General features: G+C 63.3%; 55 protein-coding genes and 1 pseudogene (1 of these 56 only partly in view). 26 read left to right on the top strand and 30 right to left on the bottom strand.

From position 1 onward, the window contains the following. Positions 1–111 carry the 3' end of a class I SAM-dependent methyltransferase gene (locus AAC645_RS16565; protein WP_340317610.1) on the top strand. It extends 510 nt beyond the left edge of the window, so only the last 111 of its 621 coding nucleotides appear in the window; its start codon lies off the left edge, out of view; its stop codon occupies positions 109–111. Between the two features lie 112 nt (positions 112–223). On the opposite strand, the gene AAC645_RS16560 is transcribed toward AAC645_RS16565, so the two are convergent. From AAC645_RS16560 to tyrS, 3 genes are all read right to left on the bottom strand, one after another. Beyond that, positions 224–586, bottom strand: a complete 363-nt coding sequence (locus AAC645_RS16560) for a PilZ domain-containing protein (protein ID WP_340317609.1) — start codon at positions 584–586, stop codon at positions 224–226. A 60-nt stretch (positions 587–646) separates the two neighbouring features. Next, positions 647–991: a hypothetical protein gene (locus AAC645_RS16555; RefSeq protein ID WP_340317607.1), complete on the bottom strand. Its 345-nt coding sequence runs from the start codon at positions 989–991 to the stop codon at positions 647–649. Positions 992–1,318: 327 nt separating this feature from the next. Next, the gene (tyrS, locus tag AAC645_RS16550) at positions 1,319–2,545 is read right to left on the bottom strand and encodes a tyrosine--tRNA ligase (protein WP_340317605.1); all 1,227 of its coding nucleotides are present in this window, start codon (positions 2,543–2,545) and stop codon (positions 1,319–1,321) included. Positions 2,546–2,725: 180 nt separating this feature from the next. On the opposite strand from tyrS, the gene AAC645_RS16545 reads away from it, so the two are divergent. Continuing rightward, positions 2,726–3,814 carry an anhydro-N-acetylmuramic acid kinase gene (locus AAC645_RS16545; protein WP_340317627.1) on the top strand — a complete coding sequence of 363 codons (1,089 nt, stop codon included), beginning with the start codon at positions 2,726–2,728 and terminating at the stop codon, positions 3,812–3,814. Positions 3,815–3,843: 29 nt separating this feature from the next. On the opposite strand, the gene AAC645_RS16540 is transcribed toward AAC645_RS16545, so the two are convergent. The 3 genes from AAC645_RS16540 to AAC645_RS16530 form a co-directional block, all read right to left on the bottom strand. Further along, a complete protein-coding gene (locus tag AAC645_RS16540) occupies positions 3,844–5,019 on the bottom strand; it encodes a vWA domain-containing protein (RefSeq protein ID WP_340317604.1) in 1,176 nt (391 codons plus the stop codon). Continuing rightward, positions 5,019–6,314 (bottom strand): MFS transporter, encoded by a 1,296-nt coding sequence (locus tag AAC645_RS16535; RefSeq protein WP_340317603.1) that lies wholly within the window; start codon positions 6,312–6,314, stop codon positions 5,019–5,021. Before AAC645_RS16535 ends, AAC645_RS16540 begins: the two co-directional genes overlap by 1 nt. Positions 6,315–6,433: 119 nt before the next feature. Then, on the bottom strand, positions 6,434–6,901 hold the full coding sequence (locus tag AAC645_RS16530; RefSeq protein ID WP_340317602.1) for a glycine zipper 2TM domain-containing protein: 468 nt from the start codon (positions 6,899–6,901) through the stop codon (positions 6,434–6,436). Positions 6,902–7,205: 304 nt separating this feature from the next. Between AAC645_RS16530 and AAC645_RS16525 the strand changes: the two genes are divergently transcribed. Continuing rightward, on the top strand, positions 7,206–7,820 hold the full coding sequence (locus tag AAC645_RS16525; protein WP_340317601.1) for a transglutaminase-like cysteine peptidase: 615 nt from the start codon (positions 7,206–7,208) through the stop codon (positions 7,818–7,820). Positions 7,821–8,054: 234 nt separating this feature from the next. Further along, positions 8,055–9,068, top strand: coding sequence for a glycine zipper 2TM domain-containing protein (locus AAC645_RS16520; RefSeq protein ID WP_340317600.1), 1,014 nt, complete (start codon positions 8,055–8,057; stop codon positions 9,066–9,068). A 438-nt stretch (positions 9,069–9,506) separates the two neighbouring features. Here the strand turns inward: AAC645_RS16520 and AAC645_RS20500 are convergent. After that, a pseudogene (locus tag AAC645_RS20500) lies at positions 9,507–9,590 on the bottom strand (hypothetical protein); the annotation flags it as partial. Between the two features lie 550 nt (positions 9,591–10,140). On the opposite strand from AAC645_RS20500, the gene AAC645_RS16510 reads away from it, so the two are divergent. After that, a complete protein-coding gene (locus AAC645_RS16510; protein WP_340317598.1) occupies positions 10,141–10,404 on the top strand; it encodes a helix-turn-helix transcriptional regulator in 264 nt (87 codons plus the stop codon). Positions 10,405–10,520: 116 nt separating this feature from the next. Here the strand turns inward: AAC645_RS16510 and AAC645_RS16505 are convergent, their stop codons facing one another. Beyond that, positions 10,521–11,189 carry a TetR/AcrR family transcriptional regulator gene (locus AAC645_RS16505; RefSeq protein WP_340317597.1) on the bottom strand — a complete coding sequence of 223 codons (669 nt, stop codon included), beginning with the start codon at positions 11,187–11,189 and terminating at the stop codon, positions 10,521–10,523. A 196-nt stretch (positions 11,190–11,385) separates the two neighbouring features. Here AAC645_RS16505 and AAC645_RS16500 point away from each other — a divergent pair, with 196 nt between their 5' ends. The 3 genes from AAC645_RS16500 to AAC645_RS16490 all read left to right on the top strand — a co-directional run bounded on the left by AAC645_RS16500 (position 11,386) and on the right by AAC645_RS16490 (position 13,504). Next, the gene (locus AAC645_RS16500) at positions 11,386–12,720 is read left to right on the top strand and encodes an NtaA/DmoA family FMN-dependent monooxygenase (RefSeq protein WP_340317596.1); all 1,335 of its coding nucleotides are present in this window, start codon (positions 11,386–11,388) and stop codon (positions 12,718–12,720) included. Positions 12,721–12,722: 2 nt separating this feature from the next. Then, complete coding sequence (locus AAC645_RS16495; RefSeq protein WP_422785848.1) at positions 12,723–13,010, top strand: HigA family addiction module antitoxin; 288 nt, start codon at positions 12,723–12,725, stop codon at positions 13,008–13,010. A gap of 191 nt (positions 13,011–13,201) precedes the next feature. Beyond that, positions 13,202–13,504 (top strand): HigA family addiction module antitoxin, encoded by a 303-nt coding sequence (locus AAC645_RS16490; protein WP_340317595.1) that lies wholly within the window; start codon positions 13,202–13,204, stop codon positions 13,502–13,504. Positions 13,505–13,563: 59 nt separating this feature from the next. On the opposite strand, the gene AAC645_RS16485 is transcribed toward AAC645_RS16490, so the two are convergent. The 4 genes from AAC645_RS16485 to AAC645_RS16470 all read right to left on the bottom strand — a co-directional run bounded on the left by AAC645_RS16485 (position 13,564) and on the right by AAC645_RS16470 (position 19,027). Next, positions 13,564–15,291 (bottom strand): ATP-dependent nuclease, encoded by a 1,728-nt coding sequence (locus tag AAC645_RS16485; RefSeq protein ID WP_340317594.1) that lies wholly within the window; start codon positions 15,289–15,291, stop codon positions 13,564–13,566. A 1-nt stretch (position 15,292) separates the two neighbouring features. Next, positions 15,293–16,345 carry a ribonucleotide-diphosphate reductase subunit beta gene (locus AAC645_RS16480; protein ID WP_340317593.1) on the bottom strand — a complete coding sequence of 351 codons (1,053 nt, stop codon included), beginning with the start codon at positions 16,343–16,345 and terminating at the stop codon, positions 15,293–15,295. Positions 16,346–16,357: 12 nt separating this feature from the next. Continuing rightward, positions 16,358–16,582: a hypothetical protein gene (locus tag AAC645_RS16475; protein ID WP_340317592.1), complete on the bottom strand. Its 225-nt coding sequence runs from the start codon at positions 16,580–16,582 to the stop codon at positions 16,358–16,360. 471 nt (positions 16,583–17,053) lie between these two features. Beyond that, positions 17,054–19,027, bottom strand: coding sequence for a ribonucleoside-diphosphate reductase subunit alpha (locus AAC645_RS16470; RefSeq protein ID WP_340317624.1), 1,974 nt, complete (start codon positions 19,025–19,027; stop codon positions 17,054–17,056). Positions 19,028–19,515: 488 nt separating this feature from the next. On the opposite strand from AAC645_RS16470, the gene AAC645_RS16465 reads away from it, so the two are divergent. Beyond that, complete coding sequence (locus AAC645_RS16465) at positions 19,516–20,826, top strand: Nramp family divalent metal transporter (RefSeq protein ID WP_340317591.1); 1,311 nt, start codon at positions 19,516–19,518, stop codon at positions 20,824–20,826. A gap of 20 nt (positions 20,827–20,846) precedes the next feature. On the opposite strand, the gene AAC645_RS16460 is transcribed toward AAC645_RS16465, so the two are convergent. Beyond that, entirely contained in the window at positions 20,847–22,466 is a 1,620-nt protein-coding gene (locus tag AAC645_RS16460) for a PP2C family protein-serine/threonine phosphatase (RefSeq protein ID WP_340317590.1), read from the bottom strand. A gap of 119 nt (positions 22,467–22,585) precedes the next feature. Between AAC645_RS16460 and AAC645_RS16455 the strand changes: the two genes are divergently transcribed. The 4 genes from AAC645_RS16455 to AAC645_RS16440 are packed head-to-tail and all read left to right on the top strand — an operon-like array spanning position 22,586 to position 27,684. Further along, entirely contained in the window at positions 22,586–24,991 is a 2,406-nt protein-coding gene (locus tag AAC645_RS16455; RefSeq protein WP_340317589.1) for an MFS transporter, read from the top strand. Then, complete coding sequence (locus AAC645_RS16450; RefSeq protein WP_340317588.1) at positions 24,981–26,105, top strand: methyl-accepting chemotaxis protein; 1,125 nt, start codon at positions 24,981–24,983, stop codon at positions 26,103–26,105. Before AAC645_RS16455 ends, AAC645_RS16450 begins: the two co-directional genes overlap by 11 nt. Beyond that, positions 26,102–26,467: a Crp/Fnr family transcriptional regulator gene (locus tag AAC645_RS16445; protein WP_340317587.1), complete on the top strand. Its 366-nt coding sequence runs from the start codon at positions 26,102–26,104 to the stop codon at positions 26,465–26,467. The genes AAC645_RS16450 and AAC645_RS16445 overlap by 4 nt, the downstream gene beginning before the upstream one ends. Next, on the top strand, positions 26,464–27,684 hold the full coding sequence (locus AAC645_RS16440; protein WP_340317586.1) for a hypothetical protein: 1,221 nt from the start codon (positions 26,464–26,466) through the stop codon (positions 27,682–27,684). Before AAC645_RS16445 ends, AAC645_RS16440 begins: the two co-directional genes overlap by 4 nt. Here AAC645_RS16440 and AAC645_RS16435 read toward each other — a convergent pair. Next, positions 27,676–28,011 (bottom strand): STAS domain-containing protein, encoded by a 336-nt coding sequence (locus AAC645_RS16435; RefSeq protein ID WP_340317584.1) that lies wholly within the window; start codon positions 28,009–28,011, stop codon positions 27,676–27,678. The genes AAC645_RS16440 and AAC645_RS16435 overlap by 9 nt on opposite strands. A 132-nt stretch (positions 28,012–28,143) precedes the next feature. Between AAC645_RS16435 and AAC645_RS16430 the strand changes: the two genes are divergently transcribed. From AAC645_RS16430 to AAC645_RS16420, 3 genes are read left to right on the top strand one after another with little or no spacing between them, the layout of a single operon-like run. Next, on the top strand, positions 28,144–28,542 hold the full coding sequence (locus tag AAC645_RS16430) for an ATP-binding protein (protein ID WP_340317582.1): 399 nt from the start codon (positions 28,144–28,146) through the stop codon (positions 28,540–28,542). 41 nt (positions 28,543–28,583) lie between these two features. Then, positions 28,584–29,048, top strand: a complete 465-nt coding sequence (locus tag AAC645_RS16425; protein WP_340317581.1) for an SET domain-containing protein-lysine N-methyltransferase — start codon at positions 28,584–28,586, stop codon at positions 29,046–29,048. Then, positions 29,038–30,243: a diaminopimelate decarboxylase gene (locus tag AAC645_RS16420; RefSeq protein WP_340317580.1), complete on the top strand. Its 1,206-nt coding sequence runs from the start codon at positions 29,038–29,040 to the stop codon at positions 30,241–30,243. Before AAC645_RS16425 ends, AAC645_RS16420 begins: the two co-directional genes overlap by 11 nt. Positions 30,244–30,354: 111 nt before the next feature. Here the strand turns inward: AAC645_RS16420 and AAC645_RS16415 are convergent, their stop codons facing one another. From AAC645_RS16415 to AAC645_RS16350, 14 genes are all read right to left on the bottom strand, one after another. After that, positions 30,355–32,610 (bottom strand): putative bifunctional diguanylate cyclase/phosphodiesterase, encoded by a 2,256-nt coding sequence (locus AAC645_RS16415; protein WP_340317578.1) that lies wholly within the window; start codon positions 32,608–32,610, stop codon positions 30,355–30,357. A gap of 229 nt (positions 32,611–32,839) precedes the next feature. Then, positions 32,840–33,025 (bottom strand): hypothetical protein, encoded by a 186-nt coding sequence (locus AAC645_RS16410; protein ID WP_340317576.1) that lies wholly within the window; start codon positions 33,023–33,025, stop codon positions 32,840–32,842. A 391-nt stretch (positions 33,026–33,416) separates the two neighbouring features. Continuing rightward, positions 33,417–35,129 (bottom strand): PAS domain S-box protein, encoded by a 1,713-nt coding sequence (locus AAC645_RS16405; RefSeq protein ID WP_340317575.1) that lies wholly within the window; start codon positions 35,127–35,129, stop codon positions 33,417–33,419. Between the two features lie 220 nt (positions 35,130–35,349). Then, entirely contained in the window at positions 35,350–36,678 is a 1,329-nt protein-coding gene (locus AAC645_RS16400) for a transporter family protein (RefSeq protein WP_340317573.1), read from the bottom strand. 26 nt (positions 36,679–36,704) lie between these two features. Further along, positions 36,705–37,412 carry a hypothetical protein gene (locus tag AAC645_RS16395; RefSeq protein ID WP_340317572.1) on the bottom strand — a complete coding sequence of 236 codons (708 nt, stop codon included), beginning with the start codon at positions 37,410–37,412 and terminating at the stop codon, positions 36,705–36,707. Continuing rightward, a complete protein-coding gene (locus tag AAC645_RS16390; RefSeq protein WP_340317571.1) occupies positions 37,413–38,126 on the bottom strand; it encodes a C39 family peptidase in 714 nt (237 codons plus the stop codon). Beyond that, positions 38,107–38,565 (bottom strand): hypothetical protein, encoded by a 459-nt coding sequence (locus AAC645_RS16385; RefSeq protein ID WP_340317570.1) that lies wholly within the window; start codon positions 38,563–38,565, stop codon positions 38,107–38,109. Before AAC645_RS16385 ends, AAC645_RS16390 begins: the two co-directional genes overlap by 20 nt. A gap of 24 nt (positions 38,566–38,589) precedes the next feature. Continuing rightward, positions 38,590–39,375, bottom strand: coding sequence for a hypothetical protein (locus AAC645_RS16380; protein WP_340317569.1), 786 nt, complete (start codon positions 39,373–39,375; stop codon positions 38,590–38,592). A 138-nt stretch (positions 39,376–39,513) separates the two neighbouring features. Next, positions 39,514–40,506 carry a helix-turn-helix transcriptional regulator gene (locus tag AAC645_RS16375; protein ID WP_340317568.1) on the bottom strand — a complete coding sequence of 331 codons (993 nt, stop codon included), beginning with the start codon at positions 40,504–40,506 and terminating at the stop codon, positions 39,514–39,516. A 617-nt stretch (positions 40,507–41,123) separates the two neighbouring features. Continuing rightward, positions 41,124–41,510 (bottom strand): DUF1801 domain-containing protein, encoded by a 387-nt coding sequence (locus AAC645_RS16370; RefSeq protein ID WP_340317567.1) that lies wholly within the window; start codon positions 41,508–41,510, stop codon positions 41,124–41,126. Positions 41,511–41,685: 175 nt separating this feature from the next. Continuing rightward, positions 41,686–42,342 carry a response regulator gene (locus AAC645_RS16365; RefSeq protein WP_340317566.1) on the bottom strand — a complete coding sequence of 219 codons (657 nt, stop codon included), beginning with the start codon at positions 42,340–42,342 and terminating at the stop codon, positions 41,686–41,688. Positions 42,343–42,583: 241 nt separating this feature from the next. Next, positions 42,584–43,375: a hypothetical protein gene (locus AAC645_RS16360; protein ID WP_340317565.1), complete on the bottom strand. Its 792-nt coding sequence runs from the start codon at positions 43,373–43,375 to the stop codon at positions 42,584–42,586. 15 nt (positions 43,376–43,390) lie between these two features. Beyond that, on the bottom strand, positions 43,391–44,125 hold the full coding sequence (locus AAC645_RS16355; RefSeq protein WP_340317564.1) for a TorF family putative porin: 735 nt from the start codon (positions 44,123–44,125) through the stop codon (positions 43,391–43,393). 47 nt (positions 44,126–44,172) lie between these two features. Beyond that, positions 44,173–44,853 (bottom strand): GntR family transcriptional regulator, encoded by a 681-nt coding sequence (locus tag AAC645_RS16350; RefSeq protein WP_340317563.1) that lies wholly within the window; start codon positions 44,851–44,853, stop codon positions 44,173–44,175. 64 nt (positions 44,854–44,917) lie between these two features. Between AAC645_RS16350 and AAC645_RS16345 the strand changes: the two genes are divergently transcribed. The 3 genes from AAC645_RS16345 to AAC645_RS16335 are packed head-to-tail and all read left to right on the top strand — an operon-like array spanning position 44,918 to position 47,919. Continuing rightward, positions 44,918–45,673: an SDR family NAD(P)-dependent oxidoreductase gene (locus AAC645_RS16345; RefSeq protein WP_340317562.1), complete on the top strand. Its 756-nt coding sequence runs from the start codon at positions 44,918–44,920 to the stop codon at positions 45,671–45,673. 12 nt (positions 45,674–45,685) lie between these two features. Further along, positions 45,686–46,864: an acyl-CoA dehydrogenase family protein gene (locus tag AAC645_RS16340; protein ID WP_340317560.1), complete on the top strand. Its 1,179-nt coding sequence runs from the start codon at positions 45,686–45,688 to the stop codon at positions 46,862–46,864. Beyond that, positions 46,861–47,919, top strand: a complete 1,059-nt coding sequence (locus tag AAC645_RS16335; RefSeq protein WP_340317559.1) for a phosphotransferase — start codon at positions 46,861–46,863, stop codon at positions 47,917–47,919. Before AAC645_RS16340 ends, AAC645_RS16335 begins: the two co-directional genes overlap by 4 nt. Positions 47,920–48,028: 109 nt before the next feature. Here AAC645_RS16335 and AAC645_RS16330 read toward each other — a convergent pair whose 3' ends face one another. Beyond that, entirely contained in the window at positions 48,029–49,294 is a 1,266-nt protein-coding gene (locus AAC645_RS16330; protein ID WP_340317558.1) for a DUF763 domain-containing protein, read from the bottom strand. A gap of 100 nt (positions 49,295–49,394) precedes the next feature. Between AAC645_RS16330 and AAC645_RS16325 the strand changes: the two genes are divergently transcribed. Beyond that, entirely contained in the window at positions 49,395–49,631 is a 237-nt protein-coding gene (locus AAC645_RS16325; RefSeq protein WP_340317557.1) for a hypothetical protein, read from the top strand. A 51-nt stretch (positions 49,632–49,682) separates the two neighbouring features. Here AAC645_RS16325 and AAC645_RS16320 read toward each other — a convergent pair whose 3' ends face one another. Beyond that, positions 49,683–52,391: an adenylate/guanylate cyclase domain-containing protein gene (locus AAC645_RS16320; protein WP_340317555.1), complete on the bottom strand. Its 2,709-nt coding sequence runs from the start codon at positions 52,389–52,391 to the stop codon at positions 49,683–49,685. Positions 52,392–52,800: 409 nt separating this feature from the next. Between AAC645_RS16320 and AAC645_RS16315 the strand changes: the two genes are divergently transcribed. From AAC645_RS16315 to AAC645_RS16290, 6 genes are all read left to right on the top strand, one after another. Continuing rightward, on the top strand, positions 52,801–53,619 hold the full coding sequence (locus tag AAC645_RS16315; protein ID WP_340317554.1) for a trypsin-like serine peptidase: 819 nt from the start codon (positions 52,801–52,803) through the stop codon (positions 53,617–53,619). A gap of 136 nt (positions 53,620–53,755) precedes the next feature. Further along, a complete protein-coding gene (gene fdhD, locus AAC645_RS16310) occupies positions 53,756–54,538 on the top strand; it encodes a formate dehydrogenase accessory sulfurtransferase FdhD (RefSeq protein ID WP_340317622.1) in 783 nt (260 codons plus the stop codon). Then, complete coding sequence (mobA, locus tag AAC645_RS16305; RefSeq protein WP_340317553.1) at positions 54,535–55,074, top strand: molybdenum cofactor guanylyltransferase; 540 nt, start codon at positions 54,535–54,537, stop codon at positions 55,072–55,074. Before fdhD ends, mobA begins: the two co-directional genes overlap by 4 nt. A gap of 78 nt (positions 55,075–55,152) precedes the next feature. Then, the gene (locus AAC645_RS16300; RefSeq protein ID WP_340317552.1) at positions 55,153–55,521 is read left to right on the top strand and encodes a MerC domain-containing protein; all 369 of its coding nucleotides are present in this window, start codon (positions 55,153–55,155) and stop codon (positions 55,519–55,521) included. 62 nt (positions 55,522–55,583) lie between these two features. Then, on the top strand, positions 55,584–56,060 hold the full coding sequence (locus AAC645_RS16295) for a Fur family transcriptional regulator (protein WP_340317551.1): 477 nt from the start codon (positions 55,584–55,586) through the stop codon (positions 56,058–56,060). A gap of 47 nt (positions 56,061–56,107) precedes the next feature. After that, positions 56,108–56,490, top strand: a 383-nt coding sequence (locus AAC645_RS16290; protein WP_340317550.1) for a 1-deoxy-D-xylulose-5-phosphate synthase N-terminal domain-containing protein, incomplete at its 3' end; no start/stop codon positions are given.

Raw genomic sequence — 56,490 nt, 5'->3', positions numbered from 1 at the left:
GGCGCCGCGATATCCCGGCACTTCACGATCGATCGGATCGACGCATTCTACCAGCCGAAGATGCCGCGTTTCGCGGGTTGGATGGAAACGGGCCGGGCGCTGGCGAGCTGATCCGCATGGTCGTTATCCCAGCCCCACCGCCCTCGTCGCGGGTGGGGCTGGGATAGCGTTCTTTGGAGGACTGTGGGAGCAGCGCGCTGGAGGCCGCGCTGCTCCCACCCTCTCACCCCATTGGCCAGCGCTGACGCTTGGCGCGGGCGGCGTTCAGCATCGCGGTATAGGCATAGCTGTCGATCGGCTTGATGAACTCGGCGCCGACGCGGCCGCCCAGCGACCACATCACCTTGGCGGCAATCTGGCCGAGCCGCGGCAGCGCCAGCCGGACGATCGTGCCCTTGGGCGTCTCGCCATATTCGCGGACCATGAAGCCGAGCGGCGAGATGTTGACGAGCAGCACGTCGCTGGCATGATCCTGCGTGAACATTCGCGTCGGCAGCGCGACCTCGTCGCGCGGCGCTCGTCGCTGCTCGGCGTATTTTGCATCCTCGTCGACGCCTGGCGTCAGTGTCTGGGCAATCTGGGTCATGAGTTCATGTCCTTGTTTCAACACGAGAATTGCCCACAGACCTTATCAACTCGTTACCCGTTACGGTGAAGCAAGGGTTAAGCCGTATTTCTCCTGAGCGGTGATCGTCGAGAAGTTGGCCACCTTCGTCCCTGCCGTCAGCGCCGCAGATCGGCGGGGACGATCGGCGAGGAGATGATCGCTTCCATCCGGCGCCATCGTGCCGCCGGGGAAGCCCCGGAAGCCGCCAGATCTACCGCTGCCATGTCCTGACCCAGCCCATAGTTGATGACGTAGCTGCGATAATGGTCGGTGAACGACAGCGACTGCTCCGCGCTTGCGGCTGACCAGCTGATAGGTCTGGATCAGGTCCAGTGCGGTGTCGCGATTAACCTTCCCATCGAGGTACATCGCGGCGATCGTCATCCGCGCGCCCGCCAGCCGGTGCAGCAGATCGAGCAATTGCGCATAGGGTGCTGCGCTGGCGGGATCGAGGCCAGCGAGCGGGTAGAGCGTCGCGGCCTCGAACGCGGCCCGCTCCGGACCGGGAAAGGCGAGGTCGATCCCGCTATTGGCCGAGCCTTCGGTGATGAAGCTCTGCGGGCTGAACAGCGGATAGACGGTGAACTCTGCCCAGCCTTACTCGCGCGAGATTTCTGGATCGTCTATAGGTGAGCCGCTGCAACAGGAGTCCTTTGACCCGTCCCAAGGCTGGGAGTGGATGCTGAAACAAGTTCAGCATGGCGGCTCGAGTTACCGCGTCAGCACCCCATGCGTTTTCTTGCCGGCGGACAGCTTCACGCTTTCCGCGCCGATCGTCACCACCGCCGCCTCGTCGGATATCTTCTCGCCGTCGATCCGTGCGCCGCCGCCCTTGATCAGCCGGCGCGCTTCGCCCTTCGACGCGACCAAACCAAGACCGACCAATGCGTCGACCATTGCGATTGAGCCTTCGGGTACCGCTAGCGTCGGCAGATCCCCGCCCGCCGCGCCTTCCTCGAAGGTCCGCCGCGCGGTCTCGGCGGCCGCCGCCGCCGCTTCGAGGCCACGGCACATCGCCGTCGCCTCGTTGGCGAGGACAATCTTGGCGAGGTTGATCTCCTGGCCCTCGAGCGTCTCGAGCCGTTCAATCTCGCCGAGCGGGAGGTCGGTGAACAGCCTCAGGAAGCGGCCGACATCCTTGTCGTGCGTGTTCCGCCAGAACTGCCAGTAATCATAGGACGGCAGCTGCTCCTCGTTGAGCCACACCGCGCCCGACATCGTCTTGCCCATCTTGCCGCCATCGGCGGTTGTGATCAGCGGGGTGGTGACGCCGTACACCTCGGAGCCGAGCATCCGCCGACTCAGCTCGATGCCGTTGACGATGTTGCCCCACTGGTCCGATCCCCCCATCTGCAGCCGGCAATTGCGGCGGCGGGCAAGCTCCATGAAATCATAGGCCTGTAGGATCATATAGTTGAACTCGAGGAAGCTCAGCGATTGCTCGCGGTCCAGCCGCAGCTTCACCGAATCGAAGCTCAGCATCCGGTTGATCGAGAAATGCTGGCCGACTTCGCGCAGGAAGGGGATATATTCCAGCTGGTCGAGCCAATCGGCATTGTCGACCATCACCGCATCGGTGGGGCCGTCGCCGAACGTCAGGAAACGCTCGAACACCCGCTTGATCGACGCGACGTTGACCGCGATCGTCTCGGTCGTCAGCAGCTTGCGCGCCTCGTCCTTGAAGCTCGGATCGCCGATCTTGCCGGTGCCGCCGCCCATCAGCACGATCGGCTTATGCCCGCTCTGCTGCATGCGCCGTAGCAGCATGATCTGGACGAGGCTGCCGACGTGGAGCGACGGGGCGGTCGGATCGAAGCCGATATAGCCGGGCACCACCGTCGACGCCGCGAGCGCATCGAGCGCGCTGGCGTCGGTTACCTGATGGATATAGCCTCGGCTATCGAGGAGGCGCAGCAGATCGGAGCGATATTCGGTCATGACGCGCGGGCGATTAGCATGGGGCAGGAGCGAAGGGTAGGTTTCATACCTCGGCGTTCTCCCTTATCCATCACCCCGGCGGAGGCCTGGGTCTCGGGCGGCAAGGGCGCGCGCTGTTCTCCCGAGATTCTGGCGTCCGCCGGAATGACGTATTGAGGTTCGGACATGGGAAAAGACAAGATGCTCGCGGTCGGATTGATGTCGGGCACCTCGCTCGACGCGATCGACGCCGCGCTGATCGAGACCGATGGTGCCGGCCATATTCGGCCGATCGCGTTCCGCTCCGATCCCTACAGCATCCAAGCGCGCGAGCAGTTGCGCGAGGCGGCAGCGCTCGCGCTCAGCTTCGAGAAGCCGCGCCCGAGTCCGCCGATCGTCGCGGCGGAGGAGATGCTGACCCGGCGCCACATCCTCGCCGTGCGCCAGCTGCTGGCCGCGGCCGGCGTCGATCCGGCGCAGGTCGACGTGATCGGCTTCCACGGCCAGACCATCGCCCACCGACCCGATCGCGGCTGGACGTGGCAGATCGGCGATGGCGCCGCGATGGCGAAGGCGCTCGGCATCCGCGTGGTCAACGATCTGCGCTCGGCCGACGTCGCGGCGGGCGGGCAGGGCGCGCCGCTGCTCCCGGTCTATCATCGCGCGTTGACCATGGGCCTCGATGCGCCGGTCGCCGTGCTCAATCTCGGCGGTGTCGGCAACATCACCTGGCTTGGCGCGGGCGAGGTGGATGTGATGGCGTTCGACACCGGGCCCGCCAACGGGCTGATCGACGACTGGATGCGGGCCGAGACCGGATCGCCCTATGACGCCGGCGGGGCCTTTGCGGCGCGCGGTACGGTCGACCAGGCGGTGCTCGGCGCCATGCTCGACAATGACTGGTTCGATGCTCCGCCGCCCAAGTCACTCGACCGTGCGGATTTCACCATCCAGCCGGCGCGGGGGCTGTCCGCCGCCGACGGTGCGGCGACGCTGACCGCTTTCACCGCAGAGACGGTGGCACTGGCGCTGCGCCACCTGCCGGAGCGGCCGCAGCGGCTGATCGTCGCGGGTGGCGGGCGACATAACCCGACGCTGATGGCGATGATAACGGTTGCCACCAACATCGCCGCCGAACCGATCGAAGCGCTCGGTTGGAACGGCGACGCGACCGAGGCGGAGGGCTTTGCCTATATGGCGGTGCGGGCGCTGAAGGGGGAGCCGATCAGCTTCCCGGGCACTACCGGGGTGCCGAAGCCGATGACTGGCGGCGTGGTGCACGACATTTAATCCTCTCCCCTGCAGGGAGAGGATTTTCGCTACTTCTTCCGGGCCAGGCTCCGCATTGCGTCGTCGAGCCCGGACAGCGTTAGCGGGAACATGCGGTTGCCCATCAGTTCGCGGATCAGCCGGGTCGACTGGCTGTGCATCCAATGTTGCTCGGCCGACGGGTTTAGCCACACCGCCGACGAATAGACGTTGGTCAGCCGCTGCAGCCAGACTTGGCCCGCCTCCTCGTTCATATGCTCGACCGATCCGCCGGGATAGGTAAGCTCATAGGGGCTCATCGCGGCGTCGCCGACCAGCACCAGCTTATAGTCATGGCCGAATTTGTGGAGCACGTCCCAGGTCGGCGTGCGCTCCTGGAAGCGGCGGCGATTGTCCTTCCACACGCCTTCATAGACGCAGTTGTGGAAGTAGAAGAATTCGAGATGCTTGAACTCGGCGGTCGCAGCCGAGAACAGTTCCTCGCACAGCTTGATGTGCGGATCCATCGAACCGCCGACATCCAGGAAGAGCAACAGCTTGACCGCGTTGCGCCGTTCCGGGCGCATGTGGATGTCGAGGAAGCCGCGCCGGGCGGTGCCGTCGATCGTGCCGTCCAGATCGAGCTCCTCGGCGGCGCCCTCGCGGGCGAAGCGGCGCAGGCGGCGCAGCGCCACTTTGATGTTGCGGGTGCCCAGCTCGACGTCGTTGTCGAGGTTGCGGAATTCGCGCTTCTCCCAAACCTTGATCGCGCGCTTGTGAAGGCTCTCGCCGCCGATCCGGACGCCTTCGGGATTATAGCCGGCGTTGCCGAACGGCGATGTGCCGCCGGTGCCGATCCACTTGCTGCCGCCGTGGTGCTGGCCCTGCTGCTCCTCCAGCCGCTTCTTCAGCGTCTCCATGATCTCGTCCCAGGAGCCGAGCGATTCGATCTTCGCCATTTCCTCGGGCGTCAGATATTTCTGGGCGATCGCCTTCAGCCACTCCTCGGGGATCTCGTGGCCCTCGGCCGGCGTGTCGAGCACGCCCTTGAACACCTTGGCGAACACCCGGTCGAACCGGTCGAGCAGCCCTTCGTCCTTCACATAGGTCGCGCGGGCGAGATAGTAGAACTCCTCCGCCGACAGGTCGATCACGTCGCGCTGCAGCGCCTCGAGCATCGTCAGATGCTCCTTGAGGCTGGCGGGAATGCCCGCGGCGCGCAGTTCGTCGAGAAAGCCGAAAAACATCAGACCACTATAACGCGTTTGTCGTGATGGCGCGACCACCAGAGCGCGAGCAGACTTACCAGCGCCGAGGCGCTCAGATAATAGCCGACAAAGCCCAGCCCCCCGCGTTCCGCCAGATATTGCGCCACCGCGGGGACCGGCGCCGCCCCGAGGATGCCGGCGATGTTGAAGGTCATCGACGCGCCGGTATAGCGCACCCGTGGCGGGAACAGCGACGGCAGGAACGCCCCGAGCGGTCCATAGACGAACCCCATCATGAACAGCGCGAGCGCCAGCCAGGCGAAGATCGGCGCGAGATCGCCGCTCGCGAACATCGGCCCGAGCAGCAGTCCGGTGAGCGCGGTGCCGATGCAGCCGGCGATCAGCACATAGCGCGGCGATCTGATGTCCGACCACCAGCCCGCCAGCAATATGCCGGCGGCCATGAACAGGATGGTGACGAGCTGGACGCCCAGGAAGGTTTCCTTGGGAATGCCGAGCGTCTTGGTGGCGTAGCCGAGCGCGAAGGCGGTCGCGAGATAATAGGTCGCGAAGCAGGCCACCGCCGCGAAGGTGCCGGCGATGGTCGGCACCAGATGCTCGCGGAACAGCTCCGCGATCGGGATCTTCGCGGGCTCCGACGTGGCCAGCGCCGCCTGGAAGGCTGCGGTCTCGGTCAGCTTCAGGCGCACCCACAGGCCCACCCCAACCAGCAGCGCCGAGCCGAGGAAGGGCAGGCGCCAGCCCCAGTCCATGAACTGCTGCTGGGTCATCGCCACCCCCAGGACCAGGAACAGGCCGTTGGCGGCGATGAAGCCGACCGGCGCGCCGAGCTGCGGGAACATGCCGTAGCGCCCGCGCATGCCCGGCGGCGCATTCTCCACCGCGAGCAGCGCCGCGCCACCCCATTCCCCGCCAAGGCCGAAGCCCTGGCCGAAGCGCAGCACCGCGAGCAGCAAGGCTCCGATCCAGCCGGCGGTCTCATAGGAGGGCAGGAAGGCGATCAGCAGCGTCGACATGCCCATCACCATCAGCGAAGCGACCAGCGTGGACTTGCGGCCGATCCGGTCGCCGAAATGGCCGAACGCCCAGGCGCCGAGCGGGCGCGACAGGAAGGCGAGGCCGAGCAGCGTGTAGGACCAGATCAGCTGGGTGGAGGGATCGAACCCGCCGAAGAACAGCGGACCGAACACCAAAGATGCGGCGGTCGCGAAGATGTAGAAGTCGTAGAACTCGACCGACGTGCCGGTGAGGCTGGCCAGCAGGATGCGGCGCGTGGATGGCCTGTCCCTCCGGATCTGCTGATTGTCGGTCATGCTACTGCCCCCTCATCGCGCCGGGGGATGGCGCGGCGAGGGGGCCGGGTCAAGCAGTACGCAACCTTCAATTACTCAACGCAACATACTTATTGGAACGTCGTCCGGCGCAGGCGCTCCTATCGGCACTTCACCTCGCCGCGGTCGATCGAGCGCCCGATCAGCGCGCCGCCCCCGGCGCCGAGGATCGTACCCAGCGTCGACGAACGGCCGTTGTCGAGCGCATTGCCGAGCAGGCCGCCGGCCACCGCGCCGATGATCAGGCCGGTCGTGCCGTCCGAACGGCGGCAATAATAGCGCCCGTCATTGCCGCGATAGATGCGGTCGTTCCGGCTGAGCCTGCGCTCGCCATAATAGCGGCCGTCCCGGTAATAGCGGGCCGGATCATAGCTGCGGCCATAGCGCGTATCGGGGCGGTTATAGTCGTAGCGCTGCCAGTCGTGCCGGTCGTCGCGCTTCCGGTCGTGCCGGTCGTCGCGATCATGCGCGCGGCGGCCATGCGCCGGCGCCCAGGGCGGCGGATCGGCCATCGCGACCGATGGAAGCACGGTAGCCGCCAGCGCGGCCGCGAGAATGAACTTACGCATGAATGTCTCCCTATGGTTCCAGCGCAAGAACGGAACGGCTCCGGAAAGGTTTCGTGAACCGAAAACTACGACCTGTTCATCGCCATGACAGGCGCGCGGCGTCGCCTGAACTGTTGGGCGAAGCTCAAAGGGAGGGACGTTCATCGCAGGTAACGCATTGTTACCCATGATGATTTCGCGCCTCGGTTCGTCGCACCCGCCCTCTCCTGACCGTCGCTACGGCTCCATAACGGACGGAACAGGACAGGCGCTGTTCCGTCGAGAATAGCGGTTCGGGGGGCTGTAATGGCCTTCGGAGCAGTTCATGCGTCGTCTCGCTACGCCTGCATGCGCCGGCTTGGCGCTGACGCTGTCGATCCTGTCCAGTCTCTCGCCTGCCTGCGCGCAGGATCATGTCCCCCGCTCCGATCAGCCGATCCGCGATGGCGGCATGGTGATCCCGCCCTATGGCTGGTTGCGCTATTGCGACGGCCATGCCGAGGATGTCGGCTGCCGCGCCGGGGCGGAGGGGCCGGCCTATGTGACGCTCGATGGCGCGCGCTGGCGCCAGCTGGAAGCGGTCAACGCTGCGCTGCGCCGCATCCGCCGCGTCGAGGACCGGAGCCCGGCGTGGCGCGACGACTGGCGCGTCGCCGAAAACAGCGGCGACTGCGAGGATATCGCACTGGCGGGGCGGATGCGGCTGATGGCGCAGGGCTGGCCCGCCGCGGCGCTGCGCCTCGCCACCGTCTGGACCGAACAGCGGGCCTATCACGCCGTGCTCACCATCGAAGCGCTGCGCGACGGCCGGCGCGGCACCTGGGTGCTCGACAGCCGGATGGGCCGCGTGCTGCCGTGGCAGCGGCTGCGGTCGCTGGGCTATCGCTTCGCAACGCGGCAGGCGGCGCAATCCCCCGGCTGGGTGGCGGTCGCGTCCTGATCGCGGTCGGTGCCGGCAACTTGTTTCATCCACCCCGCAACAAAGACGTGCGTCAATGGAAAGGCGGATATTGGAACAAGTTCGGCTCCACGGCTTCGCAATGGTAAAGGAATCTGAACAAATCGTAAGATTCATCGGGTTCCACACCCGACTCGTCGGAGGCGGAACATTAATGTTGATCAAGCGTATTTGTAGCGTGGAACGGCAATAAGCCGGCTTTCCAGGAGAGACATCATGCGCAACTATTTGATCGCGGCCAGTATAGCCGCGCTTGCGGCAAGCAGCGCGGCCCAGGCCGAAACCGTGTGCAGGCAGGACAATACCGGCCGCACGGTCGCTACGGTCGCCGGCGCCGGCATCGGCGCGGTCCTCGGCCGGGTGATCGACGGCGGCCGCCACAAGGAGGTCGGCACGATCGGCGGCGCGATCGCCGGCGGCATCGCGGGCAACCAGCTCGCCAAGGGCGGCAATGATCGCTGCGAGGTTTCCTACGGCTATTATGACGAGAGCGGCCGCTGGCACGCCAACCGCATCGATGCGAGCAGCGCGCGCGGCTATTATGACCGTGACAATCGCTGGGTCGAAGGCGCGCCCACCGGCTATTATGACAACAACAACCGCTGGGTGGCCTTCAACGGCGACCCCGAGAACTATGGCTATCGCGATCGCGACGGCCGCTGGGTTCCGGTCGGCGTGAGCGGCTATTATGCCGCCGACGGCCAGTGGGTGTCGGCCAACGCGCCCGGCTATTACAGCAACGGCCGCTGGGTCTCGGGCCCCGCCGCCGGCCATTATGACGCCAATGGCCGCTGGATCGCCGACAGCAATCGCTATGGGCAGCCGACCGGCTATTGGCAGGCGCAGACCCAGCCCGGCTATTATGACGAGAGCGGCCGCTGGGTGCGCGGCGAGACGACCGGCTATTATGACGCGCGCGGCCGCTGGGTCTCGACCGGCATGAGCGCGGGCCGTCCAGGCGATGTCGCCTATGGCCGCGACCGCGATGTCCGCACCCGCGAGGCGCGGTTCGAACAGCGGATCGAGCGGATGCGCGAGCGCGGCACGATCAGCCGCCGCGAAGCCCGCCGCGCAATGGATCAGCTCGCCTCGATCCGCCGCGACGAAAACCGCATGCGCCGCTCGGGCGGCCGCTTCACCGCGAACGAGGAGTCGGTGATCCACCAGCGCCTCGACCAGCTCGGCACGCAGCTGCGCGCGGAACGGGATGGCGATAACTGGGTCGGCTAAGCGCCCGGTTTGAACTGGAGGGAGGGGCGGAGCTTCACGGCTCCGCCCCTTTTTCATGCGCGTCGAGGCCGGTGCGGACGTGAGCCCGGGCTTGAGCCTGAGCCCAAGCTTGGGTTGGCCGCAGGCGGGCTCGGACCGTGAAAAATCCGGGTGCATGGGGTTGTTCGCCCGTTTTTTTATTTTTTCCGCCGGGCGGTGCGTCGCGGCGAGCGCGGTGGCGACCTCGACGAGCCGCGAGCCGGCATCGGTTTCCATATGTTTCGCCGCCGCCCGGGCGTGCAGGATCAGCCGGACCGTGCGCAGCAGAACGCTGGTTTTCCGCACCTCGCGCGCCATCGCCCTGAACCGGGCCGAGCGCACACCATGTTTCCAGGCGTTGCGATTGTTGCACGGTGCGCCGCTGCCCTTGCCGCCATGCATCCGGCACCGCTGCTTGCCGCCGACGGCCGGTGAGCGGCACGGCGCACCCGACCGCGTGCGCGCGCCGCAGCGGGGGGCAGAGGCGAGGATGGCGGGCTGCATGGGCTGTTCTTTGGTCCTTTACCGGACCGGTGTGCCTAGCAAAAAGCTGCTGGGGATTCAAGAACAAAACGGGTACAAGGCGATGCTCTGGCGCGGAGGAAGGCAGCATGCGCCGCTCGGCGGCCGCTTCACCGCGAACGAGGCGTCGGTGATCCGCCAGCGCCTCGACCAACTCGGGACGTAGCTGCGCGCGCGGAACGGGATGGTGATAGATGTAGATGCACGTCATATAACCGAGGCGTCGCCCCAGCGCAGGCCGGGGCCCATGTCTCTATCCACAAATAATGGTAGTGAAAATGGAGAGAGACATGGATCCCAGCCTTCGCTGGGATGACGGGAAAGGGGCAGAAGAACTTCGGTTCAGGATGCTAACGCAGAATGACGCTGCTGATCCGTTCGTCCCGAGCGAAGTCGAGGGACGGTCGCAAGGGATGCGGGTGGTGTCTCGACTTCCCTCGACACGAACGGTTAGATGGTTGACGTAAGATAACGTCATCCCACTCTCCCGCCCATTCCTGTCCTTCAGTTCGCCGCGATCCGACATTGCGCCTTGCTTCTGGTTCACGCCGGCCTCTGGCTGAAGTCCGAGATCGTCGCGCTCCATGGCGCCAACGTGAAGGATCTTGCCGCGCATTTCGGCGTTCCACGCCAGGCGCTCAGCACGCTTCTCAATAGCCATGCGAGCCTGCGCTTCGAAAAGGCTTTCGGTGTCAACGCCGACGCGCTGATGCGCATGCAGACCGCCTATGATCTCGCGCAGGCGCACACCAATGAGGCGGAGATCAAGGTTTCGCGATTGGAGATGGCGGCATGAGGCGGCGGGCGAGAGTTAAGTAAACTGTCACCGTAATTCGTGTCACCGTAATTCGAGCGTCGTCTTCAGCACGATATATGGGCCTTCGGTAAAGCCACGACAGCGGGACGCGGTCGTCAGGCTCGCCGCCTGGGTCGGACCTTCCTATTAGCGACGGCACCCGCCTTCAGTAGGGTTTCCGACGAGGGCGCAACGGCGATGGCGGCAGCGATCATGTCGACAAGGTTGGCGACGTGGAGTTCGCAAATCTCTCGATCTTCTTGAAAAGACAATGCCTCGATCTGGGCCAGTCCCCATACGACGTCCCGCCTGAGAGCTTCCCGGCGTACCTCCAGGATTACAGGGTCGATGTCCGGAAGACTCCGCAGCATGTCGTATGCTCTAATAAAAGCATGGCTTACCGGTTCCATTTCCTCGGCAAGGGACCGAAACTTCTCAATGGCGAATAATTGAGACATGAACCGCACCCAGTAACATTTCCGCCAATCGGCGAATATCTCCTCAGCCATCGGGTATATCAAGGCTGAAGCTATCAATCGCGGTTTGCTGACGCCCTTGTACGGGTCTTCATCACTAAACCACCTCTCGCGCCGCGCATTGATCTTGGAGATGCGATAATCGAGTATGGCTCGGATCAGGCCTTCGCGAGAGCCGAAATGATAATGAGCTGCGGACTCGTTGCGCTGATGTGCGTCGAGGGCGATCTGCCTCAGCGAAACACCCTCCAGCCCATGCAGCGCAAACCGACGCTCGGCAGCAACAATCATAGCCTCCTTGGTATTCACCTATGAAATCCTCGTACGACGCGCAGCGGACCGGCCGCCCCATTCGGAGCGCGCAGTCAACAGGGCTGTGAAAGACCGATGCATGCAACTCTGCTTATTGCACCAAGCTGGTAATGGGTATACATTAATGCAATCCATTAAATAAGGCGCTGCCGCAGCCGGTTCCTGCCGCAGCGGACTTGAGGGAGATGTATCAATGTCTGCGACACGCCAAATGGCAATCGGTTGGCTCATGGAACCAGCAGGAACCCATGCTACGGGGTGGCAGACGTTCGCTGATAAGCGGGACGTGACAAACGACATAAAGCATTTCGCGAACATGGCGCGAGATGCCGAGGCGGCCAAGCTCGACTTCATCTTTCAGGCGGATGCCGTTTCTATACGGCCTGGGCCAATTGATGCGGTCGCGCGGCAATGCATTTACGCGAACATGCTGGAGCCATTTACCCAGATGGCAGCACTGTCGCAACTGACGTCGCGCATAGGATTGATCTCCACCGCTTGCACAAGCTTCTGGGAGCCGTTCAACCTCGCTCGTCTCGCCGCTTCGGTCGATCACATCAGCGGCGGGCGCTTCGGCTGGAATATCGTGACCGGCCGACATCCCTTGGCAGCACCGAACTTTGGACAGGAATCTATTTCGCATGCGGATCGGTACGAGCGCGCCCACGAGTTTACGGAAGTCGTGTTAGGGCTGTGGGACAGCTACGAGGACGATGCATTCTGTCGTGATGTGGAATCGGGACATTATTTCGATCCGACGAAAATCCATCCGCTCCACCATGAGGGGGCGTTCTACAAGGTTCGTGGTCCGATGAACCTCGCCCGGCCACCGCAAGGCCGCCCGGTGCTTGTCCAGGCCGGTTCTTCCGGTGATGGCAAAGACTTTGCTGCCAGGTTCGCGGAGGTAAACTTCTCGATCAACGGCACGCTTGAGAAAGCCCGCGGATTTTATCAGGACCTCAAGGGACGGATGGCCAAATATGGCCGCGAACCCGACGAGATGCGCATTCTGAGCGCGATGCAGGTCGTCGTTCGCGAGACCGCCCAGGAGGCGATCGACGAGTATGAGAAAATGCAGGCTACGCTTCATCCCGAACTCATGAAGCACACCGTTTCCTATGACCTCGAGACCAACGTCATGGATCTCGACCTGGATGACTATGTCACCGTTGATCGGCTTCCGGCGGACGCGAACTCCAGCAAATCCGCGGATGCGCTGCTCCGGGAGTGGCTCACCAAACGTCCGATGACCGTGCGTGAACTCTACTTCCAATTCTGCCAAAGCCGTTCATCGAACACGGTCCACGGATCGCCTGATCAGGTCGCCGACGTGATGGAGGAATGGTTCACAGCCGGCGTTGCCGATGGCTTCATGTTGATGTTTCCGCTCGAGTCGGGAATGCGTGACTTTGGCCGACTCGTCGTGCCAGAACTGCAACGCCGAGGGCTGTTCCGCCGAGAATATGAAGGCAGCACGCTCCGCGAGCATCTCGGACTCAAACGTCCTTCCTGGGTGGCGCGCCAATAGCTGTGACTTGGCGGTGTCGGTTTGGAGAGTGGAAATTTGGGCATGTCATACTGAAGGATCTCGCCGCGCATTGCGGCGTCTCGCGCCAGGCGCTCAGCACGCTGCTCAATGGCCATGCGAGCCTGACTGCCGAGATGGCGATCCGCTTCGAAAAGGCTTTTGGCGTCAGCGCCGACACGCTGATGCGGATGCAGACCGCTTATGATCTCGCGCAGGCGCGCCGCACTCATGCGGGGGAGATCAAGGTTTCGCGATTGGAGATGGCGGCGCGAGTAGCGGGGGAGAGTTAAGTAAACTGTCACCGTAATTCGGCGCGAGGTAGCGGGGGAGAGTTAAATAGACTGTCACCGTAATTCAAGAGAGATGCTGCGGGATTGGGGCTGGTCGGCCTCCGAGCAAGAGCCAAGCTGGTGGTAGCCCAATGACGGCGATTGGCCGCTAGCCGACAGGCGGTTTTGAGTCTACGACGTAGAAGATTATCATGGCTCTTCAGATGCACCCTTCGCTTCCGGTTCACGCCGGCGTCTGGCTTAAGTCCGAGATCGTCGCGCCCCATGGCGTCAACGTGAAGGATCTTGCCGCGCATGTCGGTGTCTCGCGCCAGGCGCTCAGCACGCTTCTCAATGGTCACGCGAGCCTGACGGCCAATATGGCGATCCGCTTCGAAAAGGCTTTCGGGGTCAGCGCCGACACGCTGATGCGGATGCAGACCGCTTATGATCTCGCGCAGGCGCGTACTCACGCGGAGGAGATCAAGGTTTCGCGATTGGAGATGGCGGCGTGAGGCAGCGGGCGAGAATTAAGTAAACTGTCACCATAATTTAATCAATTGGTAAGTTAGTATTATAGCGCGTCTAAAAAGCTAGCGACCTCCGAAGGGATAGCCTCAGCCCCCATATGGCGACATAGAGTCATTGGTCCGAAAGCAACACCGTACTTACTGTTGCATGCGTCAGAGAGCTTACTTATAGCAGCCTTACCCGAAATCATATCAAGCAACTCAGCTCCATTAGATCGCCTCTCGGCAAAAAAATCTTTAGCCATTTTCATCACGGTAGGCAGAGCCAATTTTCTATTCTCGGACTGGTAGCTGTCGGCTATAAGTTCTATCAGGTCTGATCCAATTTCATTAACGGTAGTGTTCATGATATCTGTGATATCTTCTCTATCGACCTCGGCAGAACTGCGTGACCGTATCAGGCGATGCAGCAGATCTGTGTCCAATAGATAATTCTCGATCTCTTTACGACTCCAGTACTTAACTTCTAGATAATCTTTCGCAGATCTTTGAAGAATGTCGTCTAGATAATCGGCGGACTTATAATCACGGTCTATTATAAGCGTGCTTTTAACGCGACCGGCCGAAGTTTCGAAGAATACTTTTGATGCCATTGCCGCACGCGGCCAATTGCTCATGCCCCCTACGGAGAAATGAGGAATCTTTGAAAATCGTTCATAGTACACATTGCCACGTTTGAAAGCTATTTGGTCTAAAAAAGCATGATCTTTGCCTTCAACAAACAAAACGCGACCTGTATTCGCTAGCTTAGAGAGTTGTATGTTGTGATTTGTGCCAAGGCGTTCTACTAACGATTGCGCTTGCTCGTTCGAACTCAATGGCCGCGACCGTGGAGCTCTTTTGGTCACCGAAATAATTTCCGTAGGTGAGACTGACGAAATCATCTCCAAGGAATGGGTGGCAACAAGAACTTGTCTATAGTTCTGATTATCTAGAACTTTGATAAGTTTCCTCTGGAGGTCTGCATGTAAGTAAACATCTGGCTCATCGAGAACTATTGTTGAGTCTTTATCGACGCGGGACAAAAACCAAAGAGTCTGGATCCATGCTTGCAATCCAGAGCCGACCAAGCCAACCTCCGAGACAAATGGTCCCTCTCGGATTGTTATACCGAATTGATCTCTTTTCTCACCAAGTCCATACTCTATGTCGCCGACTTGGAGTTGCGGCCATGTTTCTTCAAGCAAATTCCGAAAATAGACGTATTCTTGAGGCATTTCCGACATTTGGTTCCTGATGTGACGATAAGACAGGTAGCCATTTATGTGCTTATATAAATACTCACGATCTCTCAGAGTCTCTCGGTCGAGGAGCGAGCCGACGGGAGGCATTACCTGAATGGGGTGGAACCGCGTAGTCGAAAACTGGCTGCGAGCGTTGAGCTTTCTGCCACCGCCGATCATTAGCTGGCAATAGATCTCGCCGGCCTCCGGGCCAATAGCAATCGTGATCGACGAGTTGTTAGAATACCGTGCGCGGATTATCGCAGGATCGTCACTGTTGTAATTGTAGTGGATGCTCTTTTGATCAAAACCAATCGTATCCACTGCAATCCGGAATACGGCGCCAGTGACCTGCGACTCGAGCCACCGAGGCGCCATGGTAAAGTTAGCCGTGGGAGCCTTCTTAAGTGCAATCGTTACGAGGCGCAGGGCCTCGATCAATGTCGTTTTGCCAGCATTATTCTGGCCGATAAGCAAGCTAAAAGGTGTGAGATCAATTGCGTGATCTCGGAAACCCCGAAAGTTAGTAAGCTGTATCGATTTAAGCACGCTACTCCGCCGCAACCCCAGCATGCCCGAACAGCCCACCCTCGGCCGCATCCTCATTCGCCGCGACGCTCTGCTTCGCCACCTTGCGGTTGTCGAAGGCGTCCCACACGTCGGACCATTGGCCGCGCGTTGCCGCCTTCGAATATTCGGTCGCGCGCGTCTCGAAGAAGTTGGCATGCTCGATGCCGTTGAGCATCGGTGCGAGCCAGGGGAGGGGGTGGTCGTCGATCATGTAGATCGGCTTGAGGCCGAGCTGGCCCAGCCGCCAGTCGGCGATGTAGCGGACATATTTCTTGATGTCCTTCGGCGTCATGCCGTTGACCGGGCCCATCTCGAACACCAGGTCGATGAAGGCGTCCTCGATCCGCACCGTCTTCTGGCACATGTCGAGAATGTCTTCCTTGACGCTGTTGGTCAGGCAGTCGCGCTCCTTGCAGAAGGCGTGGAACAGCCGGATGATGCCCTCGCAGTGCAGCGTCTCGTCGCGGATCGACCAGGTGACGATCTGGCCCATGCCCTTCATCTTGTTGAAGCGCGGGAAGTTCATCAGCATCGCGAAGCTGGCGAACAGCTGCAGCCCCTCGGTGAAGCCGCCGAACATCGCCAGCGTGCGGGCGATATCCTGATCGCTGTCGACCCCGAAGGTCGCCAGATAATCATGCTTATCCTTCATTTCCTTATACTGCATGAAGGCGCTGTATTCGGTTTCGGGCATGCCGATCGTATCGAGCAGATGGCTGTAGGCGGCGATGTGCACCGTCTCCATGTTGCTGAACGCGGTCAGCATCATCTTGACCTCGGTCGGCTTGAACACGCGGCCATATTTGTCGTGGTAGCAATCCTGCACCTCGACATCGGCCTGGGTGAAGAAGCGGAAGATCTGGGTCAGCAGGTTGCGCTCATGATCGCTGAGCTTCTGCGCCCAATCGCGGCAATCCTCGCCCAGCGGCACTTCCTCCGGCAGCCAGTGGAGCTGCTGCTGGCGCTTCCAATATTCGAACGCCCACGGATATTCGAACGGCTTGTAGGTGCGGCTGGCCTGGAGAAGCGGCATGGGACGGACCTTTCAACTATAACTGAAGATAATCGCGGCGAGCGCGAACATGACGACGGCACTCAGGCTTTGCCTGAGCGCGAAACCCTTGAGCTCGGCGGGCGTATCGCCGGGCACGCCCTTGCCCTTCTTCGCCTTGCCCAGCCGCAGCATGGCGACGACCGCCAGCCACAGGCAGAGCAGGCCGACCAGCAGCGATGCGATGGCGATGGCCGGGATGATCGGGAAGTCGTTCACCGATCAGCCTCGATTCGCCCGTTCAGCATCACTCGTCACGCCGATCATCAGCCTGGCACCACCCTGTAGATCGGGGCTGCGGCCCCCACATTCAACCTTGTCCACGGGAACGTCCCCACGTCGCCGGGCAGGGGGCTATCCTATGTCAGACGGCATTCTTCACCAAATGATTTCGCGGGTTATCCACCGGAAAAATATCGGGGATTATACTAGCTGTTGTGGTGCGCTGCGGCATGGGGGCACAAGGGGTGGCTTTGCTTCTGCCTTCCCTTCCCTGCGAACCAGGCTATCGCATACGGATTTTCGTCATCCCGGACTCGATCCGGGATCTCTTTTTCTCTTCCTTGCCCGGCCGTTTACGCGCCGGCGAAAGGCAGTGGGATCCCGGATCAAGTCCGGGATGACGGAGTAAGGAGGGCGACCGTTCAGCTCACTGGCAGGCCAGAGTGACGGGATCGCCAGTGACGGGTGTCACTGGCAGGCCAGGCACTCGTCATAATCCTTCACCTCAAGCTCGATCTGCTTGAGGTCGGGCGTGTTGTCCGCCTCGACGCCGCCGGCGAATCCGGCGCGCTGGACCGATTTCGAGCGGAGATAATAGAGCGACTTGATGCCCAGTTCCCAGGCGCGGAAGTGGAGCATCAGCAGGTCCCACTTCTCGACATCGGCCGGGATGAACAGGTTCAGCGACTGGGCCTGGTCGATATAGGGGGTGCGATCGGCGGCGAGTTCGATCAGCCAGCGCTGGTCGATCTCGAAGCTGGTCTTGTACACGTCCTTCTCTTCCTGGGTCAGGAAGTCGAGATGCTGGACCGAGCCGCCCTTTTCGAGGATCGAGTTCCACACCGCGTCGCTGTTCTTCGATTTCTCGGTGAGCAGCTTTTCGAGATAGGGATTCCTGATCGAGAAGCTGCCCGACAGCGTCTTGTGGGTGTAGATGTTGGCCGGGATCGGCTCGATGCAGGCGCTGGTGCCGCCGCAGATGATCGAGATCGACGCGGTCGGCGCGATCGCCATCTTGCAGCTGAAGCGCTCCATCACGCCCTGGTCGGCGGCGTCGGGGCAGGGGCCGCGCTCGGAGGCGAGCAGCATCGAGGCTTCCTGCGCACCGGCGGCGATGTGCTTGAAGATCTTGAGGTTCCAGCTCTTCGCCATCGCGCCTTCGAACGGGATGTTGCGCGCCTGCAGGAAGGTGTGGAAGCCCATCACGCCGAGGCCGACCGAACGCTCGCGGCCGGCGCTGTACTTGGCGCGCGCCATCTCGTCCGGGGCGCGGTCGATATAGTCCTGCAGGACATTGTCGAGGAAGCGCATGACATCCTCGATGAAGCGCTTGTCGCCGTTCCACTCGTCCCAGGTTTCGAGGTTGAGCGACGAGAGGCAGCAGACCGCGGTGCGATCCATGCCATGCTGGTCGCGGCCGGTCGGCAGGGTGATTTCCGAGCAGAGGTTCGAGGTCGACACCTTGAGGCCGACATCGCGGTGATGCTTGGGCATCGCCCGGTTCACCGTGTCGTTGAACACGATATAGGGCTCGCCGGTCGCCAGCCGGGTCTCGACCAGCTTCTGGAACAGCGCGCGCGCATCGACCGAGCCGCGCTTCGACCCGTCCTTCGGGCTGACCAGCTCCCACTCGGCGCCGTCGCGGACCGCTTCCATGAAGGCGTCGGTCAGCAGCACGCCATGATGCAGGTTGAGCGCCTTGCGGTTGAAGTCGCCGGATGGCTTGCGGATCTCGAGGAACTCCTCGATCTCGGGATGCGAGACATCGAGATAGACCGCGGCCGATCCGCGGCGCAGCGAGCCCTGGCTGATCGCGAGGGTCAGCGAGTCCATCACGCGGACGAAGGGAATGATGCCCGAGGTCTTGCCGTTGAGGCCGACCGGCTCGCCGATGCCGCGCACCGAGCCCCAATAGGTGCCGATGCCGCCGCCGCGCGCCGCCAGCCAGACATTCTCGTTCCAGGTGTTGACGATGCCTTCGAGGCTGTCGTCGACCGAATTGAGATAGCAGCTGATCGGCAGGCCGCGCCCGGTGCCGCCGTTCGAGAGAACGGGGGTGGAGGGCATGAACCACAGCTTCGAGATATAGTCGTAGATGCGCTGGGCATGCGGCTGATCGTCGGCATAGGCCGAGGCGACGCGCACGAACAGGTCCTGATAGCTTTCGCCGGGCAGCAGGTAGCGATCGGTCAGCGTATCCTTGCCGAAATCGGTGAGCAGCGCGTCGCGGCTGTGATCGACCTCGATCGGATAGAGCTGCGGCGTGATCTCCATGCTGTCGATGCCCGGCTTCTTCGCCTTGGGCGCCGGGGCCGGAGCTTCGGGTGCTGCCGCTGCCTCGGGTGCCGCCGCCAGCTCGGCCGTGTTGGGCTCCTTGGACGGAGAATCGATGATCGTCGCCACGTCGTTCGAGCCCACTTCGCTGCTGCCAGAAAGATCCATCACGCCCGTCTCCCGCGCACTATAATAGAACCGGCCGCAAAAGGCCATGTTCGTGATACGTTCGACTCGGGGCGTTCCTCCAAGATAGTGCTTCCGCGGTGCTATTCCAGCGCCGATTCAGCGTTATCCCCAGCTAAACACGCCGCTGTGGATCATTCGCCCGGAGCCATGCTCCCCGACGTCAGCCACCACTACTAGCGTTACCCCTGTTGTCTTACACCACCTATAGTGCCTCATCTGGATATAGACGCAAGAGTCAAAATGACGGTTCAGCGACTCGATCCGTCGCAACGGGCGATTGGGCGAGCATTTGCGGGGCCGAAATAATTCCTCTCCCATCTGGAGAGAGGAAGCGTGCCCTCACCCTCCCAAGCCTTCAGCTTGGGCCCCTCCCTCTCCCCAAGTGGGAGAGGGGTTGATCACTTTGCCGATGAACCACTGCGCCGGCGGAGGGTTGAGCGCCTCGCCAGCCAGGAAGAGACGCAGACGTGACCGATCCGATCCGCGAGCCGCTAGAGGCGGACACGCAAGTCCACGCCCCGCCGCCGCCCGCAGGCCTGATGAAGCTGGTCGGCGCGGGCGTGGTGACGGGCGCGGCGGACGACGATCCCTCCGCCATCGGCACCTATGCGAGCGCGGGGGCAAGGTTCGGCCTCGGCTTCCTGTGGATCGCTCCGGTCCTGCTGCCGATGATGTATGTCGTCACCTATCTGTCGGCGAAGATCGGCCAGGTGTACGGCAAGGGGCTGTTCGCCTGCATCAGGGACCAGTTCCCCAGATCGGTGCTGTACCCGATGGTGACGCTGGCCTTCCTGGGCAACATCATCGAGGCGGCGGCCGACCTGGGCGGCATCGGCGCGGCGCTCAATCTTCTCGTACCGATTCCCGTGTCGATGATCGTGCTGGTCGCCGCCGCCATCATCTTCACCATCCAGTATTTCGGGTCCTATACAATGATCCGGCGGGTGTTTCGCTGGCTGGCATTGACCCTCTTCGCCTATGTCGCCGCCGCCGTCATGGCACGACCGGACCCGCTGGAGATCCTGGGCGCGACCTTGCTGCCGCGGGTCGCGCTCAATTCGGAGTTCGTCTCGCTGGTGGTCGCGTGCATCGGCACGTCGCTGTCGGCCTATGTCTACACATGGCAGTCGAACCAGGAGGTAGAGGAACAGATCGCCATCGGCCGCACGCGGCTGTGGCAGCGCAGGGGGGCGACCCGGCGCGAGATGAAGCGCACCAGCAACGATGTGCTGATCGGCATGATCTTCTCGAACATCATCCTCTACTTCATCATCATGTCGACCGGGCTTACCCTGCATCCCGCCGGCCAGACCGAGATCGAGACTGCCGCACAGGCGGCGGCAGCGCTGGAGCCGCTTGCCGGCGAAGGCGCGAAATATCTGTTCGCGGCGGGTGTCGTCGGCGTCGGTTTCCTGGCGGTGCCGATCATGACCACCGGGGCGGCCTATGACGTGGTCCAGGGCATCGGCAGGGAAGGCAGCCTCCACGACCAGCCCGATCAGAACCGGCTCTTCTATGCCGTCATCGGCACGGTGACGGTGCTGGCGGTGGCGATGAACTTCCTTGGCTTCAATCCGATGAAGATGCTGGTGTGGTCGGGCATCGTCCAGGGCTTCTCGGTACCCCCGCTGCTGTTGCTGATGATGATGCTGACGAACAGCCGCAAGGTCGTGGGCGCGAGAACCAATAGCCGCTGGACCAACATGCTGGGATGGGCGACCACGCTGGCAACCTTGCTCTGCACGGTTACGTTGGTCGCCACCTGGTTTTCGGAATAGGTCCTGCTACCGGCGGCCGCCTAACCGCGATACTGCACCACTAAGATCGCTATGTCGTCGAACTGCGGCGCCGCTCCGACGAACAGGTTGACCCGATCCGCCAGCCCGGTGGCGATCCGCCGTGCCGACGGGTCCTTCGCCAGGGCCGCCAGCGTCTCGTCGATCCGCTGCACGCCGAACAGCTCCTCCTGCGCCGTCGTCGCCTCGGAGACGCCGTCGGTGAACAGGATCAGCGCGTCGCCGGGCGCGAGCTGCACTTCGGCGTCGGCAAACTCGGCGTCGTCGAACACGCCCAGCGCCATGCCTTCGGGCTTGGCCAACCGCGTCACGCCGCCGGCCGCGCGCATCAGGAAGGGCGCCTCATGGCCGGCATCGCTATACTGGACTCTGCCGTCGCGCAGATCGATGATGCCGGCGAAGGCGGTGACGAACAGATTGGCGGCGTTGTCGCGCGACAGCTCGGCGTTGACCCGGGCCATCAGTTCGGAGGTCGATGTGGCGGACAGCGCGTTCGCCTTGAACAGGGTGCTGGTCATCGCCATGAACAGCGCCGCCGGCACGCCCTTGCCCGATACGTCGCCGATCACGAAGAACAGGCGATTATCGTCGATCATCACATAATTATAGAGATCGCCGCCGACCTCCTTGGCCGGCTCGAGCAGCGCGTAGATGTCGATGTCCCGCCGCTCGGGAAAGGGCGGGAAGCGCCGCGGCACCATACCGATCTGGATGTCACGCGCGGCAGACAATTCGCCCTCGACGCGCTCCCGCGCCGCGGTCGCCGCCTCCATTTCGATCAGATAGCGCTGCAGCCGAGAGATCATCCCCGACATCGCCTCGGCCAGGCTGCCCACCTCGTCGCGGCGCGATCCGCCGATCGCATGCATCGCGTGCAGTTCCGCCTCGTTCGACTGGAAGCTGCGCTCCTCGATGCTGCGCGTGTAGGAGGTGAGCCGGACCAGCGGGCCGACGATCCGGTTGATCAGCAGCGAGCCCACCACCATCGCCAGCGCGAACATCGCGACCCCCACCAGGATCGAGGTGATCAGGGAGTCGCGCAGCCGCTGGTCGAGCAGGCCGAGATCGACGTCGGCGCCGATCACATGGATGCGCCCGTCGCGCGACCGCATCGGCATGTAGATCGAGCGGAAGCGGCCGAAGCTGTCCTGATATTCGTCGAAGCGCACCTGCCCGTCGGCGAAGCTCTGGTAGAGCTTGGCCGGGGCGGTGTCGTAGCGGGTGAAATAACCGGTCTGGCTGCCGGTCGCGATCTCGCGCGGGGTGGCGCTGGTCGCGACCGTGTAGATGTGCGGGCCGAACCGCATATAGCTGTAGACATAGATCAGACCGGAGCGGTCGGCGAAGCCGGACAGCCGCGCCTGCAGTTCATCGAACTCCGCCGGCGATATCGATGTCGGCCCCGTCACGCGGCGGTGATAGCCCTCCGGGATCATCTCGCGCACCGCGTGCACCGCAGTGGACAGCTTGGCGTCGATCCCGGCGATGATCTCGCGTCGATCGATCATGTAGAGCGTCGTCGAATAAGCGATCGCCGACACCAGATTGAGCGCGAACAGCAGCAGCAACAGTTGCGGCCGCAGCCCGAAACGGCGCGATTGCCGTCGTGCTTCGCCGCTCATGCGATCTTGCCCCTTGCATCCACCCGTTTTCGCCCCGAAAGCTAAGCCCTTGCCGGGACTATCGCACCGGGCGGGGGCGAGCGGTAGTCCTAACGGGAAGAGGGATCGAATTGGGGGGAATGTTCAACCGTCTGCTCCGGGTCGCGCCCGGGGAGTGGCCCAAGCTCGCCGGGTTCGGCCTGCTCGGCTTCCTGCTGCAGATGGGTCTGGGCATCGGCTTCAGCGCGGGCGATGCGGCGTTCCTCGCCCATGCCGGGGCCGACCGGCTCGCGCTGATCTTCATGCTCACGCCGGCCGTGATGCTGCTCTACACCGCGCTCTTCTCCTATCTGATGGTGCGCTTCTCGATCGATCGCGTCGTCGACGCGACCATCGGCCTGCTCGTGCTCGGCGGGGTCGGCGGCTTCGTGCTGTTGGGGCTGCAGCTGTCGCCGGCGTGGCAGCTGCCTGTCTATATCGGGCTGAAGCTGTACCTCGCGATGTGGTATATCGCGCTTTATTCGCTGTTCTGGAACTATACCGACGCCTATTTTCATATCCAGGACGGCAAGCGCCTGTTCCCTCTCCTTGCCGCCGCCACGGCGCTCGGCACCACCTGCGGCGCATTGATCGTCAGCGAGTTGGCCAGGATCGTTCCGCTACGCGACTTCTTCCTGGGCTGGGCAGTGATCGGGCTCGTCACCTTCCCCGTCGCACTGCGCCTGCGCAGGCGATGGAGCCGGATCGCCGACAGCGAACTGGCCGACAGCGACGACGGCGTCGCCAGCCAGATCGGCGCCGTGGTGCGCACCTTCCGCACCTCGCGCTACACGCTGGTCCTGACGCTTGTCCTGTTCGTCACGCTGCTGATGACCAACCTCGCCGAGTTCCAATATTCCAGCGTGTTCCAGCAGAACCGCAGCGAGGCCGAACTGGCGAGCCTGCTCGGCACGCTCTACGCCATCGCCAACATCTTCAACGTCATCATATGCCTGTTCGTGTTCAACCGGCTGGTGGGGCGGATCGGCGTGCGCAACGTCGCGCTGATCATGCCGCTGTCCTATTTCGCGGCGTTCGGGTTTCTCTTCGTGACCGGCTCGTTCGAAGGCGCGCTCGCAGCCTTCTTCGCCTATCACGGAATCCTCACCTCGATCGAATACAACAACCAGAACATGCTGTTCAACGCCGTGCCCTCGGCGACCAAGCGGCCGGTACGCACCATCGTCGAGGGCATGGCCGAGCCATTGGCGAGCTTCGCCGCCGGCGGCTTCCTGTTCTTCGCGGCCGCCCGGACCGATATCCGCGACCTGTCCGGCATCGGCGTGATCCTGGGAGTCGTGCTGCTGCTTGTGGTGATCGTCCTGCGCCAGGTCTATCCGCAGGCGATGGCGCGCAACATGCAGGCGATGCTGCTCGACTTCGGACAGAAGCGCGGCGCGCGGGCGGAGCCGATGCAGGGTGAAGTGCCGCCGGCCGACCTGCTGCTCCAGCAATTGAAGTCCGATGATCGCGGCACGCGCGAGCAGGCGGTCCGCCAGCTCGCCGCAACGCGTGATATCGATGCCGTTCCGCACATTCTGGCCGCGGCCAGCTGGCTCAGCCCCAGCGAACGACACAATATCGGGCATATGCTGATCGAATGGGGGGAGAGCGCCATACCCCGGCTGGCAGCCGTCATGGCCGATCCGAAGCAATATTATCAAGCCCGGTCGCTCGCGGGGCGAGCGCTGGCCCGGCTGTCCTATCCGCTGTTCGTAGCACGGCTGGGTGCGCTGGTGCGCGAGGAGCTGGATCTCGCCCAGCCGCGCTTCGCATTGGCTGAAGCGCTCGAGGCGCAGCCGGATCAGACGCGGGCGATGCGCATGCTCGCCCGACTCCAGCGCGAGCGGATCGGGCAGGCCACCGACTTCGCCCTCGAGTTGCTGGCACTGGGTGGGCGGCTGCCCGATTTCGACCTGCTGGTGGTTTCGCTTCATTCGCAGAATGCGAAGGTGCGCGCCAACGCGATCGAGGCCATCGAAAACGGCGTCGACCGCTCCACCTTCCTGTTGCTGAAGGGCCTGATCGAACCGCGGCAACAGGGTAAAAGCTCACGCGCCGAACTGCTCGCGATGGTTGAGGCAGGCCTCACCCATCCCAACCTGCTCGATGCGGCCGGGGCCGCGCAGACCCTGCGCGACATGGTGCCGGCGGAGGATCTCGGATCGCGGTTGCGGGCGATGCTGCGTCCTGGCGCAACCAAGGCCTGGCGTCAGCTGATCGGCTCGCTGCTCGAACTCGAAGGGGCGAGACCCTATACGCTGGTCGACCTGATCGAGGCGGTTGCGGAGATACCCCGATTCGCGCCGGCATCGATCGAGGTGCACGCGCGCCTCACCGCCTATCTCAAGGCCAGCAGGCCGGCCGGCGCGGCTACGTGCATACATGCAGCCGGAGCGCCGCCGATGTGGCTCGCGGAATCCGATGTCCTGGAACTGGCCGGCCGCTACCCCGATCTGGCGCTCTCAATCCTCAAGGCCAGCGACGATCGCGCTTATGCGGCCTGAAGGCATCCCCATCCAGACTCTGCTGCTGCGGGTGTTCCTGCCGGCGGTGGCGGTCGTCGCGCTCGGCCTTGGCTTGCTGAGCTACAACCGGCTCTACGATACGATCCTCGACGGGTTCGATCGCAAGCTGATCACCACCAGCGCGCTTACCGCCGCCATGATAGACGGGCGCGATCATGACCGCCTGATCGCCATCGCCCGGACCGAGCCGGACAACGACGCAGCCGAGCGCAGCCCCGAATATCTGCGCGCGGTGGTGCCGATGCGGCGTATCCGCGACGAGCTGGACATCACTTATCTTTATACGCAGGTGCTGGGTGGCAAGAAGGACATCATCTACGTCCTCGACAGCACCGAGGGCGATGAGCATTCGCAGATCGGTTCGGAAGACGACCTGCCGAAGGAAACCCTCGCCGGGATCCGCCGCGCGCAGACGCGCGGCAGCATCCATCTCTCTCCGATCGAATATCAGGAACAATGGGGGCTGCTGAAGACCGCCGCCGCGCCCTTGCGCGACGCCAATGGCCGCATCGTCGCGACCGCGGGCGCGGACGTCAACGTGTCGCTGATCCGCATCGCGACGCAGAACGCGCTGTTCACCAGCGTCGTCATCGGCATGGCCTCGCTGCTCGCCTGCACCCTCGTCATCCTGTTGATCGTGCGCAGCATCGCCCAACCGCTCGACCGCCTCCGCCAGGAAGCGCTGCGCATTGCGGGCGGCGACCATCGGCCGCTCGCCGCCTTTGCCGCGCCCAGCGATATCGCCAGCCTGCGCGATGCGCTCGCCGAAAGCACGTCGGCGATGACGAGCACCCTCGCCGAAGCCCGCGGCCGGGCGCTCGCGGCCCGCCAGGAGGCGGGCGTGGCTGCGCTGGCCGCGGAACTCGCGATATTGGCGGCGGGCGCACCACTGAACTTCGAGGGCTCCGCCGACGACGCCGACGCGATGCTGCGTCGCGCGGCGGCCGCGCACCTCGCAGATCGAGCCGCCGCCGATCCGGCCCTCGCCGCCGACATCGAATCGCATGGACCGCTGTTGAGGTTGAGCGCGGGCGAGCGTGCGATGGCGCGGCTCGCCCGCGGCCGAACGCTGGTTATCGGGGAGTCGGCATGATCGAGGCGCTGCAATTGCTGCCCGGATTCGCGAGGCTCGATGCCGACGCGCTGCAGGTCATCATCTCGCGTTCGAACCTTCGGCGTTTTGCGCCAGGACAAACCGTGCTCGCCGCGGGCAAGGTGGCCGATGTCCTGCTCGGCTGCATCGATGGCGAACTGGTCGGAGCGGGCGGCACGGCCGCGCCGCCGGTATTCGACGCGCCCGGCCTCCTCTTCGGGCTTGAGGCGCGCCAGGAATATCGCGCGGGCAGCAGCGGGCTCGCTGCGCTGGCGGTGCCGAAGCCTTATGTCTTCACCATTGCGCGTGAATTTCCGGAGTTCATCGTGGCCCTGATCGGCCTGGGCGAAGCGACGCCATGAGTGTCCGGATCATCATCGTCCTGCTGGCCTTGCCGCTGTTCCTGCTGCTCGCCGGCGTCAACAGCCTGCTTCTCTACCGCGAAGAGACAAAGGACATGGATGCGGGATTACGCGGGCAGGCGCAGGCGGCGGCAGTGACCGTCGCGGACTTCGCCAAATCCTCCTCCGATCCCTACGTCGACCTTGCCCAGGGAGAGCGGCTGTTCGCGCTGCGCGAGGTCTCCAACAACATCGTCGGGCTCGATTCGCTCTATCTCATCCGGCCCGGCTCTCCCCCGCTCAACCTCATCGCCAAGCCTGTCAGGGTGCCCTATCGCGGTGCTGTACCGTCGACTGTGCATGTGCTCGGCACCTGGCAGCATGATGACGGACACAGGGTGATCACAGCGCTGGCGCCCGTCGGCAGAGGCGCGATGGTCGTCGCCGACGTCGATGCGGAGCCGCTCGCCCGTCGCACCTTCCATCTCAAGCGCCTATCCATTGCGCTGATCGGCGGATCGGCGGCGCTGGCGATTCTGTTGGGGCTGATCGTCGCGCGGCGGGTCGCCCGCGAGTTCCGCCGGACACGAGCGATCATCGATGCGCGCGACGGAGTTCTGGCGCAGGACGGGCTCGGCATCCTGGAAGTGCGCGAACTCGGCGATGCCATTCACCTGATCGACAGCAGCGTCGCGGGCGAGTTGCAGCGGATCGGCCGAAGCGCTCCGGCCGATCTCGACGCGGGCATCGCCGCCGTCCATGCCCGGCACTTTCCCGATATTTCCACATTGTGCGGCGGCCTCGCCATCGCTGTCCGGACGCCGCACCGATCGCCTGCGGGGTGTTTCCATATCGTCCAGCCCCACGCGAGCGGCTGCAGGATCGCGATCGGCGAGGTGGCCGGCACACCGGCGCAGGCGCTCGCTTCGGCGATCGCGCTGCGCGACTATGTCGCGGCGGGCCCCGTCGGCAACTTCGAACAACGGCTAGAGCGCGCGGCACGCGCCCATGGCGTCCAGAAGCTGATGTCGGTCGACTGGCGCACTGTCGACGAACATCCGCCGCTGGCGCTTCATGAGGACGCTGGCGCCGCCGCGACCTATGCGCGGCGCAACCCCGACCTGGACCCGGCCGCGCTCGCGGACGATCTGGCTATCCTGTTCCCTGATGCAGGCGTCATCGTGACGGCGAAGCCAGCGCACTCCCTTTCGCGGGACGCGGAACTCGCTTCAGGATGACGACTTGGCCAACGCTGCGTCGACATCGCTCTCGATAGCAAAGATCTTCGAAAAGCCGCTGATGTCGAACACCTCGTGAACCGCAGGCGAGAGGCCGGTGATGAACAGCTTGTTACCGGCCGCCCTGGCCGCCTTCGCGCCTATCAGAAGCACGCGCAGCCCGGCAGAGCTGACATAGGGCACTTCCGCGAGATCGAGGATCACCGCCTTTTGCTCGCGCGTGCGTGCCGGAAGCACCGCTTCGAGCGCGCCTGCGGTGCTGCTGTCGAGGCGGCCTGACGCAGAAATGACGAGTGCGCCGTCGCGGCTATTTTCACTGATGTCCATCGATGGAAAATCTCTTATGGTGCCCCGGCCTGTCCGGCGTCGCTGCATATCAGGAGTGGGTGTCGATATACCACAGGATTGTCGTGGCGCCGTTGGGGGCATTCGCCAGTGGGCGCGGGAGGGCTATGCGCGATGACCGCTGAGTTCGCGCGCACTTTGCCCGCGACATGCGCGGCCGTGCCGGGCTTGCTCGATGCGATCCAGGCGTGGCTGGAGGAAGCGGGCGTCCCCATGGCCGAGGGTGCGCGGACGATGATCGCGCTCGACGAGATCCTGAGCAACATCGCCATGCATGGCGGCGGCACCATGGACATATCCCTCACATTGGCCGATCGGACGATTCACGCTGCCATCGCCGACGACGGACCGGCCTTCGATCCGCTGGCGCGGCCGGAGCCCGATACGGCCGCCAGCCTCGAAGATCGCGACATAGGTGGGCTCGGCATCCACCTCGTCCGCGAGATGATGGACGACGTGTCATATGCGCATTCCGGCGGCCAGAACCGGCTGACATTCCGCAAGACTTTCTAGCGGTTCGAGGGTAGATGCGAGCCATTGCGAGGGGGAAAGCAATGACGTCTGCGCCGAACGGGGCAACGGCTCGGCAGAAGGAAGATGAAGCGGTCGAGGTGGTACGCGTCGACGCGTGTCGCGGGCTTGGCGTGCGCGCCCGCAAGGGGTTCAGCGCCGGCAAGACGCTGCATCTTTTCGCGGGCATCGTCAGTGATCGGATCTGTCAGCACAGCCTTCAGGTCGATGCCGTCCGTCATCTCAGCGACACGCGCTATATCGGCTATCTGAGTCATGGCTGCGATCCCAATTGCCGTCTCGACATGACGGCTTTTGCGCTTGTTGCGCTGAAGAATATCGCACCCGGCGATATCCTCACGATCGACTATGCCGCCACCGAGGACAGGCTTCACCGCCAGTTCGCGTGCAAATGCGGGGCTGCTTCGTGCCGCGGCTGGATCACCGGGCGCAGCGAACAGCCCGATGCCGCGGGCCGCGCATGGCTTGCGAGGCGCAATGACCGCTGATTGGTGGTGGGCGCGCGACGATCTGCGCTATGACGATGGCAGGCTGATCTTCGCGGGGAAGGATGTCGAGGCGCTGGCGCGGCAGCATGATCGCCCGCTCTTCCTCTACAGCGGCGCCCGCATCCGCGCCAATGTCGCTCGGCTTCGCACGGCACTGGCGCAATCGGGATGCGACCATCGCCTCTATTACGCGATGAAATGCAACCGTTTCGCGCCGCTGCTGCGCATGCTGGCGGCAGGGCAGGACATCGGCGTCGATATCTGCTCGCCCAATGAAATGGATCACGCCCTAGCCTGCGGATTCGCGGCGGAACAGATCAGCTATACCGGCGCCGGTATCTCCAACCGCGATCTCGACCGGCTGCTCGCCCAGCCAGCGATGCACATCAACTGCGATTCTCTCAGCCAGATACGCCGTATCGGCGAACGCGCACCGGGCCGCGCCATTGGCATCCGCATCAATCCCGGTCTAGGCACCGGCTATGACGACGATGCGCGGCTAACCTATTCCGGCACGCGCACCACCAAGTTCGGCATTTATCGCGAGCAATGGGCCGAGGCTATCGCGCTCACCGCGCAGTACCGGCTTGTCGTCACCACCATCCATTTCCATGTCGGCTGCGGTTATCTGTCGCAACAGCTGGATGCCTGGGACGCCGCCGTCGCCGTAGCGACGACGTTCCTCGGTGACCTGCCCGACCTGACGACCGTCAATATCGGCGGCGGGCTTGGCCTTCCGCACCGCGCCGGTGAGGCGCGGCTCGATCTCGATCGCTGGTCCGCCATCGTCGCGCGCCATTTCGGCGGGCGGGGCCTGACCATCGCGATCGAGCCGGGCGATTATATCGTCAAGGACGCCGGCATGCTGCTGCTGTCGGTGACGAGCGTCGAGCACAAGCGCGACACAGTTTTCGTGTCGGTCGACGGTGGCTTCAACCTCGCGCCCGAACCGGCACATTATGGCCTGCCCTGTGAACCCGTCATGTGCCGGCTGCGCGAAACCGACCAGAGCAAGTGGCAGAGGGTGACCATCGCCGGCAACATCAACGAGGCGCTCGACCTGTGGATCGAAGACCATGCGATGCCGCCGCTGGTCGAAGAGGACCGCATCGCGCTGATCAACGCGGGCGGCTATGGTTCGGCAATGAGCTCCAACCACTGCATGCGCGGGGAGTTCGTCGAGGCGATGATCTAGGCTGAACCGGCTTAGAGGCTGGTCTGGGGTTCGATTTCAGCTTGGCCTTCGATACGCCATTTCGACTCAATGGCTACTCAGGATGGGCGGTCTAACCTGAGTAGAACAGCTCTACGCTTCCGGTTCCGATTTCAGCCGAGGCCCAGGCGGCGCGCTGAGTAAGCGCGCCTCCAGATCGGCCGCGCTGACCGGCTCCGCCAGCAGGAAGCCCTGCAGGGCGTCGCACCCTATGCTCGTCAGGAAGAGCCGCTGCTGCTCCGTCTCGACTCCCTCCGCGGTCGTCGACAAGCCGCTCACCCGCGCCAGATCGACGATCGCCTGGATCACCGGGCTGCCGCCTTGCCCGAGCTGGATGGTCGAGACGAAACTCCGGTCGATCTTGATGCGGTCGATCTCGAAACCGCGCAGATGCTTGAACGAGGAATATCCGGTGCCGAAGTCGTCGAGGGCGATGCGCACGCCGATATCGCGCAACCAACCAAGGTTGCGGCGGCATTTTTCGCTGCTTTCGAGAAAACTGGTCTCGGCGATCTCGAGCTCGAGCCGGCTCGGCGACAGCCGCGCCCGCTTGATGATCGTATAGATCCGCTCCGCCAGCGTCGGATTGCGCAGCTGCACCGCCGACAGGTTGACCGAGATCATTCCAGCGGGCCAGCGCGCGGCGGCGGTGCACGCCTGTTCGAGCACCCACTCGTTGAGCGTCTCGATCAGCCCGCACTCTTCCGCGGTCGGGAGGAACTGCTCGGGCAACATCGCACCGCGCAGGGGATGGTCCCATCGGATGAGCGCCTCTGCGCCGATCATCTCGCCGGATCGGGCACCGAAATAGGACTGGTAGACGACCTTGAGGCCCTCGCCGGCGCGCATCGCTTCGCGCAGTTCGGCCTCGATCTCGTGGCGCTCGCGGATTCGATCGCCCATCTCCGGCGCGAAAAAGCTGTGGCGCCGGCGGCCGGTCAGCTTGGCGTCATAAAGGGCGATGTCCGCCTTGCGGACCAGCTCGACCGGATCGTGGCCGTCCCGCGGCGCTACCGCGATACCGATGCTGGCGCCGATCAGCACCTCGCCATCGCCGAGGTCGATCGGGCGGGCCAGCGCCCGATGGATGCTTTGGGCGAGTTGCTCGGCCGATGACGCCGCATCGTCGGCAACATGGATGATCGCAAATTCGTCACCGCCCAACCTGGCTACCACATCGCCGGGCGCGAGATCGAGCAAGACCTGCGCCATTGCGCGGATCAGCATGTCTCCGGTGGGGTGGCCGAGATGATCGTTCACATTCTTGAAATGATCGAGATCGACATAGAGCAGGGCGAGCGAACGACCGGTGAGATCGAGTTGGGCCAGTCCGCGGCCAAGGCGCTTGTCGAACAGGGCGCGGTTGGCCAGGCCGGTCAGCGGGTCATGGTTGGCAAGATGCTGGGCATGCGATTTCGCCGCGCTGAGCTGCAGCGTGCGATGGCTTATCCGATGCAGCAGCCACGCAACGATCACGAATACGAACAGCAGCGCGACGATCAGGGCTGGTGCCACCTCACCGAGCATGGCCGTCCCGGGACGGAACGGCTCCCACACGAAATATCCGAGCAGATTGCCATTTCGGGCGCGCAGCGGAACCTGCCTGTATGCAGAGCTGTCGGGAGGCAGTCTGGCGAAGTGACCATAGGCGAGCTCGTAACGCCGGGCCAGGTTTGCGGCGAAGCTGCGGTCGAGATAGCGGATACTGACGTGGAGATATTCGCTGCCCGGCTTCAGCACGATATCATCGGTCTCGGGAACGATCGGCTTCACGCTGATCATCGCCGGATGGCCGTGAACCGTGCCCAGGTCGCTGGCGCCTGGGCTCAGCACGGTTGCATCATTCCCCGTGTCGGCGCCGCTAAGCATTTTGCCGCGTAGTTCGGAAATCAGGGGGGTTACGGTGGTGCCGATGGATTTCGCATAGACCGAAGCGACCTCGCGCCGCCCGGAACGCATGGCATAGATGACCCGATCGGCGCCATCGACGATGAACACCTCGTCATGCCCGTAATAGGTGTGAAACCAGATCCCGAGGTTGCGGTCGATCCAATCGTCGTTGCGCACCGGCGCGTTCATCTGTTCGACGGCATCGTTCCAGACGGTCGATGCCTCCTGGTCGTGCTCTATCGCGCGAAAATTCTGCTCGATAACCGTCGCGATAAGATGTTGCTGCCGGTCGATCGACAATTCATCGGCTTTGCCGGCGGCGATCAGAATGAACGCGGCCAGCAGGCCGCCGAGAAGCGCGACGGTCAGGAGCGTACGAAGGACGATCTGGACAAGGAACGTCTCGCGCCATTCGAATGCCGCCGAACGGTAATCGCGTGATAAGAACTGTGTCAGCACGGTTCCGAAACCATGCATAGCGACGTCAGCAAAATTGTAGCCCCCTTCGACGACCTTCTAACGCGGATCGGGCGGGTTGGCCAATGCAACTATCTGTCCGGGAGCGGGACAGTCTCGCAGACGCGGCTTAGACCCGATCCCGTTCAGGTCGAACCGGATTGGGTCCAGTTTGCCGTGGTTTTCCGTGATTTTCGAGCCGCCAGGTGACTCCACCTGACTTGAAATCACTCTAGCTCGCGCGGCCGCTCAATGCCTCATCGATCGCCACCGCCTCGCGCTCCAGCATTGCAGCGATTGCGCTAAGCCGCTCGCGCTCTTCCTCATCCGCTGTGTTATGCGCAAGAAGACGTGCCTTTGCCGCTTCTCGGCGCAGTTTCGCGGCGCTTCCATTCGATGTGTCGACCATGGCGATCACTTGGCCTGTCCGGAGATCTCATCGGTGTGGAGGTGACTCTCCCTCTGCGGCCCGTCCGCTTCATAGCGCAGTATCTCGTTGTGCATGTTTCTCCCCCCTCGCTACAGCACATTCGAACAAACCTGTTAAGCATGTCGCGAACTCGACACAATCGCTGCTTTTTCGTCCGTTTTGGATCTTCTCTCGGCCGCGGCGTCGTTCGCCTGTCATCAGATGTCGCCAAACGCCTGCTTTCGCCCTCGCGTCTGGGAACAGCCATGTCCCTTTTCGAAACAGCCCAGGTGGAACGCACGTCGTCGCCGAAGACGTGTACGTCCCGGAGCGGCACTGATTATAGGCCGCTAAACTGATGAGCAACTCCCATCCACCCAGCTTCGCCCACATCGCTGGCCTAGGCAACCAAGGGGCGCGCGACCGAATTCGTGTCAGCAAGCGGCAGTACGAGATTGCAGGCAATGCCGTCGGGCGAAAAGATCATTTTTACTTCGGCCTTCAGTTGATAGGGCAAACTCCGCTCGATCAGCTCAAGTCCAAATCCTCGGCGCAGAGGTTTCTCATCCGGCATCACGACTCCGCTTTCGCGCCACTCCAGCGACAGGCACGGGCTCTCTTCGCCTTCCATCCGCCATCGGACCGCGAGGCGGCCAGAGGGCGTGGCGAACGCGCCGTGCTTCAGGGCGTTGGTGGTCAACTCATGCACGGCCAGCGCCAGCGGTTGAACGGCGCTAGCCGCTAGTTCGACCGGCGGCCCATCGAGGACGACCCGCGGCTCGTCAGGCTCGATCCCGTGCGCCGCGATCTCCGCACGCAGAAGGTCGCGGATTCCGATTGCCGACCCCTGCGAGAGGAAACTCTGGACGCGCGACAGCGCCCCCAGCCGGCTGTTGAACCTTTCGGAGAAGTCGTTGAGCGTGGCGCTGCCCGCCAATGTCTGAGCGGCGAGCGAGCGAACCACGCCGAGCAGGTTGCGTGTCCGGTGCTGGAGTTCGGCGATGAGCAGCTCCTGCAGCTCCTGAGACCGCTTGAGATCGTCGATGTCGGTCCCAGCCCCGAACCAGGCGGTAACCTCGCCATCGCTGTCGAGCACCGGCTGCACACGCACCAAGAAAAAACGGTACACGCCATCGCTACGACGGAAGCGGCTTTCAAAGATGACGGGCTGTTTGCTCCGAAGCCCGGCTTCAAAAGTGCCCCGGGATACCTCGAGATCATCGGGATGCAAGATGCTCCACCCGCCATCCGGGACCATCACGACGGGCGACCCGCAATAGTTTATCCAGGCCTGATTGGACCAGAGCGGGGTTCCATCGGGTTCGGCGCGCCAGAGCATGTCGGGGACGAGATTGGCTACTGCTTCGAAGTGAGCACGGCTGGCCCGCAATGCCTCTTCCATCTGCTTGCGCTCCGTGGTGTCCTGGAAATAGACGGACAGCCCGCCATCGTCACGCGGGTAGATCCGCGCCGATATCCATCGTCGTTCCGATGAGCTGAAATACTCAAGATCCTGCTGCTCTCGCTCCGCCATCGCCCGTTGCAGAAGGGCGAATTGAGGTGCCAGTTCGGCCCTTCTTTCTGGGGGAATAAAGTCACCCAGCCGCCGCCCCATCATGGTTTCGGGAGTCTGGCCCACCCGCTCCGCAGCCAGGGCATTGACATAGGTGATCCGCCATTCGGCGTCGACGGAATAGAATGCGTCGCCGATGCTTTCGAGGACCATGTTCCGCTCGGCCTGTGCGGCGGCCAATGCGGCCTCGGCTTGCTTGCGCTCGGTGATGTCGCGACCGGTACCGTAGACAAGCTCCTCACCCGCAAGATAGGCGCCGTGCCACTCGGTCCAGAAATGGCTGCCGTCCTTGCGGATCATCCGATGTTCCAACCAGACGGTCGTCTTGCCCGCCCCCAGCGCTGCCGCTACCGCCGCCGCGGCGCCATCACGGTCGTCTGGATGGATGAGCTCGAGAAATGGCCGCTGCAACAGCTCGGCCTCGCTCCAGCCCAACATGCGGCAGGCGGCCGGATTGACGCGCGTGATCATTCCATCGCGCAAATCGGACACCATGAGCAGATCGGGGCAGAGCTCGAAAAAGCGAATAAGATTGTGCATCTGAAATGCACCTTTCTACAGGAAGATGCCTGTCTATCAGCCGCGCTTAGCTGCCGCCAGAGCCGAAAGGGCCAATGTGTCTAGCACGGCAATTGGGGACTTTTCGGCGTCGGCCAAGGTCGCCCGGACGACTTAATAGCAAGCGCGGGGGACGTCTGGCGCGACTGCGCTCCGGCCAGGTTTCCCTACCCATTCGGCCGTTCAGGCGAACGAGAGGCGCTCAATCAAAGGTGAAGGGAATACGGAGACTCGTCCGCAGATCGGAGGCATCATCGGTCAGGCCATACTCGACCGACCAGTTGATCGTGGTGCGTTCGGTCAAGCGGTAGCTGATCCCGAACAGGAAACGGCCGGCCTGGAGACTGCGGGTTTTGGCGACGATCGGATCGCCTACAGTAGGAACGCCGTTGTGGATGCTGATCGGTCGAATCGTGCTCTTCGTCGGGAAAATCCAGCTATGCGCATAGGCGAAGCTGATCGAGGTCCGTTCGTTGAGCGCCAGGCCGATTCCGCCGGTGAAATTGGGTCCGGAGCCTGGTTCGACCCGATCGATCTGCGCATCGCTGATGCGCTCGCCGATGTCCCTGCCGAAGTTGAGATTATAGCCGAGCACAGCGAACAGCGTCGCCGGATCGCTGGGTATGAGCACGGTCACGCTGGGTGCCACACCCCAGAAGCCGAAGCCCGTTGCCGCCCTGGTGGCATTGCCGAGCCCGTCGCGCGGCAGCTTGTACGGGCTCGTTCCGGTCGGCGCGATGACCTGGAGGTTGGCAGTCAGGAACGGCCAGCCCCCGGTGCCATTGGTCAATTGGTAGCGCGCCAGAAACTCGACATCCCCGATCCCCGATCCTTCGGCCGATTGATTGATCGTGCCTGTGCCCGACTGAGGCGGATTCTGGACCAGCGGGACGAGGACGGAGGCATCGTTGCGATAAACCCATGGTACCTTGAGGCCGATTTCGAGGCGATTGGTCACGCCATAGCGCGCCACGCCTGCCACGGTCACCAAATCCTGCCGGCTCTCATTGATGTCGAACACGCCGACCAGCACCGACTGTGGAACCTCGATCCCCCGGAACACGAAGCGATTGCGGTCCACGCGCGCATATTCGAGGGTCGGCTCGATCGTTATCCTGCCGGCCCTGGTCAGCACGCTGCCCTGTTCGGCGAGCACCGCGACCTCTTGTGCCCGCCGGCGCTCGACCGGCTTGACGCCCACACTGGAAACGGCCTCCCCGCGCTGTGGTATGGGTGGGGGCGGTGCTTCGGCCACTGAGCCGGACGGGGTCAACTGCGAGCCAGGCACACCGGCGGCGCGCATCTTGTCCAGCAGCGCGTCCCCAAGATCGAGAAGGCGTCTTTCCTGCGCATCGAGCATCAGGCGTTGTTCCTGGATGTTCTGGCGCTCGGCCTCGATCTGCTTCTGAAGCCTGACGAGTTCGGGCACGTCAGGCGGAAGGCCGTTCGGCGCCGATGTGCGCCCCCCGGCCTCTGCCTGGTTGGCCAGCACCGCGATCAGCAGCGCCGCGCCTGTCGGAAGCCCTCTCATCGATGTCTCCCCGGTAACGGCGTCTTTTAACGGATAGAGCGACTGGCCGCCTCGATCGCAATCGATTCCCAGTGAAGCAGTGCGTTGCCAAGCGGGACTGCCGAATTATGCAAATCGATATCGACCGTGACTACAGTATTTATTGTTCTATCATTGGCCGTGTTTGCAACGACAGCGCCCGTGAAGCTACCAATCATATGACGCAATTCGAGAGAGTCATCATGTAGTACTACCGTCGATCCCATATCATCCTTTATCAGCTGTACCGATCCCGAAGGAGTGGAGAGGGCTGGCCCGTTCGGTGTCAGCTCAAGCCCCGGTCGTCCCGCGGTCGCTTCGGCGGGGCTGGCGGTCCCTTCGACGACATGGACGACCGCCACGCCCGGGATCGTGGTAGTGGTCCCGCCACCTGCCGCAGGAGCGGCTGGCGTGCCGCCGGTGCCGGAAAACACGATCGGGATCCCGTCATCGCCGGTCGTCAGCTCGGTTCGCAGCGCCAGCACACCATTCAACCGTGTCTCGATCCCGATCCCCAGCGAGACGTCCATTCCGTTAGGCAGGACAAAGCCGCCGCGCACGCGATCCAGGGCATCGTCGGCGATGTGCAGCCGGGTCGGGAAGGGCGGGTTGGCCGCCTGCAGAGCAGGCGCCAGGCCAGGGCTCACCGAGCTGACCAGCAACAGACCGCCCCAGATCCACCATCGCCTGGCGCGCGATGATGTCGCGACAGCCACCTACATCTCGACCGGGTAGGCAGGTGCACGCGTGAGGGCGAGCGCCTGCAGACTCGCGGGTTCGATCATCATCGGCGCGCGGCTGCGCGCCACCAGCGCCCATTCCTCATCACGCCCGAAACTGCGCTTGCCGCGATCGACCGCGTCGCCGAGCGCGAACAGGATACCATTCCACATCGCCTGGAAGTGGGCCGCATCGATAAGCCGGATGCCGAGCGATGGATCGCCGACCAAAACCTCGCGGTTGGCCACCCCTTTTATCACGACGAAATGCTTGTACCCCTTGATGTCGATCAGCGCGATGCCGGGGACTCCCGTCGCCTCGATGTCCGCCAGCGTCACAAGATACCCGTCGGCTTTGACGCCTCGCGCGTTGAGATAACGCTTCATGTCGAGCAGCGAAAAGCCGAGCCGCCTGATCTTTTCGCGGTTGCCCTCTTTCCACATGCCGAGAAAGATCGTCCGCTCGCTCTGAAGGTCGCCATAATGGTAGCGCAGCAAGGTCGCCAGCGCCGCGGATCCGCAACTGAAATCATATTTCTGGCGGACGACGGTCAGATATCGACGTTCTGCCATGCTCTTGACCGGCAAGGCATAATCGCCTGCAGCCAGGCTGAGGTGGCTGCCGATCCGCGGCACCGTCCGGTCCGCGCACGCCGTCAGCATCATCGCGATCGCGAACAGGCAGGCCGCGCTATTGCTGGATCGCGACATTAACATTCATCGCCGCGTTGATCGAGACATTGTTACCAGTGTTGGCGCTGACCAATGCCAGTCCGTTGAAGCCACTGAACGACCCCCCGTCGATCGAAATCGTGCCCGTCACAGGGTCGCCATTGATGATGTTGCCGGTGACGGTACTGGTATTGGCGACGTTCGCGGTCTGTTGAATGGCCTTGATGTCCGCCATGCCCGTAACGACCGAGAGCTGGGCGTCGTCGGCAATGGCGACGCTGGCGAACGGCGGGGAGGGCTCGATAGTCGGCCCGTGTGAAAGCTCCTGCGGCGATCGCGCCGGGGTAAACCTGTCGGCTGCCATAACAGGCGTGGCCTGAAGCAGGCTCGTAATCAGAATGCCGGCTATGAGGGAATGAGAGCAGGCCACGGGAGTCTTCTCCTTCGCGTTGAGCGGCGAAAAGAGACCGGCCGCCACCAGAGCGGCCGGTCTTTCGATCGTTTACGGGCCTGCGTTGAACGTGCCGACGTTCGCTCCCACGTTGATGCTCGCATTTTGCGAGGCGAAGACGCCGGTGTTGACGTTCATCGCGTTCAGTCCAGCGAAGGACGAGAAGGCGCCGTTGTCGAACTCGGCATCCCACGACATCACTGGAGACCCACCGGCGCCGCCAGCGCCGCCGGCACCGCCTGTGCCGCCAGCCCCTCCGGTTCCTCCATTATCGGCAAGGCCGGTCGATGCATCGCCGCCACTGCCGGCACCGCCGCCGGCAGACGGCTGCCAGAAATAGACTGTGCCGCCGGTCACCGAACCGGCAAGCGACGATGTCGTCGTCAGCGTATTGTAGGTGGTGGAGGCGACGCCGCCATTGTTTGCCGAACCGATGCCACTCGAGTCGCTGTTGTCGCTGGCATCGCTGGCATCCACGGTAAGGTTCGACGTGCCGCCATTGTTCGCGGAGCCGAGGCCGCTTGAGTCGCTGTTGTCGCTCGAGTTGCTGTTGTCACTCGAGTTGCTGTTGTCGCTGTTGTCGCTGTTATCGCTGTTGTCGCTGGCGTCCACGGTAAGGCTCGACGTGCCGCCGTTATTGGCCGAACCCAGCCCGCCTGAATCGCTCGAGTTCGAGTTGTCGGTCGTGGTATCCACCGAACTGTCGGTCGATGTAGCGGTGGCGCCGTTGTCAGCCGTCGCAAAGCTTCCGCCGACGTCGGTTGGTTGTGCGGGCGCCGCGCTCGCCATGAGCGACAATGCGCCGACCGAGGCAGTCAATAGCAGGACATGTTTCATGAGTGTTTCCTCTCGCTTCGAACAGGGCCATCGGCGACACCCTTCCCTTGTTGGTACCCTCTCTATCGATGTCGCAGCGCTGCACTCATAACCTGCCGGAATTGAGCGACTTAGCCCCACATGAGTGTGCGCTTGGCCTCAATAGCGGGATTCCCTACCCCCATTTGAGCCGAAAGCGGCTACCGAGCGGATGCGGACCACGCCTCCAAGGATCAGGCGCACAAGATCGGCTTGGCGGTGGGTATCGGTCTTGGAGAATATCTGTTTCAGATAAGCGCGTGCCGTCTGGGTCTGGATACGCAGTTCGCGCGCTGCGGCGTCGGTCGTCAGCCCTCTTACGAGCCGGACTACCAGTCCCGCTTCCATTGCGGTCAGCCCATAGGCGCGGCACAGCGCCATGCCGAGCGGGCCGGTGTCGATCTCGGGATCCAGTACATAGAGCGCGGTGGTAGCGGCAGCATTGCCGGATTCGATATCGGCGAGCCGTGCGAGGATCGCCACCAGCGGCCCGGGGTTCGCACGGCGGATGAGCATCAGCGACGGCCCGGCGATTTCGGAAGCGGAGCCATGTTCGATGCGCGAAAGGTGCTGGATGGCGGTTTGCAGGCGAACTGCGGTGTCGAAATCGGCTGCTGTTACCGATTGGCCGGCGCGACGCAGGCCATCCCCACGATCGAGCAGGTGCCGCGCCCGCTCATTGGCAAACAGGATGCTGCCGTCCGCGTCCAAAAGGAAAGTGCCGAAATCGAACAGGTCGAACGCCTGGGCGAACATCTCTGCCCGGCCACGATCATGCTTCAACTTCCACAACAGCCTGATATGGCCGTCGACCCAGCCATGGATCTCCTGCGCTGCCGATATCTGCTCCGGCCCCTTATCGGTATCGAAGCGGCATACGGAGAGCGCAAGAAAGCAGGTAGGGTCGACCGGACAGACGAAGGTGAACCGCCGAGCGTTGCGCCGACCTTCGGGCAGATATTCGCTTTCGATGTCGAGTTGCGAGGATGAAGGTGCGCTTGATCCTGCGAGCCAATAGTCGAAGGGCGCGGCCCGCTGGATCGAACGAGCGATTCCGCCGGCCATGGCCTCGGTCATCTGGAAAATAGCCAGAACCTCGGAATGTTCATTCATGGCTTTGTGCTGGCTCAACACCGCCATTTGACAGTCCATGTGGCGCGCAACCAGGTGGAGCAGGCTTTCCGCTGAAAGGTCCTCGGCGCGCACGATGGAGGCTGGCCGCAAGTCTTTCCTCCTGACTCTTTCGGATTCCACGTCGGTCAGCCCCGCGCGTTGATCATGGCCAAATCTTCGTACTTGAATGGCAATTATGATGAAATAATCATTATGCTGCACGAACGACTAAGATGGATAGTGCATGGAGAATTGGAGGAAGATTATTGTATTATGATTCCGGAGACGAAACGAAACTCGATCTACATCGCAGCACTTCTGCCGAGTCATCTATGCACAAATTATGGCAAATTCGCCTTGACGAATTCGTCATATTATCCCAGCAATATTTCGTGAAAGCTTGTGATATAAAGACCGAATGATTTTGACCATCGCCGGGATTATGCCGCTCAGGCGCACGCCGCACCCGATCACGTTCCTGCTTGTGCGCGCATCGTTCGGTTCTTGCCCGTTCTTGCGGCTCGCGATCCAAGGGCGTTTCACTCGAGCGCTATCCAGCCGGTTGGCCTGCCGAGCACCGGCAATGTCAGCAACGGCTGGAGTCCTGCCAGGCGACCTCAGCGGCGGGTGCGGGACGTGTTGAGCGTCACGGCGGCGCGAATGAGCGACTTCAGCGCGTCTTCATCGATCGCATCGCCTTCACGGAAGTCGATCGCTCGCCTCGTGTTGCCGTCAAGGCTGGCGTTGAAGAGGCGAGAGGGGTCGTCGAGCGCGGCGCCCTTGGCGAAGGTCATCTTCACGACCTGCTTGTAGGTCTCGCCGGTACAGACCATCCCGTCGTGATACCAGACGGGGACGCCTCGCCACTTCCACTCCTCGACGATCTCGGGATCGGCCTGCTTGATCAGGCCGCGAAGCCGGGACAGCATCTCGCCGCGCCAGTCGCCCAGCTCTTCGATCCTATGGTCGATCATCTGCGATGGAGATTGGCTTTCGTCGGACATGATCGTGCTCGTATGACTTTCGAGCACGACGATAGGCGGTCAGCTGGGCGCTGATCAACCTTCATCGAGTGCGGCGAATTGGCGCCGCTGACGAGAGGCGCGGTGCGGGTATGGAGGGCAGGAAAAGCAGAAGAGGTCTGGCGCCCCGATCAGCTGGAGATTTTCCGACCGAGGATCATGCCTGGCCGAGGGATGGAGAATAAAGGGATTGGGGCATACCGGCTCTGCCGTCCGATCTTGCCGGATTCTTCAACACCTCGTCCACCCTTCGCGAAATGGCGACCCACTTGGCCATTTCCGCCGTATCGCCCTGAAGCGTCGCAAACCCTACGCGCTCGGCGATCAGTTTAACAAGCCCGTCCCCGTGTTCGGCGATCAGGCGCTCAACCAGTGCCATACTGGCGACGCTGTGTTGGCTATTGGATTGTTGCTCGGTCTCCGCCGGTGCCGGCCTGTGCTGTGCCGCCTCCTTGATCAGTTTCAGAAGTTGGCCAGCATCGCGAACCGCGTTTGCTTTATCGAAACAAGCATAAGCCCCTCTTTCGAGGGCCTGCTCGCGCGCACCGGATCCGTCTGCGGTGTGACCCGACAACATGACTACCGGGATGCGTTTCCTGGTAAGCGTTTGAAGATACTCTAAGCCACTCGTACCGGGCATTTCTATGTCCAGCGTTACAACATCAACAATCGTCTCGGACAATATTCGTGCAGCTTCTGAGGCACAGGACGCCGCCCCAACTACTGCTAAACCTTTGTCCTTTTCGAGAACGCCAGTCATCATAGCACGAATAACGAGGGAATCATCGACGATAAGGACGTTTATTGGTGCCATGCCGATGAATTCCCACGTTACCCCGTCATCATCACCACTTTATGCGGGAAGGCTGCATAACCTGGTCCCTCTTAAATGTGCGAAATATCATAATTTTTCATGAATATTAGCCGAGATACTGCTTATACTTTTGTCTATAGGTAGAAACCGCTATGAGACTTTAGTATAATAAAGTCGATGGAGCAGTTCATTTGCAGTATCGCCGCAAACATTCGCAATTGCAGCATCGTTTCGGTGGCGGTTATTCTACGATGCCGAGTGTCAATCGCGGTCGTTGCACCCCGTGCATCTTGCGCAGGTAAAGGCGCATATCGCCGATCATCTGCTCGATCTCGGACAACGGCGTGGGCAGCATCGCACTGGCTTTGGCCATATGCGCGCACTGCTCGATCTCCCACGGCATGAAGTTGAAGCCGCCGCCGGCCTCGAGCATCCAGATGATCGGATAGGGCCTGCCGAACATCACCCCCTTCAGCTCCTCGGCGCCGATCAGGTACAGCGCGATCTGGTTTGCATTGGCGGCGCCGAGCAACAGGTCGGCAATGTCGAACGACAGCGCCAGGCACTCCGGGCGCGCGAACTTTCCGACCCGGAAGCCGAGGTCGAGGTCCGGTCCGATGAAGTCCATGGCCCGGATGCCGTCGCCGCCCGACAGTTCCGGGATCTCCAGTTCGATATTGGGCCCGGAGAAATCAGCCAGCCATGCGGTTCCCTTCAGCCGCAGCGGAAGATCCTGGAAATAGCGCTCTTCATAGGCGTTCATCGTGCGCAACAGGGCGAGCAGCAGGTTGACCAGTTCCTCGGCACTGGCAGGCGAGGCGACGAAGATCACCTCGTCCCCCATCACCTTCCACACCTCGACCGAGGGGGTGTCGCCCTCCTCCAGGAACGCGAAGCCGATCTGACCGGCCAGCATCAGCGGGAAATTGGTGAAGAAAGTACGGAAGGTGTTCAGCCAGCTGCCACCATCGGTGAACCGCGCCTTGAACTGGGTGGAACCGGCCATGTCGACCGAAAGGAACAGCCGGACCATGGCTCGCAAGCTCCCTTAGAAGGTGGCCTTGACCGAGAGCACCGCGCCGGCGCCGCCATTATGGCCCGCTTCGAGCTCGCCCTTGTAGTTGCTGTCGACATAGGAGGCCGAGATTTCAAGCAGATCGAGCTTCCAGGTCAGGCCCGCCGACCAGTCCCACTTTTCATCATAGCCGCCATTTTCGCGACCAACGGCGAAGGAGGCCGTCAGCGGCAGGCTGCCGACCGCCACGTCCGCACCGAGCCCGGCATAGAAATTGTCGCGCGTGGTGTTCGACTGGTCCGGCGTGTAGGCAAGGGTGAGCGTCGTCGTCAGCGGGCCGACCGTCTTCGCAAGCGTCGACTGCAGTTCGACATAGTTCACGTCGTTGCCGCCCGGATAGAGATAGGCATAGGCGCCTGCCGAGTAGCTGAGGCCCGCCAACTCGCCACCATAGCCGGCATAGACGTCGATCTCGATCTTCGAACCGCCATAATCGGCTATGTTCGACGCCCAGGTGCCGGCAAAGAAGCCCGAGCTGAACACCACATCGACCCCGCCCTGGACTGCGGGATCGCGGTTGGTGAGGCTGAGGCCGCGGAAGCGATAGTCGGACACGATCGCCAGATTATAGGAAATCGCGATCGGGGCGGCCGATTCTGTGGCCTTTGTCCGCGCTTCGGTTTCCGCTTCGGCGGACGTTTCGGCACGAGCCGCGACAGGCATGAGCGCGATTGCCGCTGCCAGCAATGAAGTGATGTGCCCCCGCATGGGGGATCTATGGCCTGCCGCTGCAGTGGCTGCAACCTGCTTCTCGTCTAGCGTCGTCCGGCGGCCAGTTCCCGCACTACGGCGCGCACGGCATCGACATGGGCGGTCGCGGCGTCTTCCGCGGTGGCGGCATCGCCGGCCGCAACGGCTGCGGCGATCGCGCGATAGTCGGCAATGCGGATGCCGCGAAGCCTGGCCGATGGGAATTGCGCGTGAATGATGTGAACGCCGATCGCGGGAAACAGCCGCTGCAGTTCGCGATTGCCGCCGATCAGCAGCAGGGTGCGATAGAAGCTGCGGCGCGCGCCGCTGAACACCGGCGGCTCATCCGCCGCAGCTCCGACCAGATCATCGATCGCCGCCTGAAGCTGGGTGGCATGGCGGGGCTGGTACCGCGTGGCTGCCGCGCGCGCCGCGAGCCGCGTCATGGCCTCCGCAACGTCGAGCACCTCCAGGCTCTCGGTCAGGTCGAGCTGGCGGATTGCGGGCGAGCGGTTCCGACTGAGATCGACGACACCGCGGGCCGCAAGGTGCTGCATCGCTTCGCGCACAGCGTTGCGCCCGACGGCGAAGCGAGCGGAGAGGTCGGTTTCGGCAAGCCGCTGGCCCGGCACCATCCGGCCTGATTCCAGGTCCTGGAGAATGCCAAGATAGACCCGACGCGCCGAGCCGGCCGGCTCGGCGCCATGCCAGTTATCGTCATCAGGTAGCGGTTCACTGGACATCATGACGTTGATTGTTCCACAATCCTGTTCTATAGTCGATGGAAATCGAGAGTCGTAGCGGGGCGGGATGGCGGATCTGTTGAACCTGGACGGCAAGACGGCCTTCGTGACGGGGGCTTCGGCAGGTCTTGGTGCCCGTTTTGCCAGCGTGCTGGCGGGTGCCGGCGCCGAGGTGATCCTTGCCGCACGGCGGGAGGAGGCACTCGCAGAGGTGGCCGAGCAGATCCGTTCGGCGGGCGGCCGCTGCCGCGCCGTTGCGCTCGACGTATCGAACCCAGCCAGCATTTCCGCAGTTGCGCCGCTGCTCGTCGCCGTCGACATTCTCGTCAACAATGCCGGGATCGCTATCGAGAAATCGTTTCTCGATCAGGAGGAGGCCGATTGGGACGCGACGGTCGATACCAACGCGAAGGGCATGTTCCTGCTGACTCAGGCTGCAGCACGCGCGATGATAGCGCGGGGCAAGGGCGGCTCGATCATCAACATCGCCTCTATCCTGGGACTGCGCCAGAGCATGCGCCTCGCCACCTACTCGGTCTCGAAGGCGGCCGTGATCCAGATGACGAAGGTCGCTGCGCTCGAACTCGCCCGCCACAACATCAGGGTCAATGCGATCTGCCCCGGCTATATCGCGACCGACATGAACAAGGGTGTGTGGGAGACCGATACGGGCAGGGCGATACTCAAACGCATTCCGCAGCGTCGCACCGGGGAGGTGTCCGAACTTGACGGCCCGCTGCTGCTGCTCGCCTCCGACGCATCGTCGTACATGACCGGATCGATCATCGTCGCCGATGGCGGCCATCTGCTCAGCTCGCTTTAGAAGGAAATCACAATGACCGAACGCGCTCATGCAATCGCGGCGAAGGTAGAGGCGTTCGTCCGGGAGACCGTCATTCCCTACGAGAAGGACCCGCGCGCTGGCGGGCATGGTCCAGCCGAGGACCTCGTACTGGAGATGCGCGCCAAGGCGCGGGCGGCGGGGGTGATGACCCCGCATATCCTGGACGACGGATCGCACCTCACCCAGCGCGAAACCGCGATCGTGCTGATAAAGTCGGGCCTTTCGCCACTTGGCCCGGTCGCGGTCAACACCATGGCGCCGGATGAGGGCAATATGTACCTCATCGGCAAGATCGGATCACCCGAGCTCAAGGCGAAGTTCCTCGATACGCTGGTGTCGGGGGAGGGTCGGTCGGCTTTCTTCATGACCGAGCCCGCGGCGGATGGCGGTGCCGGTTCGGACCCGTCGATGATGAAGACGACGTGCCGGCTTGAGGGCGACCACTGGATCGTCAATGGCCGCAAGGCCTTCATCACCGGTGCACAGGGCGCAAAGGTGGGCATCGTCATGGCGAAGTCCGAAGCCACGGATGGCACCGGCGGCGCCTGCATGTTCCTGGTCGACCTGCCCGACCCTGCGATCCGCATCGAGCGGCTGCTCGACACGATCGACAGCTCGATGCCCGGCGGCCACGCAGTGGTGACGATCGATAACCTGCGTGTGCCGGCCGATCAGATGCTGGGACGCAGCGGCGAGGGTTTCAAATATGCCCAGATCCGGCTGTCGCCGGCGCGGCTGTCGCACTGCATGCGCTGGCTCGGTTGCTGCATCCGCGCGCAGGAGATCGCCACCGAATATGCCTGCCGTCGCGAGGCGTTCGGCAAGAAGCTGATCGACCATGAAGGCGTCGGGTTCATGCTCGCCGAGAATCGGATCGAGCTCAAGCAAGCCGAACTGATGGTCGACTGGTGCGCTGGCGTGCTCGACGGCGGCTCGCTCGGAACGATCGAAAGTTCGATGGCGAAGGTTGCGGTGTCGGAGGCGCTCTATCGCGTCGCCGATCGCTGCATCCAGGTGATGGGCGGCACCGGAGTTTCCGGCGATACTGTCGTCGAACAGATCTTCCGCGAAATCCGCGCCTTCCGCATCTACGATGGTCCAACCGAGGTGCACAAATGGTCGCTCGCCAAGGCAATCAAGCGCGAGCATGCTCAGGGGCATGCGCTATGAGCACCGGCCAGGACGAGAATAGCGGCACGACGACCGTCCGCGCCGGCTTCGCCTTCGACGAGGCAAGCCTCGCGCGCTGGATGACGGATAATGTCGCAGGATTTCAGGGGCCGCTGAGCGTCGAGCAGTTCAAGGGTGGACAGTCCAACCCTACGTACAAGCTGGTGACGCCCGCCAAGGCCTATGTGCTGCGCCGCAAGCCGCCCGGGCAGATCCTGAAGGGCGCGCACGCGGTCGAGCGCGAGGCCGAGGTGCTCACGGGCTTGGAAAAGGCCGGTTTTCCGGTCGCGCACGTCTATGGCCTGTGCACCGATGATGCCGTCATCGGCACATGGTTTTACGTGATGGACATGGTCGAGGGGCGCGTATTCTGGGATGCGACCCTGCCCGAGGTGCCTCGCGCGGAGCGTCCGGCCTATTTCGATGCGATGAACGCCACGATCGCCGCGCTGCACAGCGTCGACTATGCCGCGGTGGGCCTCGGCAACTATGGCAAACCCGGCAATTATTTCGAGCGGCAGATCGGTCGATGGTCGCGCCAATATCTCGAGGATCATGAGGCCGGACGCGATCCGAACATGGACAGGCTGATCGAATGGCTGCCGGCGAACATCCCGCCAGGCGAAGAGACCAGCATCGTCCACGGCGACTTCCGCATCGACAATATGATCTTCCATCCGACCGAGCCGCGCGTGCTGGCGGTGCTCGATTGGGAGCTCTCGACCTTGGGGCATCCGCTCGCCGACTTCGCCTATAATGCGATGATGTACCAGATGCCGCCGCACATCGTCGCCGGACTGGGCGGCGCCGATCTGGCGGCACTGAACCTGCCGAGCGAGGAAGAGTATATCGCGGCCTATTGCGCGCGGACCGGTCGCGTTTCGATTCCCGGCTACCGTTTCTACACGGCCTTCAACTTCTTCCGCCTCGCTGCGATCTTCCACGGCATCAAGGGCCGGGTGATCCGCGGCACCGCCGCTTCGGCCCAGGCGGCCGAGCGCGCGCGCGTCTTTCCCGAACTGGCGCAGATCGCCTGGGCGCAGGCGGAGGCGTAAGTGGCTTCTTCCGCGCTGCTCCAGGCGATAGCCTCATGCCAGGCATGATCCCGGCTTGTGAAAAGCCTGGGGCGCACCGCCCTGCGTGGCATGCGTTCGCGGGAGCTCGCTATTGCTTCACCTGCCTCACGCGCCGGATCGATGCAGGCGACTCCCATCCGAATATCGAACGGCCGCCGAACTGGTGCGACTGCCGCCGTTCCTCGGCGACGAACGCCTCGAAGGACGGGCCGTCCGCCGTTGCTTCCAAGGCGCGGGCCTGCGCGTCGAGCCTGCGGATCGCGCCAAGCTTCTCGTCCTGGCCGAGCTTCGCCGCCTCGACTGCAGATTTGAGAATCCCGATCGTCTTGTCATAGACCTTGGTTGGTACCGGGAAGGGATGGCCGTCCTTGCCGCCATGCGCGAGCGAGAAGCGCGCTGGATCGGTGAAGCGGCACGGCGCACCATGGACCACCTCGGCAACCAGGGCGAGCGAGCGAACGGTGCGGGCGCCGATGCCGGGGACCAGCAGCAGCTCGGAAAAATCCCGCGGCCCGGCCTCTGTCGCGGCGGCGAGCGCGCCGTGCAGGCGGCGGATCACCACATCCTCCGATCGCACGTCATGGTGATCCGGCAGGACGAGATGCGGCAGCAGCGGCTGGGCGCTGACGGCAAGCGATTGGTTTGACCGGCGGAGGATGGCGGCCTCCTTTGCGATCCCATCGGGGCCGAGGCTGCCGAGCAGATCGAGCTGCGATGTCCGCGAGGCCGCCGCACGACGATCGGCAAGGTTGACGATTTCGCCGCCGCCGCGCCCCTCGATCGCCGCATGCGGCGCGTCCACGAAACTCTCCAGACCTTCGGACAGCCAGTGATAGCGCCGGGCCCGGCGGCTTGCGTCGTTCATGCCTTGCTGAACCACGACCCAGGCGCCGTCGTTCGCGACGATGAAACCATGAAGATAAAGGTCAAAGCCGTCCTGAACCGCGGCGCTGTCGACCTTGGCGACGAGCTTGCTGGTGCGCGCCATCGCCGCGCCGTCGAAGCCGCTATGCATGCCTGCCAGCAGCAGTTCTTCGGGCGTGCGTCGGCTATGCTTTCCGCGTCCGCCGCAGACATGAAGGCCGAGTTCGCCGCGCATCGGCGCGAGGCCGCGCTTCAGCGCGCCCAACACGCTGGTGGTGATGCCGGAGGAATGCCAATCCATCCCCATGACAGCGCCAAACGACTGGAACCAGAACGGGTTGGCCAGCCGGCGCAGGAACTCGTCGCGGTCATAATGGTGGATGATCGCCTGGGTCATCACCGCGCCGAGCCGGGCCATGCGCTGGCCAAGCCAGGCCGGCACGCGGCCACCATGGAGGGGAAGATCGGCACTGCCGGCACGTTGGGCCATGATGCGAGAATAGAACGAAGCGCGAACGATCGCAAGCCATCGGCGGATCCAAGGAACAGCGAGCAGTGCCCTTCGTTTTTCGACACGAAGGAGAATGACGATGGCCGATGACAACCTGCCCAACCGCCCGTCCGAAGCCGGCGCCGCTGCCGGCGGACCTGCCGAGAACGGCGTGGACGACGCAAACCTTACCGAAGCACAGCGGCTGGAGATACGCCGACGGCGCGCCATGGCGAGCGCGGTCGATGACGCAGATGCAAGCCATCAGGGCGGCATGGGTGCGCAGGGCGGCGCGGCCGATTTCGGCCGGCCCAAGAACTTCGGATTGCCCGAGTAAGACCATCCGCAGGCCGACCCGACGGATCGCCGGGCCGGCCTGGCCTGGTTGCTATTTGGATGTCAGCGTCCAGACGCCGTCCCAGTCCACCCCCGGCGGCGTCGCCGCGAATGCGCGGCATCGCTCGACATACATGGCCGAAGGGCCGTCGCCCGGCATGGCGTTGAGCGCCTTCAGGAACGCCTGCTCGGCATCCCCCCATTGCAGCGCGCGATAAGCGGCGAAGCCGGTGGCGTAATGTTCGAGCATCGCGCCGAGGCCCCGGTCTATCTCGGCCGCGCGGTAGCCGAGCGATTCATGCACTCCGACGGGGAAGTCCTTGCCCTTCACGCGGATCAGATCGATCTCGCGGGTCAGGCTTGGCGAGGCGAGGCGGGCATGGGTGAATTCGGAGAACAGGATCTTCGAGCCATAGACCTTGTTGGCGCCCTCCAGCCGCGAGGCCAGGTTCACGCTGTCGCCGATCACGGTATATTCCATGCGCTTGATCGAGCCGATATTGCCGACGATCACATCGCCGGTGCTGATGCCGAGCCCGATGTCGATCGGCTTCTCGCCCATCGAGGTCCGCTTGAGATTGAGCGACGCAAGCTCGACGAGCATCTTGTTCGCGGTGGCGATCGCGTTGTCCGCGTCGTTCGGGCCGGCGAACGGCGCGCCGAACAGCGCCATGATGGCATCGCCGATATATTTGTCGAGTATGCCCTTATGCTCGAAGATGACGTCGACCATCTCGGTGAAATAGCTGTTCAGCATCGCCACCGTCTCGCGCGCGCCGATGGCTTCGGCGATGGTGGTGAAGCCGCGCACGTCGGAGAACAGGATCGAGACGGTCTGGTCCTTGCCGATCAACTCGCTCTCGCCGGCCTCCAGCAGCTGGTCGGCGACTTCCTTGGACATGTAGCGGGCCATCGTCGAACGGACGCGCTTCTCGCTGGTGATGTCCTCCATCACCAGCATCGATCCGATGACCGCGTCGTTGGCGTCCAGCAGCGGTGCGGCGGTAAGATTGATCGAGGCGGCGTTGCCGTCGTCGCCGACCAGCTCGGCGTCGATCGCGAGATAGGCTTCGCGGTCGCGATCGGTGCGCTCCACCCGCTCGGCAATCCAGGCGTTCTTGCCGGAAAATGCATCGCGGGCGCTGGTGCCGATTAGCCCGTCGGACGCGTTCATCAGCTTGCGCGCGGCCTCGTTGCTGGTGACGATCCGCGTATCCTCGTCGAAGGTGATGACGGCGTTGGAGGTGCTCTTCAGGATGCTCTCATTGTAGTTCTTCATGTAGAGCACGTCGTCGAACAGCCGGGCATTCTCCAGGCAGACGGCGATCTGCGCGGAGAAGGCGCGCAGCCGCGCTTCGTCCTTGCTCGAAAAGGCCGAGCCGTCGCGCTTGTTGAGGATCTGGGTGACGCCGATCCGTCCGCCATGCTTGTCGAAGATCGGCTGGCACAGGATCGAGCGGGTGGTGAAGCCGGTGCTGCGGTCGACCTCCGGATTGAAGCGCGGATCGGAATAGGGATCGGCGATGTTCTCCGGGACGCCGCTGGTGAAGACGGCGCCGGCGATGCCGCGGTTCGACGGCAGGCGGATTTCGCGGATCAGGTCTCCCTCGGCGAACAGCGAGAAGAGTTCGTCGGTCTTGCGGTCGTAGACGAACAGGCTGGAGCGTTCGGCGTTGAGCAGCTCGGTGGTCGCGCGCATGATCCGGGCGATCAGGATTTCGAGCTGTAGCTCGCCGGCCAGGTCGTTGCTCATCTCAAGGATCAGCTGCTCCTCGCGCAGCGCTTCGAGCATATGCTGGAAGCCGCGGAAGATATCGGCATATTCGTCGGTCGAGACCACCTCGAGCTTGACCTGGTCGAGCTCGCCGCGCTCGACCAGCCGCATCCCGTCGATCAGCTGGCTCGCCGATCGCGACACCTCATGCGCGGTCAGCAGGGCCATCATCACCGAGCCGAGCATGCAGATGCAGACGACGCCGGTGATCCAGACATAGAAAGGCATCATCATCGAAACGCTGGGTTCGATGCCCTGCTGCACGAACATCCGCTGGACCTTGAAGATGATCGATGCGGCAAAGAAGATCAGGGGCAGGGCGGCAACGAAGATCGTCAGGTAGAGCAGCTTGCTCTTCAGCCGGATCGCGACGAGCTGGCGCTGATATTCGGTGGGAAGGCCGCCTTCCAGGGCCTGCGACAGCCGGACGATGGTCGGCACCAGCGTTCGGCTGACACCGAAATATTCGAAGATCGCATGGGTCGGCGAGGCGAAGAATAGCGTGGTCGCGGCGAATACCGTCACCTGCCACATCTGGTAGCCGGCACCGACGACGAGGTTGCCCATCGGCAGCACGATACACACCAGCACGGTGACCATCGGTCCGTGCAGGAAGGTGACGCGCAGGAAGGAGTAGAAGGGCAGGTTGAGCGCCCGGACCACCGCTTCCGCGATAACGGCGGGCGGCGGCTTCACGCCGCTGTCCAGCGCGCGCAACGCCTTATCGATCGGGCGGAAATGACGGACGATCAGATAGACGTCGCTGAGATTATAGATCGCGACGACGATCGGCATCATGACGAGCATGATGATCCACTGGCGCAGTGTGAACTCCAGCCCGAACAGCACCAGCGCCAGGGTGATGACGATCGCCGTCGTGCAGCCGCCCTGGTATAGCCAGACCAGCCGCCAGAACAGCGCGCGCGCCGAGGACCGCCCGGGCGGTGGCGTAGCGCTGCCGGCAGAGATGGACTTCAGTTCGGTCATTATAGCGGGCGGAGCGGTCGGTTCATGTTGCCGTGCCTCTCCTTCGTCCCTGGTCCCCTGAAGGCTGCCCCCATTGCGAGCCTTCCCGGCGCTGGTTTGCCGCCGCAGCCAAGGCTTTGTCCAGAGGAGTTTCACAGCTTCGCGTCGGCCATCGTGGCAACAGATATATCCTCAATAAGATATGATATTGTGTAGTAACCTTGAAGTTAACCATCAAATACAGCCGGCAGCTATGAAGATTTACGATGATTTATCTATTTATCCGTAGATGAGATAGGCGATGTTGCTTCATCGGTCGTTTGGATGGGTGTGTTTGTCTGCCCGGATATCCTGACCGCAGGGTTCCAAGATGCCTATTGTTGGATTGGCGTGCAAATTGTCGGTGTGGTTGCATCGGAAGTTGCTATCGATGCTGCTTCTGCTGGCGTTCTCGCTGCAGTTCGTCGCTCCCGCGGGAGCCATGCACCTCGGCCGGCTCTCGGCCCCGATCGACACGCCAGCGGAATTCGAGGGAGTCGGGCGTCTGACATGCCGCGCCGCCGACGGTCGGGCCTCGGTGGAAGACGCGACCGGTTGGGTCGTCGGATCCGCAGACACCGTGATGACGGCGGCGCACCTGTTCTATGCGGGCGACAATGCCATCGATCCGCGCGGGTGCGTGTTTAGACTATATAACGCGGATGGCACCGTTCGGCAGGCCGCGCGCATCCGTTATGCCCGGTCGCCGTGGCACCAGAAGCGCTATCGCAACGACAGTGCCCATGACTTCGCCGTGCTGAAACTCGACCACGCAATGGCAGTCGGAGCCATCCCGGTCATTGCAGCAGGGGACCGGCAGGCTCCGGCCGCCGTGCTGTTGGTCTCCTTTCCCGCCGATGCAGCGGATCGCCACGCGCGGACCAGCGCCGGCGCAGCGCGACCATTCCCCTTCGGCATGGCACGCTACGGCCCCGGCGGGATACGCATATCCGATCCGTCCCGGCTGTTCGCGAGCTCGGTTGATTCCGACTCCGGTTCGTCGGGCGGCCCCTATTACTCGGCAAGGGGCGGCGCGCCGATCGGCCTGCACTTGGGCTATGCCTGTGCAGGCGTCGAAGGCTGCGTGAACTTCGGGCTTAAGTTCGATGCCGATATACTGGCGGTCATCGCCGCCGTGGCGGCCGATCGCGCAGACGATCGAGCACTGCAACTGGCGGAAGCCGGCACGACGGGCACGATGCGGCCCTGATCTGGCGCACGGCGGCAATAGCAAGTGCTGAATGGCGAGTGACGCCAGTGGGCGGCTGATCTACATGCAACCCTGTCGCCGTCATTGTGCGGCGCTGGGATATGACGATGCCGTTACCGCACCCCCCGATCGAGACATGACATTGCGGTCGTCGCTGCAACGGCCGTTCGTGCGGATCGCGGCAACCGGCGCAGCCTCGGGCGTGGATCGGCAGGTCGCGGACGAGACGCCGGTGGCGATCGAGTATAATGGCCTGGGCTATGCGGTGCTGATGGCGAGCGCGGCCGATCTCGAGGACCTGGCCTTTGGTTTCAGCTGCGCCGAACGGCTGATCGAAGCGCCGGGGGATATCCTCGACGTCGATACCCATGCGGTCGAGGGCGGCATATTGGTCCGGATCACGCTCACCGAGGCCCGGGCCGGCCTTGCCGTCGAGCGGGTGCGGCACCGCATCTCGGAATCCTCGTGCGGCCTCTGCGGTATCGAGAATCTGGAGCAGGCGCTGCGTCCCTTGCCGCGGCTCGAGGTGGGGCAGCCCCCGGCAGCTGCCGCAATATTCGGCGCGCTTGCCGCGCTCGGCGACCACCAGCCGCTGAACGCCGAAACCGGCGGCGTCCATGCCGCGGCGCTGTGCGATCGCGATGGGCAGGTTGTTCTGGTCCGCGAAGATGTCGGTCGGCATAATGCGTTCGACAAGGTGATCGGAGCGATGCTGCGCGCAGACATGCTGTGGAATGGCGGCTTTGCGCTGCTCTCGTCGCGCTGCTCCTTCGAACTGGTCGAGAAGGCCGTGCTGGCTGGTTGCCCGACTCTGGTTACGGTCTCCGCGCCGACCGCGCTGGCCATTGAGCGCGCCCGCGAGGCTGGGCTGCGACTGGTCGTGCTGGCCCGGCCGGATTCGATGCTGGTGGCGTCATGAGCCGGCGGCTGCTCGGCGCGGTCCTCGCCGGCGGGCGATCGAGCCGGTTCGGGTCGGATAAGGCCGAGGCGTTGTGGCAGGGCAAGCCGCTGGTCGAACATGCGCTCGACGCGCTGCGGCCGCTGGTCGATGATCTGGTGCTTTGCGGCCGGCCCTATGGCGGCGGCGCGCTCGCGATCCCGGACCGGCCGGCCGCGGGGATGGGGCCACTCGCCGGGCTCAATGCCGCGCTTCATCATGCCGCGACCCACGGCTTTGCTGCCGTGCTGTGCGTCGGCTGCGACACGCCGCTGCTTCCGGAGGCGCTGCTGGATCGGCTTCGCATGTCATCCGGGCCCAGCTATGTCGCCCGGCTGCCCGTCATCGGCTATTGGCCCGCAGCCCTCGCGCCGCAACTCGAGGTATTTCTGAGCGAAGACCGCAAACATGCTGTCCGGGCGTGGGCGGCATCGGTGGGCGCCGATGCGATCGACTGGCCGGCGCTGCCCAACATCAACGAGCCGGCTGACATCGGCGCATTGCCCCTTGAGCGCTGACGCGGTTATCCAATCCTCGAAATGATATATTGTATCTTTGTGCCAGCCGTGCCATTTGGCCGGTCGAGAGGAAGAATCGTGATCCGCTTTGCCCCCGCACGTGACCTGTTCGACCGGCTCGCCATAGGCGTGTCGGCGCTGTGTCTCGCCCATTGCGCGGCTAGCGTCATCCTGGTGACCATGCTCGCGACCGCGGGCGGTGCGCTGCTCCATCCGGCGATCCATGAGATTGGGCTGGCCGTGGCCATCGTGCTGGCGATTGCCGGCCTCGGCCGGGGCTATCTGCAGCATCGGCGGCGCGTACCGATGATCGTGGGGACCGCCGGAATCGCGTTGATGGCAACCGCCCTGAGCGTGCCGCACGGGCTGCTGGAAGCGGGCTTCACCATGCTCGGCGTCTGCGGTGTTGCGACGGCGCATCTGCTCAATGGCCGTGCCCATAGCTGACGCGCTGGTCGATCGGGCTCACGGTCGTTGCCGTTTGGGCCAGTAAGTTCTAAATTGGCCGTATGGCCACCGCACATGATCACCACATTCACAAAGGCGAGTCGCTCGCGGACGCCGCGCGACGCGCGTTCGAACGGGCGGGCGAGCAGTGGACGCCGATGCGCGCGGCTATATTCGCGGCGCTGAGCTCGGCCGAGCGCCCTGCTTCCGCTTATGACCTGGCAGAGGCGGTCTCGCGGTCGAGCGGTCGTCGGGTTGCCGCCAACAGCGTCTATCGCATCCTCGATGTGTTCGTTGCGGCCAACCTCGCCCGCCGGGTGGAGAGCGCCAACGCCTATATCGCCAATGCGCATCCCGACTGCGAGCATGATTGCATCTTCCTGGTCTGCGATGCCTGCGGACGGGTCAGCCATGTCGACGACGACAGCCTGTCCAGCGCAGTCCGGCGCTCGGCGGAGAAGGCCGGATTTTCGCGGCTGCGCCCGGTTATAGAGGTGCGCGGGAGCTGCGCGAATTGTTCCGAGGGCGACCTCGCCTGACGTATCTCCGCTAGCTACGGTCCGGCAATGGCGTTAAGGCGAGCAGGATGACCGACCGTCCCGTGACCCCGTTGCTTGATAGTGTCAGCACCCCCGCCGACTTGAAGAAGCTCAAGCCAGGCCAGCTTACCCAGCTCGCCGGCGAACTGCGCCGAGAGATGATCTCGGCAGTGTCGGTCACCGGCGGGCACCTCGGTGCCGGGCTCGGGGTCGTCGAGCTGACGGTCGCGCTGCATTATGTCTTCGATACGCCGCGCGACGTGCTGATCTGGGACGTCGGGCACCAGGCCTATCCGCACAAGATCCTGACCGGCCGGCGCGACCGTATCCGCACGCTGCGCCAGCCTGGCGGACTGTCGGGCTTCACCAAGCGCTCCGAGAGCGAATATGACCCGTTCGGAGCGGCGCACAGCTCCACGTCGATCTCGGC

It is taken from the genome of Rhizorhabdus argentea, from assembly GCF_037861105.1.
Classification (GTDB): Bacteria; Pseudomonadota; Alphaproteobacteria; order Sphingomonadales; family Sphingomonadaceae; genus Rhizorhabdus; species Rhizorhabdus argentea.
The sequence above is the reverse complement of the archived record's forward strand: the minus strand, read 5'-3'. Positions and strand labels throughout refer to the sequence as shown.

Bases quoted from the DNA above. Each gene is read 5' to 3' on its own strand.
- AAC645_RS16340 (WP_340317560.1), top strand. From the start codon at position 45,686: ATGACCGAACGCGCTCATGCAATCGCGGCGAAGGTAGAGGCGTTCGTC.
- AAC645_RS16370 (WP_340317567.1), bottom strand. From the start codon at position 41,510: ATGTCCGACGAAAGCCAATCTCCATCGCAGATGATCGACCATAGGATC.
- AAC645_RS16470 (WP_340317624.1), bottom strand. From the start codon at position 19,027: ATGGATCTTTCTGGCAGCAGCGAAGTGGGCTCGAACGACGTGGCGACG.
- AAC645_RS16365 (WP_340317566.1), bottom strand. From the start codon at position 42,342: ATGGCACCAATAAACGTCCTTATCGTCGATGATTCCCTCGTTATTCGT.
- AAC645_RS16555 (WP_340317607.1), bottom strand. From the start codon at position 991: ATGACGATCGCCGCGATGTACCTCGATGGGAAGGTTAATCGCGACACC.
- AAC645_RS16445 (WP_340317587.1), top strand. From the start codon at position 26,102: ATGATCGAGGCGCTGCAATTGCTGCCCGGATTCGCGAGGCTCGATGCC.
- AAC645_RS16545 (WP_340317627.1), top strand. From the start codon at position 2,726: ATGCTCGCGGTCGGATTGATGTCGGGCACCTCGCTCGACGCGATCGAC.
- AAC645_RS16420 (WP_340317580.1), top strand. From the start codon at position 29,038: ATGACCGCTGATTGGTGGTGGGCGCGCGACGATCTGCGCTATGACGAT.
- AAC645_RS16400 (WP_340317573.1), bottom strand. From the start codon at position 36,678: ATGAGAGGGCTTCCGACAGGCGCGGCGCTGCTGATCGCGGTGCTGGCC.
- AAC645_RS16380 (WP_340317569.1), bottom strand. From the start codon at position 39,375: ATGAAACATGTCCTGCTATTGACTGCCTCGGTCGGCGCATTGTCGCTC.
- AAC645_RS16350 (WP_340317563.1), bottom strand. From the start codon at position 44,853: ATGATGTCCAGTGAACCGCTACCTGATGACGATAACTGGCATGGCGCC.
- AAC645_RS16315 (WP_340317554.1), top strand. From the start codon at position 52,801: ATGCTGCTTCTGCTGGCGTTCTCGCTGCAGTTCGTCGCTCCCGCGGGA.
- AAC645_RS16390 (WP_340317571.1), bottom strand. From the start codon at position 38,126: ATGTCGCGATCCAGCAATAGCGCGGCCTGCCTGTTCGCGATCGCGATG.
- AAC645_RS16440 (WP_340317586.1), top strand. From the start codon at position 26,464: ATGAGTGTCCGGATCATCATCGTCCTGCTGGCCTTGCCGCTGTTCCTG.
- AAC645_RS16360 (WP_340317565.1), bottom strand. From the start codon at position 43,375: ATGGTCCGGCTGTTCCTTTCGGTCGACATGGCCGGTTCCACCCAGTTC.
- AAC645_RS16530 (WP_340317602.1), bottom strand. From the start codon at position 6,901: ATGCGTAAGTTCATTCTCGCGGCCGCGCTGGCGGCTACCGTGCTTCCA.
- AAC645_RS16500 (WP_340317596.1), top strand. From the start codon at position 11,386: ATGTCTGCGACACGCCAAATGGCAATCGGTTGGCTCATGGAACCAGCA.
- AAC645_RS16345 (WP_340317562.1), top strand. From the start codon at position 44,918: ATGGCGGATCTGTTGAACCTGGACGGCAAGACGGCCTTCGTGACGGGG.
- AAC645_RS16355 (WP_340317564.1), bottom strand. From the start codon at position 44,125: ATGCGGGGGCACATCACTTCATTGCTGGCAGCGGCAATCGCGCTCATG.
- AAC645_RS16535 (WP_340317603.1), bottom strand. From the start codon at position 6,314: ATGACCGACAATCAGCAGATCCGGAGGGACAGGCCATCCACGCGCCGC.
- AAC645_RS16455 (WP_340317589.1), top strand. From the start codon at position 22,586: ATGTTCAACCGTCTGCTCCGGGTCGCGCCCGGGGAGTGGCCCAAGCTC.
- AAC645_RS16375 (WP_340317568.1), bottom strand. From the start codon at position 40,506: ATGAATGAACATTCCGAGGTTCTGGCTATTTTCCAGATGACCGAGGCC.
- AAC645_RS16490 (WP_340317595.1), top strand. From the start codon at position 13,202: ATGGCTCTTCAGATGCACCCTTCGCTTCCGGTTCACGCCGGCGTCTGG.
- fdhD (WP_340317622.1), top strand. From the start codon at position 53,756: ATGACATTGCGGTCGTCGCTGCAACGGCCGTTCGTGCGGATCGCGGCA.
- AAC645_RS16450 (WP_340317588.1), top strand. From the start codon at position 24,981: ATGCGGCCTGAAGGCATCCCCATCCAGACTCTGCTGCTGCGGGTGTTC.
- tyrS (WP_340317605.1), bottom strand. From the start codon at position 2,545: ATGACCGAATATCGCTCCGATCTGCTGCGCCTCCTCGATAGCCGAGGC.
- AAC645_RS16325 (WP_340317557.1), top strand. From the start codon at position 49,395: ATGGCCGATGACAACCTGCCCAACCGCCCGTCCGAAGCCGGCGCCGCT.
- AAC645_RS16460 (WP_340317590.1), bottom strand. From the start codon at position 22,466: ATGAGCGGCGAAGCACGACGGCAATCGCGCCGTTTCGGGCTGCGGCCG.
- AAC645_RS16425 (WP_340317581.1), top strand. From the start codon at position 28,584: ATGACGTCTGCGCCGAACGGGGCAACGGCTCGGCAGAAGGAAGATGAA.
- AAC645_RS16335 (WP_340317559.1), top strand. From the start codon at position 46,861: ATGAGCACCGGCCAGGACGAGAATAGCGGCACGACGACCGTCCGCGCC.
- AAC645_RS16295 (WP_340317551.1), top strand. From the start codon at position 55,584: ATGGCCACCGCACATGATCACCACATTCACAAAGGCGAGTCGCTCGCG.
- AAC645_RS16435 (WP_340317584.1), bottom strand. From the start codon at position 28,011: ATGGACATCAGTGAAAATAGCCGCGACGGCGCACTCGTCATTTCTGCG.
- AAC645_RS16330 (WP_340317558.1), bottom strand. From the start codon at position 49,294: ATGGCCCAACGTGCCGGCAGTGCCGATCTTCCCCTCCATGGTGGCCGC.
- AAC645_RS16520 (WP_340317600.1), top strand. From the start codon at position 8,055: ATGCGCAACTATTTGATCGCGGCCAGTATAGCCGCGCTTGCGGCAAGC.
- AAC645_RS16525 (WP_340317601.1), top strand. From the start codon at position 7,206: ATGCGTCGTCTCGCTACGCCTGCATGCGCCGGCTTGGCGCTGACGCTG.
- AAC645_RS16405 (WP_340317575.1), bottom strand. From the start codon at position 35,129: ATGCACAATCTTATTCGCTTTTTCGAGCTCTGCCCCGATCTGCTCATG.
- AAC645_RS16320 (WP_340317555.1), bottom strand. From the start codon at position 52,391: ATGACCGAACTGAAGTCCATCTCTGCCGGCAGCGCTACGCCACCGCCC.
- AAC645_RS16560 (WP_340317609.1), bottom strand. From the start codon at position 586: ATGACCCAGATTGCCCAGACACTGACGCCAGGCGTCGACGAGGATGCA.
- AAC645_RS16480 (WP_340317593.1), bottom strand. From the start codon at position 16,345: ATGCCGCTTCTCCAGGCCAGCCGCACCTACAAGCCGTTCGAATATCCG.
- AAC645_RS16430 (WP_340317582.1), top strand. From the start codon at position 28,144: ATGACCGCTGAGTTCGCGCGCACTTTGCCCGCGACATGCGCGGCCGTG.
- mobA (WP_340317553.1), top strand. From the start codon at position 54,535: ATGAGCCGGCGGCTGCTCGGCGCGGTCCTCGCCGGCGGGCGATCGAGC.
- AAC645_RS16540 (WP_340317604.1), bottom strand. From the start codon at position 5,019: ATGTTTTTCGGCTTTCTCGACGAACTGCGCGCCGCGGGCATTCCCGCC.